We start from the raw sequence: 57,671 nt of genomic DNA, 5'->3' as shown, positions 1-57,671 counted from the left end.
TTCAGCCAGGCCGGCAACCGTTTTATGGTCATTCACACGGGCCAGGATGACGTCACACATACGGGAAAGTACACGACCAGTGTCTGCCAGACTCTCTTTTGCTCCCAGGTGGATATCTTTTGGAGACAGGAACAACCCATGTCCGCCAAGGATGGTGGCCGCAGTTTCAAAGGAAACACGGGTACGGGTGGATGGCTGCTCAAAAATCATGGCAACCGACTTACCTTTGAACAGTTGCGGAACGGCATTGGCCTTACGGGCTTCTTTAAGCAGGCTCATCAATTCCAGAATGCCTTCCAGGTCTTTACGGGTGTAATCCTGAGTTTTCAGGAAGTGCTTCAGTTCTGGCTTGTGCAGGTTGGTAGCGCTGGAAGATGGCAGTTTCATGGTAATACTCCTGGTCTTTATGTAATGCACGCCCGGTTTACCCAGAGCAGTGCATCCGTCTTTTCCTGGAACTGATGGTGTCTCCATCAGCAGGTCTTGGAAACTGAAGCTTAGGAGCACTATTGTCGTCTGTGTTCTTGTCGTTGAGCACACTATAAAATCCCGATATTTATCATGTTTATAAAGCTGAAAATAAATCGATGTTTGACTGATCCCGCATTCAGAAAGCTGGCTGATCCCGGTAACTGACTGCCGGATTGAATAATAAGCGGCCAACAGCTGCCATAGAGGGGAAACAATAATGTCCAATGAAGCAACGGGGAAAATGGGGCTGCCCAGCCTGACCCTGTTCAGTGTCTGCGCTGTACTGGTGGTTGACGGGCTGACGGCCAGTGCGTCAATCGGTCCATCATCGATCGTCTGGTGGCAAATCCTGATCTGTATTGGCCTGACCTGGCTGACTATCTGGATCTGTAATATCTCTGTGGATGCCGGTGTCTGGGTAACCAACCTAGGAGGCTGACCGAGAATAGACTGCCCTACTGCGGTGGCAGCAAATTGGTCTAAAAAGTCGGAAATTTTTAGCAAATAGAACCAATATTCACTAAAAATTTCCGACTTTTTATCCTCAATTTTCTGCCATCCTCGCTACGGGCGCTATTCTCGGTCAGCCTCCTAGGGGCACTGTTCAAGGTTACTGTTATTGTGGTTCTGGGTGTCGGCGGCTTCTGGTATGCCAGCCAGAACGGCGTTGCCAATGAATTTACCCTGAGCACAATGATGCCCTCTTTTGATTCAGGCCTTGGTTTCCTGCCGGTCATTATCTTTAATCTGATGGGCTTTGAGCTGATTGCCTGCATGGGCTCGGAAATCAAAAACCCACGCCGGGATATTCCCAAATCCATTCTGATTTCCGCCGCCATTGTCACCGGACTTTATGTCTTCGGAACCCTTGGCATTTTGCTGGCATTACCAGTAGAAGAGATTGGTCTGGTTGCCGGTATTGTCTCCACTTTGAGAACGCTGTTTGGTGACGGTGCTTTTGGCCAGTTCATGGTATACGGTATTGGTTCTCTGGCGCTGCTGACGTTCATTGCCAATATGACCGACGATGGGTGCCAGCCGTGCCGCCATGGAAGCTGCGCAGGCGGGTGAACTGCCGGAATTTGTCGCTAAAGAGCATCCGGTGCACAAAACCCCGGTGGGTGCGAACATGATTACCGGCATGGTATCTACCGTGGTTATCCTGCTCTATGGCCTGACTACCGGTGAAAGTGACGAGCTGTTCTGGTCAATCTTTGCCTTCTCGTCCTGCATCTTCCTGCTGCCTTATCTGTTTATGTTCCCGGCGTTCTTCAAACTGCGTGTCAGCGACCCTGACAGAGAACGCCCTTACAAGGTGCCCGGAAGCATAGCCGTTCAGGCCGTACTCAGCACCATCTGCTTCCTGTTTATTGTTCAGGCCGTTGTTCTCTTTGTCTTCCCGGACATCGGCAATGGCAATGTTGACTGGAATTACTCACTGCCTGTCGCCCTGGGTATCGCCATCACGATTGGTATTGGTGAATGGATACTGGCCACAGCAGCCAAACGCATGCAAGTGGCCACCGCCTGAGCAATCCAATGTTTAATGACCCAATTGTTGTAACAATAAAGCCGTAAGGAAAAGACAAATGAGCAAGTCCCGGGAAAGTACTCCAAAACACGATGGTTTTCGCATGCCTGGTGAGCACGAGCCCCATGCAGAAATGTGGATGGCATGGCCAGAGCGGACAGATAACTGGCGTTACGGTGGTAAGCCAGCACAGCAGGTGTTCGCCAATGTTGCCAAAGCCATTGCCGAAGTGACACCTGTGACCATGGCAGTGTCTGCCGCACAGTACGACAACGCTCGTAGAATGCTGCCAGAGCATATTCGTGTGGTGGAAATGGCCACCAACGATTCATGGATGCGTGATATTGGCCCAAGTTATGTGGTGAATGATCAAGGTGAACGTCGTGGGGTGGACTGGGAATTCAACGCCTGGGGTGGCCTGGTTGACGGGCTGTATTTCCCATGGGATCGGGATGACCAGGTGGCCCGGAAAATCTGTGAGATCAACCGTGATGACCATTACCGTGCACCATTAATTCTTGAAGGTGGTTCCATTCATGTCGATGGTGAAGGCACCCTGTTTACCACCGAAGAGTGTCTGCTCCATGAAAGCCGTAATCCTAATCTGAGCAAGGCTGAGATTGAAGGGATTCTTGGTGACTACCTGAACATCGAGAAAGTGATCTGGATTCCACGGGGTCTATATAACGACGAAACCAACGGACATGTGGATAACCTGATTCATGTGGTGCGTCCGAGTGAAGTGATTCTTTCCTGGTGCAGCGATGAGAACGATCCCCAGTATGAGATCTCTCAGGAAGCCTTCCGGGTACTGTCCGAAGCAACAGACGCCCGTGGTCGTCAGCTGAAGATTCATAAGATGCATATCCCCGGCCCACTCTACATTCAGGAAGATGAGGCGGGTGGTATTGATATCTGTGAAGGCATGGAGCGCAGCGCCGGTGAGCGTCTGGCCGGTTCCTACGCTAACTTCCTGATTACCAATAGGCGGATCATTCTGCCACTGCTGGATCCTGCATACGACGAAGAGGCAAAAGCATTACTGGAAGATATCTATCCCGGCTATGAAGTGGTGGGTGTCGATGCCAGAGAGATACTGCTTGGCGGCGGTAACATTCACTGTATTACCCAGCAGGTGCCTGCGGTGTAAGCCAGTTATCGGGCCAGACGGATCTGGCCCACTGTGTTCAATAAAAAAATGATTCAATAAAAACATAACCAGCATGGTGATCCATGAATATTCACCGACGCCTGACTCGCAAAGATATTACCCTGTTCACTCTCAGTGCCGTTCTGACGATTGACGGTCTGGCAGCAGCAGCGTCGATCGGGGTTCAATCCCTGACCTGGTGGTTGATTGCCTTCCTCTTTTTTATTTTCCCTATGATCTGTTGCACACCTCATCTACAATACTCGGCCTTTTGCTAGTGATAGGCGTCGGTGAATGGATGCGCAGTAAACGTCAGATAAGTGAGGAGAAGTTAAGTGGATGTCTTGCCAGTTGAGAAGGTGGCCAGTGATAAGGCTGGCACACCAAAGGGCAGGCGCTTGCAGGCCAGAAGCCTGGAGCGACGCCGGAAAATACTGAGTGTTGCCCGGGATATGATTACCACAGCAAGCCGACAAAGTGTACGCCATGTCTCACCAGGAATTTGGCAATATCACCCCGGCAATGGCCATGGAAGGCTGGAGAGCTGCACGGGCATCTTGCTTTGTATTTACCGGAAAAGCTTCAGCAAAAACTTCACGGGTATTAGCGCTTTTCTGATCCACCCTGTGATGCTTTACCACGGAAAAAATCAGCGAGCACCTCTCGTGTTTCCACCAAGGGAGATGTATTCCTCAAATCCGCTGCAATGATGGGTGACAGCAGCTGCCCGGTATCTTTATCGAAGTAATCTCCTCTTTCGATATCCATCGATAAACGAGGTTTGTTGCTGACATGTTGACTCTTATGCTCATCGATATACTGCACAATATCTCTCAGAAAGTGCAGGGTCATGACGGTGCGCGGAATCAACGCTGACTCTGCCCAGTGACTGAATTTCAGTTGCGAATCGGTATCCGCCCCCCACTGGTCAAAGCGGTTCATCAGTTGGCTTTCCTCACTTGAAAAACCATGGCTGAGTAACTGACGGAAAATAACTTGATAGTTTTTCTGCCATTTCCGGGGATGCGTTGCCAGCTCAAACGCTATAACTGACAGATCATCATAGTTCAGTGAATGAATGTTCCTTAGCCGGTCGTCCAGGGATTCCCAGTAGGGATCCAGGCGATACGCGAAGAGGCTGTGTTGCCGCCTGGCAAACGACACCATCAAGTGACTGACCCTGTCCATGATTCCGGTATTACCAGTCGGTAATGCGTCAAGCCATATATCCCTGGCCAGACGGAAGAAGACCGGATAATCCAGATATACGCCTGGCTTGAGTAGCAGAAAATCGGGAGGCGGATTTTTGATCAGGTTCTGAATCTCCCGGGGAAACTCACCGAAATAGTGTTGAAATTCCTCTTGAGAAAGATCCTCACAGTCCTTTGGATCAAAATGTTCAAAAATACTGGGAAAATCAGGGTGAATGCGCGGGTGGGCACGGGGGTAATCAGAACGATATAAACGACAGACATCAGTAGCAGACTTGAAGTCACACAAGAACTGTCTGGAATACATGCCAACCGTCAAAACCGGCCAGCCATAGCGGACATAGGCAGCCGACTCCTTCAGGGACTCTGGCCACTGGCTGACAATCCGGGACACTGCTTGCAGGTCTGGCCAGACCGAGTAGAGATGCAGGTTTATTTCACTTTTCACACATTCATGTATTGACTGGGCGAGCGTCACGACTTCTCTGGCTATGGAGGCTTTCGCCTTGAAGCTGGGAGTGTCGGAGATCACCTTGAGAATATGGTCCTTCAGATGTGTGATTGCCCGTTCATGCAGCCCCTTTTCTGCGTCTGAAATATCCCGTTCTGTGTCTGAAATATCCAGCTCGGAAAACTCCCGCATCTGCAGGTCCTCGGGCTCCGGTAAGTCAATAGCTGTGCTTCTGGAATCAAAGGTTGCCGATGGCAGGCAGGAAGCCTCCTGATCTGCCGAAAGCAGTACAGGATCGAGCGCACCTCCGACAACAGGGTAAGAGTCGGATGGTAGTGATGAGAAAGGATTAGCCATGAAAACTCCTGATAAGCGTAAAAACAACAGTTGCCTACTTGATCAAATGAATAATGGGCTTTTGGACTCATTCCCATTGCTCCCCGAAGGAATGCATACATGAATCATGTATAACTCTTGTTAAACTCTCATGAATCCTAGTACATGGTTTCAATGAGTTTGACGGGTTGTCGTGCCTCCGCACTCCGTTCGTCCTGAGCTTGTCGAAGGACCCATAGGGCCTAAAGGCGGAAACTCCGGACTCTGATAGATCGTGCCTAGCACCCTTCGACTCCGCTCAGGGTGAACGGAGATCGTACACGTCAAACTCATTGAAACCATGTACTAGGAGGCTTTGCCTCTGAAAAAATCAGTGAGCACCCCCCGTGTTTCCTCCAGAGGAAATGAATTACTCAGATCCGTTGCAGTGATGGGCGACAACAGCTGCCCGGTACCTTTTTCGAAGTATTCTCCGTACTCGATACTCTGCGAAGAAAAAGCCATGCCTCGTAAACACCTGGCCTTGTGCTCATCAATATATTGAGCAATATCTTTCAGAAAGTGCAGGGTCCTGGCGGTATCCGGAATCAACTCTGACTCTGCCCAACGACTGACTTTCAGTTGCGAAACGGGATCTGCTCCCCAATCGTCAAAGTGATTCATCAGCCTGCTTTCCTGACTTGAAAAAACATGGCTGAGCAACTGCCGGAAAATGTGTTTATAGTTTTCCTGCCATTTCCTGGGATGCGTCACCAGATGAAATGCCAGGGCTGACAAATCTTCATAGTTCAGCGAGTGAGCATACATTAATCGGACATCCAGTGAGTCACGGTAGCGCTCCAGGTAAAGATCAGATGAGCTGTGTAGCCAATAGGTAGACGACACCATCAAATGACTGACCCTGTCCATGGTTCCGGTATTACCAGAAGATAATGCGTCAAGCCAGATATCACTGACCAGGCGGAAGAAGACCGAAAAATTCAGATACATGCCTCTCTTGATTGACTTGGCATCGGCAGGATAGTTTTTAACCAGGTCCTGGATTTGCCGGGAATACTCGCCGTAGAGCTTTTGAAGTTTCTCTTGGGAATATTTCTCAATATCTTTTAGATCGGCAACTTCAATACGAAAAGGAATATCATCGCGAATGCGCCAGGTAACACCCGGGCAACAATCTCCATACGAGAAAGCGACATTGCTGTCAGCAGAATTGAAGTTACACAACAACTCTCTGGTATTCACGCCAACCGTCAAAACCGGCCAGTAATAGCGGATATAGGTTGCCGACTCCTGCAGGGACTCTGGCCACTGGCTGACTAATTCGGCCACTGTTTGTTTGTCTGGCCACGCCGATGAGTAATGCTTGTGAATTTCGCTCACCACACCTTTATGTATTGACTTGGCGAACTCCATGACCTCTCTGGCCATAGAGACTTTAGCCTTGATGCCGGGAGTGTCGGTGATCGCCTGAGTAACGGGAGCAAATGTGGTGGTGATATCCACACGTTTGTCGGCAAGCACCTTAAGAATCTGATCCATCCGCGGTGTAATTGCCCGGTCATGCAGCTCTTTTTCTGCGCCTGAAATATCCCGCTCAGAATACCCCAGTATCTGCAGTTGATAGCGCTCAGACAAGGCAATAGCGGTACTCCGGGAATCGAAGGTTGACGCTGTAGCCGGCGGAGGGCAGGAGGCACCCTGATCTGCCGAAAGCAGTGTTTCGGGAGAGCTGCCGACAACAGGGGGCGGGGCGGGTGGTAGTGATGGAAAGGGATTAGCCATGAAAACTCCTGATTAAAGGTGAACACCCCAGTTGTTAGCATGATTAAAAAGAGACGGGCTTTTGACAGACGGGTCAGAAGTAAGTTCCCAAATTCAAGAGATGCATATTCTTGCGACTTTGGTGCAAGAGGATGACAATACTTCGATACCAGACTCCCCTCCTCATGCATGAACTCCTATGACAGACGTCGTAAGCAAACAGCGCAAAGTATCCCGCAAGACTCAGGCCAGAAGTCTTGAGCGGAGAAGTACCATTCTCATGGTTGCCCGGGAACTGTTGGAAGAGAACGCCATTAATGAACTTTCACTGTACCAGGTAGCGGAAAAAGCCGGGATGCCTCCATCTTCTGTCTATCACTTTTTCCCCAAGGTAGACGCAATACTGGAAGCATTACTGGAAGACATTTTTACCGATTTTGAAGCGATTCTGGATCAGCCCCTTGATGAGAGTGCAATTCATCACTGGACAGATATCATGCGACAACTCCAGGTCAGGTATGTGAGCTACTACCGACAGCACAAATACGTTCGGGACCTGATTCTTGGGCAGTACACGCCCGGCTCCCTGCTGCATGCTGACTACCAGCATGACGATGTGCTGGGTTGTCGAATCCGGAAATGTCACGAAGCACATTACCAGCTGCCACCCCTGCCAGCCGGGTTCAATATTTTTGCCATTGCGCTGCAAATAGCGGACAAGGTTTATTCAATATCCCATCAGGAACATGGCAATATTACGGATGTTATGGCCCGTGAGGGGGGCAATGCTGCGCTGGCTTATTTGGGGGAGTATATCCCAAGGCAACTTATACCAATTCCGCCTTCTAAATATGAGATCGAGCAAGTCATTTTGGACAGCTGGGCAAGGCGGAATGACGAGTAATAGCAGGGCTATTGCGAGGAATTCCAACGAAGATCCAGCTGTTCAAAATGGCTGCGCAGTTCATATTTAGAAGGTGGAATTGGTATTATTAACCCGGTTATTTCATAAACGTGCTCCCGATCTCGCTTGTCCTTTGCCGCTCTAAGGGAGTTTTGCTCAGTCGACCGTACTCCCCGGTACGGCGCTCCTTCACAAAATCCCTTAGAGCAACAAAGTCCTTCGCGATATTCGGGGCAGTTTATGAAATATCCGGGTTAACAGACAACCACCGTTGTCTGTCCAGGCTTGAGCTGCTCCATCAGGGGGATCGGAGGTTGTGCGTCAGTGAATAGTGTATCAATGTCGGCAATATGGCCCAGCCGGATCATGGCAATTCGATCTTTTTCCGCGCTCAGGTGATGTTTCCGTTCACCGTACCGGGTGTTTTCAATACTGCTGTTGGGCAGACCGGCCCCGCCATGATGGCGGGAAATTTTGCCTTGATGGTCAAGCTCATTAAGATCCCGGCGAATGGTCTGGGGCGTTACGTTAAAATGTTGCACCAGAGCTTCAGTGGTCACAAAGCCTTCCTGCCTGAGCAGGGTGATGATCATTTCATGGCGTCGGCTCTGTGGGATCTGTTGCTGTTTATGCACAAGCTTTGTCGTTTTGTGAACATCCATAAGTATTGAATTCTCAGGCTAATGACTGTGCCATGAGGGTCAACGGGTGCATCACTTTATGAGCGGTGTTCATTTCTATCTGCATCTTGCAGGACTCGCAGTCGGTGACCACATAATCTACATTAAGCGCTTCGATCTGATCAAAGACACCCTGACCAATGTTCTGAGAGGTTTGATAGTTCTCTTTTTTAAAACCGTAGGTACCCGACATTCCGCAGCACTTCTGGTCCAGCATTATCACCTCCAGCCCGGGAATACTGTTTAACAATTCCATGGTGTGAATCACGCCACCCTGTTTGATCAGGTGGCAGGGGCTGTGATAGCCAACCCTCAGGTTAACAGGCTTCATGTCCGGCTTATTGCCTTTGGCAAACTCCCTGGTAATAAAAGCGGCGGCAAACAGAATACGCTGTCTGATGGCGTGGTTATCCACATGAAGCACTTCCGGGTATTCGTCCCGAAGTGTCATGGCACAGCTGGGCTCTGTTGCCAGTACACATTCACTGTCCGCTAATGAGTCGGCAAACTGCCCCATGTTCAGTTTGGCATTTTTGCGGGCCTTATCGAAGAAGCCATTGGCTATCAGCGGGACACCACAGCACTTTTCTTTATTTAACAGCGTGACACCAATATTCATGGCATTCAGTACCGCTACCAGGTGTTTGCCCACGGTTGGGTCATTGTAGTTAGTGAAACAACCGTGGAAGAAACTGACTTGACGATCGAAGCGGGTCTGTTGTGCTTTCTGCTGCTTAAACCAGCGACGGAACGTTTGATGGGTGTATTTTGGCAATGTCTGTCGTTGATCAATTCCCAGCACTTTATCCAGCAGTTTTTTAACGGGTTTCAGCTGAGTGGCGATATTGACGACAGGAGCCGTGGAGGCAGAAAGTGACCCCATCAAGTCGGTATGGCTGAGAATAAATTCCCGGGGGCCTTTTTTGAAACCACCGTGTCGGGCTTTTGCCAGTTGAATAACTGTTCCCACCTGTACACCCGACGGACAGACAACTTCACAACGTTTGCAGTTGGTGCAGTGTTTCAAGGCTTCATCGTACAGTGCCGGGTTTTTGATGCGTAAACGTTCCCCGTCGGGGCCGGCCTGTTTGGGGCCCGGGTAGTCCGGGTTTACTTCAGCGACCGGGCAGCGGGTTGTGCAGACGGTGCATTTAATGCAGCTGTCAAAGCTGGTATCAATGGTGTTCAGCATGTTTCTTCCGCCTGAGGTATCGTGGCAATAATCCTGTTGGCAGCAAACCAGCCGGTACTGATGGCTACCCCACCCGAACTGGCTTCCTGGACCGGATTGAAACCATTGAGCACCGCACCTGCGCAGTAAAGATTATGGATTTTCTGACCGTTTCGGTACGGGTTTAACTGTTCACTGGTGTGAATACCGAAATGGCTGAAATTATGCGGCTTTCCATCCATAAAACGATGATCTGACCACTGAACTCTACTGTCCGGGGCATCAACATCAAGGCCAAAAACCGGCTCGGACAGATGATGGCGGTCACTGGCCAGCCCCTGGCTGAAAAAGCTGCCGGTTGCCAGAATAAAGTGGCTGGCGGATATGGGCATATCGGGGTTCAGTCTGGTCTTTACCGAGCACAGCCGGTTTTCTGCAAAGCAACCACAAAGCACCTGGTCACCTTCCAGGAACATACCGCCCAACTGCCGGAATCGCTGCTTCAGGGCAGAGGCCATGCGCATTCCGGGGAGTGATGGCGGCAAGGTCGCGACTTCACAAATACGCAGGCCGGTCAGTGTTTCAAGTTGACGGATCAGGTCATTACCACCTTCTACAGCGAGGACGGAGGGTATAACCACCAGATCAGCATTACCGGCTGCCTTCTGTAAAGCAGACGACAATATGTTTATACCATTAGGCTGGCTGAACAGATCACGCTTAAGGGTTCGGGCTAACTCCAGCGAGCGCAGCTCATAGGCATTTCTGGTATTAATGTTCAGGGTTGCCGTTTTGATATCCGCCAGTATGAACTCTGCCTCAGAGAATCCGGGATGTTGCTTCATACCTGCGGCCATCAGTGCCGACTGAAAGTCACGAAAGCCGGCAATATTGATGATGGCAACACGACGTATGCCTTCTGCAGGAGCCAGCAACGGCAGGCTGCCAGCACCTTCCTGGCTTAACCAGGCTGGGCGAATAGCTCCCAGTGCTGTCAGACGACCATGATTCTGCTGGCCAGAATTGCTCAATTGGATGCCAGCTGCTGCCATTTGCTCGGTAAAAAATGTCAATCCCTGCTGTAAAAATGCTGCTCCCACTTTCTGGTAGGGATGGATGGAAGGCAGTTGACGGATGGCTGCAAATGGATATTCCACGAAAGAATTATCTTGTTCAATTCCGAACACATCGATGGCACCGGAAGCAAAGGCCAGGGCACTCTCTCCAGCACTGACCACAACGGTTTTCAAGCCCGCTTCTGCGCAGCGGATTGCGCCGGTTAAACCCGCAAGGCCTCCGCCAATCACAATAACGTCGTAGTTCATGGGGCTACCTCTTCCTTTGACTCTTCCCTGGAGAGCACAGCAGCTTCGCCAGGATTGACACTGTGGGAATTTACCGGTGCCGCGTCATTAGGTTCCAGCTGGCTGTAGCCCAGAAGGTTGTTGTACAGCCAGTAGCTCAAATCGGCTTCGTGCATCGCATCACCCCACAGCACCGGCCTGACGCCCTTCCAGCGTTCCTGCATAAACTCACCCACGCTGCTCAGCGCTTGTTCACCGTTATCGTCGTGGGTTATTTCGCTGACAATACCGGCCGCTCGACAGGCACACATTTTTCCCTGGCAAGGCCCCATGCCAATGCGGGTCCGACGACGAAGATCAACCAGATCTCTGGCATTAAGGTTATGGACGGCGTATTCGATTTCACCGCGAGTGACCATTTCGCACTCACAGATAACCGCATTCTGCTTTTTGTCGTTGGCAAGGAACTTTGCCGCTCTTTCTCCATGGCGGTACTTTGCTGAGCCTGATACCGGGATAGAAACCTGGGGAGCGTAAATATCGCTGTGTTTGCCATTAGCTCCGGGCAGTGGTCGTATAGCCGTGACACAGGGTTTGCTGTTGCCCAGGTTTTTTGCCACCGCATCCGTGGCCATTTCCGCCATCAGCCGGTAGGTCATCAGCTTTCCGCCGGTAATGGTAATAAGACCCGGCAAGGCATCGGTTTCACCGTGGTCAAGCAAGACAATCCCCCGGCTGATATTTCGACCCGATGGGTCATCTCCCAGAGAGACCAGCGGGCGAACACCGCAATAGGCACGAAGTACACGGGTCCTGGCCATGATCGGACAGAGTTTCTCACCCTCAGCTAACAGAACGTCAACCTCATCGGGGTTGACCCGGATATTCTCGATGTCACTGTATGGGATTTTCTCCGAGGTGGTACCAATAAGCGAGATGGTGTCCCCGGGAACCAGAATGTCGGCATCGGAGGGTTTGCGGCAGCGGTTGATCACCATACCATTAATGCGGTAATCAACAATCAATAACGAGCCTTTGGCCGGGAACATATGAATGGCAAGGTCTGCGTATTCAATAATCTGCTGCCCCCAGATACCGGCAGCATTCACCACCTGCTGAGCATGGATATCCACTTTTTCACCGGTTTTCAGACTGATGCAGTGTACCCCCCGTACCCGGCCATTGTTGATGATCAGGCCAACGACTTTGGTATAGCTCATAAGGCGACCGCCGTATTCTTCTGCATCAAGGATGTTGGCCGCAGTTAAACGAAAAGGGTCAACGGTACCGTCTGGAACACGGACTGCACCCAGCAGTTTGGGATTCACATTTGGCTCAATGCGCAGAGCATCTGCAGGTGTTAATGCCTCGGCCTGTATACCCGCAGATGTACAGGCGGTAATGAATGTTTCCTGAAAGGAGAGTTCGTCCTCAGGCAGGGTGATGAACAGCCCACCGGTCTCTTCAATACAGTGGCTGGCCACTTTCCTCAGAATCTGGTTTTCACGGATGCATTCAATGGCAGAGTGAGGATCGGTCACTGCGTAGCGGGCACCGGAATGGAGCAGACCGTGGTTACGCCCGGTAGTACCGTTGGCGATATCATCCTTTTCCACCAGGATGGCACGCATTCCCCGTTGAGCACAGTCGCGAAGAACGCCCGCTCCGGTGGCACCCCCACCGATGATGACAACGTCGGTCTCTATCTGCCTCATTGAATTTGCTCTTGGATGTTCGTTTATGTTCGCAATGAGCACTATAAATAAACGGCTCTATTCAGAAAATGACACAAATCAACAGAAAGGCACGAGTTGTCATCCGGTCATAAAAAAATCGCTGCCCGAAAAAGACAGGCCGCTTGTGCTTTTGCGGGAAGCGGGTAGCGGCCTTAACTAGTACATCATTTCAATGAGTTTGATGTGTACAATCTCCGCTCAGGACGAACGGAGCTTGGGAGTCATTGATAGAAGGAACCCATCAATTACATTGAAACCATGTACTAGGTCAGATGCGGAACTTATTGCGGAATAATTTCTTAGTGGTTAATTGAAGCTCATGATGCGCATGTTAAGAATTGTGTTCTGTTAGTTGTTTTTGTGAGTATTTCCCGAAGCTGGCTGTCTTTTTTGGCAATTGCTTGATTCATATCAATCTTAAGGGTTGATAATGTTTGTTTTTATTTGCAATATTTTGTCGACAAGAGGGCATTTGTTGAGTTCTTTATTTTTAATAAACGACTATGCCTTAATTAATAAATATTAATCTGCGTAAAGCAGGTGGAAGTAGCCATTATGAGAAAATCATTGCTTGGGGAATGTCTTGCCGAGTTTATAGGCACAGGTCTTCTTATTTTCTTTGGTGTGGGTTGTGTCGCGGCGCTCGTTCTGGCTGGTGTTGATTTTGGTCAGTGGGAAGTGTCCATCGTCTGGGGGCTTGGTGTTGCCATTGCCATCTATGTTACCGGCGGCATTTCCGGTGCTCACCTGAATCCGGCAGTCACGCTTGCATTAACTGTTTTTAAAGGCTTCGACAAACACAAGGTCGTGCCCTTTATTGTTGCCCAGGTGTTGGGTGCTTTCTGTTCTGCGGCCCTGGTTTACTTCCTGTACAGTGGCTTATTCGCTGATTATGAGTTGACCCATCATATTGTTCGTGGCTCTGAGGAGAGTCTGGCCACAGCGGGTATTTTCTCGACATATGCCAACCCGGCACTGACTAACCTGCAGGCCTTCGCTGTCGAGTTTGTCATCACCGCTGTGCTCATGGGCGGAATTCTGGCTATCGGTGATGAAAATAATGGTGTTTCCAACGGTGCGCTTTCTGCCCTTCTCATCGGTATTCTTATTGCTGTTATCGGTGCCTCTTTCGGCCCTCTGACCGGTTTTGCCATGAACCCGGCACGGGATTTTGGCCCGAAACTCTTTGCCTTTTTTGCAGGCTGGGGCGAAGTGGCGCTGACGGGTGCACGAGCCAACCCCTATTTCTGGGTACCGATTGTTGCGCCTGTCTGTGGTGCCATGACCGGTGCGTGGCTTTACATCAATGTGCTGGGTAAGCAGGTGGAGCCTGTTGACTGCGCAACACCTGATTGTGAAATCAAAACCGTCTGATTGTTTATTAGCCGCTTTTTGTGAATTTTGTGAGTTTTGTGAGAAGGCAGGGCCCCCTGCCAATTAAGGAATCAAGGACAAAAGAATGACCACTGAAAAGAAATACATTGTTTCTCTTGACCAGGGTACAACCAGTTCACGGGCCATTATTTTTAACCATGATGGTGAAATCGTAGGGACTTCTCAGCGAGAGTTTACCCAGCACTATCCCCAACCCGGCTGGGTTGAGCACAACCCGATGGAGATCTGGGCGACCCAGAGTTCGGTTCTGACCGAGGTGCTGGCAAAAACCAATATTCGCCCGGATGAGGTGGCTGCACTTGGTATCACCAATCAGCGTGAAACCACTGTTGTCTGGGATAAAACTACCGGTCAGCCGGTCTATAACGCCATTGTATGGCAATGCCGTCGTACAACGGAGATCTGCGAACAATTAAAAAAAGCCGGTCTGGAAAGTCATATCCGTGAAACCACCGGTCTGGTTCTGGACGCCTATTTCTCTGGCACAAAAATCAAGTGGATTCTTGATAACGTCGAAGGTGCCCGTGAAAGTGCCGAGAAAGGTGACCTGTTGTTCGGTACCGTGGATACCTGGCTGACCTGGAAGCTCACCAATGGCCGCGCCCATGTGACGGATGTAACCAACGCTTCACGGACCATGCTGTTTGATATCAACCGTCTGGAGTGGGATGACACCATTTTGCAGACGCTGGATATTCCGCGCAGCATGCTGCCTGAAGTGAAGTCCAGCTCGGAAGTGTATGGCAAGACCAACATCGGTGGTGAAGGCGGCACCCGGATTCCGGTGGCTGGTATGGCAGGTGATCAGCAGGCTGCCCTGTTTGGTCAGATGTGCCATGAGAAAGGCATGGCCAAGAACACCTATGGTACAGGCTGCTTCCTGTTGATGAATACCGGTGAGGCTCCAGTGAAGTCTGAAAATGGTCTTTTAACGACCATTGCCTTTGGTATTGATGGCAAGGTGCATTATGCCCTGGAAGGCTCTGTCTTTATGGGTGGGGCTTCTGTTCAGTGGCTTCGTGATGAGCTTGGCCTGGTTCGTGATGCGGCAGATACCGAATATTTTGCCGGCAAAGTAAAAGACACCAATGGTGTATATGTCGTACCGGGCTTTGTTGGCCTGGGAGCGCCCTACTGGGATCCTTATGCCCGTGGTGCCATTTTCGGTCTGACCCGTGGTGCCAACCGTAACCATATTGTGCGTGCCACGCTGGAAGCCATTGCTTACCAGTCCCGTGATCTGATTGAAGCGATGCAGCAGGATGCCGGTATCGAAATGAAACAGCTGCGTGTGGATGGTGGTGCTGTTGCCAATAACTTTCTGATGCAGTTCCAGTCAGATATTTTGAATAAAGAAGTGGTTCGTCCAACGGTGACGGAGTCAACAGCAGCGGGTTCTGCTTATCTGGCAGGTCTTGCCGTTGGTTTCTGGAAGAGCATTGATGAGCTTAAGGGCAAGGTAGGCGTTGATCGTGTTTATACTCCGGTGATGGATGATGAGCAGCGCACAGAGTTGTACAAAGGCTGGAAGAAAGCCGTAGAACGCAGCCTGAAATGGGAAGACCAGGAATAAACGGAAGTGTTCACGGGCTCAGGGTGCATTTGCTACCCTGAGCACTGCTTTGGCTAATGTGTGGAGTCTGTGCTCGATATATACAACTGTAGCCTTATAAATCAAACCTTGTTTCGCAGCATTCCTGCCCTTTTGGGAAGATTCTTTCCGTCCTCCATAACCACAGTTAACTTTTCATCACTCAACACTGACCGATAGTGCCTGTGCAAGATTGCCTGTGGATTATCAAAGTTGGCCAAAGTTTTCGGCATACAGGTAAATAGGTAATCCCACTAACAAGTGTTGTTAATTACCACTTTGTCAAAAAATCACTTACTATGTGTGCCCTGATTTATAAGAAGGGCTTCTGAGACAGGCTGCCTGCACGGGGTTTCCATCTTATGAAACAGTTCAATATGCCTGAATTTTTGGTGTGAGAATGATGTCGTTTGTTGTCGGTTCCTGTGATCTTGTCAATGTACAAATCAGGTAAGAACGTTGGTCGTTTTCACAGTAAAAGTTCCAGCATTGTTGATTGGGGTAAGCACTCTGAACTGGCTCCTTGTATCCGGTTCAGGAGCGCTAGTGCAGCTGAGCGTTGCTACCCATACCGTTCGTACTGAGCTTGTCGAAGTACGGTGGCACCATCCTTCGACAAGCTCAGGATGAACGGGGTGTAAGGGTATTAACGCTTTTCTGCACTAGGAGCTGTCGGACTTAAGCGTCCGTAGCGAGGATTGCGAGAAATTGAGGATAAAAATTTCTGCTTCTGAGGAGAATAGCGGGGCTATTTGACGAAGAAGCAGGAATTTTTAGACCAATTTATCGCAACCGCAGTAGGACAGTCTTAAGTCCGACAGGCTCCTGGGTGCTGATGCACTGAATGAAAAGTCTATTAATTTAGCTTCCGGTGACCGTTATGCGCATAGGGATCCCTGGAGAGGTCCAGGAAAACGAGAATCGTGTTGCTGCAACGCCCGAGACAGTGGGCAAGTTGCAGAAGCTCGGTTTTGACGTCGTCATTGAACGAGGTGCAGGGGTAAAAGCGAGCTTTGGGGATGAAGCATTTACTCAGGCTGGTGCCCGGGTCGTTGATCGTGATGAAGTCTGGAATTCAGACATTATTCTCAAGGTGAACGCGCCCATTGATGATGAAATTGCACTGCTAAAAGATGGTGCTACCCTGGCCAGCTTCATCTGGCCAGCCCAGAATGAAGCACTGATGAATAAGCTTAGCCAGCGTAATGTGAACATTCTGGCAATGGACAGCGTACCGCGCCTGTCTCGCTCACAGTCCCTGGATGCCCTGAGTTCAATGGCCAATATTGGTGGCTATCGTGCGGTGGTTGAGGCATCCCACGAGTTTGGCCGCTTCTTTAATGGCCAGATCACGGCGGCTGGTAAAATTCCGCCAGCCAAGGTGCTGGTCATTGGTGCCGGTGTTGCTGGCCTGGCTGCCCTGGGTGCAGCGGGCAGTATGGGTGCCATTGTGCGTGCCTTCGATACCCGGCCTGAAGTCAAAGAGCAGGTTGAGAGTATGGGGGCGGAGTTCCTCGAGCTTGACTATGAAGAAGAACAGGACTCTTCCGATGGTTATGCGAAAGAGATGAGCCAGGCGTTTATTGATGCTGAGATGGCGCTCTTTATGGAGCAGGCCAGAGACGTTGATATCATCATCACCACGGCGCTTATTCCCGGTAAACCGGCACCAAAGCTGATCACCGAAGAAATGGTCAAGGCCATGAAGCCCGGCAGTGTTATTGTCGATCTGGCTGCTCAGACCGGTGGTAACTGTGCATGTACCGTCAAGGACCAGATCACTGTCGCCCATGGCGTAAAAGTGATCGGTTATACCGATCTGCCAAGCCGTCTGCCTACCCAGTCATCGCAACTATACGGCACTAACCTGGTGAATCTGCTGAAGCTGCTCTGTCCAAACAAGGATGGGCAGATTGATATCAACTTTGATGATGAAGTGATCCGTGGCCTGACCGTGATCCGTGACGGCAGCATCACCTGGCCACCACCCCCGGTGAAAGTCAGTGCAGCCCCGGCTGCCGGGCCGGAACCGGTGGTGGCTAAAGAGCCCGAGCAGGAAGCAAAGGCCAGGCCCTGGCTGAAGCCGGTACTGATGGCTGTCGGTGCTGTCCTCTTTGGTTGTGTGGCTAACTCTGCCCCCGGCAGTTTCCTGGAACATTTCACCGTTTTTGTCCTCGCTTCCATCGTCGGCTATTACGTTATCTGGAATGTGACGTCTGCGCTGCATACGCCATTGATGAGTGTTACCAACGCTATCAGCGGCATTGTGGTGGTTGGCGGTCTGGTCCAGATGGGCAGTGACAACAATATCGTACTTGCCCTGTCGGATATTGCCATCACGGTCGCTGTCATCAATATTGTTGGTGGATTCGCTGTTACCCAGCGGATGCTCAAGATGTTCCGTCTGGATTAACAGGAGTCGCTCGCAATGTCTGAAGGATTACTGGTAGCGGCTTATCTGGTCGCTGCATTAATGTTTGTTATGAGTCTTGCCGGGCTTAGCCGACAGGATACGGCAAAAAACGGCAATATCTACGGCATCACCGGGATGGTGGTGGCCGTTCTGGCCACCCTGGCACATGCCCATATTGCCGGTATTACTCTGGTAACGCTCTGCATGATAGTGGGTGCGGGTGTTGGTCTTTATCTGGCGATTAAAGTCCAGATGACGGAAATGCCACAGCTGGTGGCCATTCTGAACGGCTTTGGTGGTCTGGCCGCCGTACTGATTGGTTTTGCCAGTGCGCTGGAAGCCAATGACTCACTGGCTGGTCAGTTGAAAGACCTGGTCATGTCCGCTGAGCAGTTGATTCACAGCTCGGAAATCTTTATCGGGATTATTATTGGTGCGGTGACGTTCAGTGGCTCGGTGGTGGCGGCGTTGAAGCTTCATGGCAAGATTTCCAGCCGTCCGGTATCACTGCCCGGTAAGCACTGGACCAACCTGGCTATCCTTGGCCTGGCAGTGTTGATGGGTGTTGTCTATGTACAGCAGCACAGTATTCTGGCCCTGGTGCTGGTCACTCTGCTGGCCTTTGCCTTTGGTATCACCCTGGTGCTGGGTATTGGCGGTGCCGATATGCCGGTGGTGGTCTCCATGCTGAACGCTTACTCAGGTCTGGCGGCGGCCATGACTGGCTTTATGCTGGGCAACAACCTGCTGATCATTACCGGTGCCATGGTGGGTTCTTCCGGTGCCATCCTCTCTTACCTGATGTGCGCAGCCATGAATCGGTCGTTTATTTCGGTGATTCTGGGTGGCTTTGGCACCGCAGAGGGGACGATCGTCGAAGGTGGTGATCAGGGTGACTATACCGAAGTCAGCGCAGAAGACGTTGCGGAACAGCTGAAGAACTCCGCCAGTGTTATTATCACGCCTGGCTATGGTATGGCGGTTGCCCAGGCTCAGCACCCGGTTCGTGACCTGGTCAAGAAGCTGCGGGACCGTGGGATCAAAGTTCGTTTCGGTATCCACCCGGTGGCCGGTCGTCTGCCGGGCCATATGAATGTACTGCTGGCTGAGGCAAAGGTGCCTTATGACATCGTGGAAGAGATGGATGAAATCAACGATGACTTTGCCGATACCGATACGGTTCTGGTGATCGGTGCCAACGACACGGTGAACCCGGCGGCGGCTGAAGATCCCAACAGCCCTATTGCCGGCATGCCGGTATTGCGGGTCTGGGAAGCCGGAGAAGTGATCGTCTTCAAACGCTCGATGGCGACCGGCTATGCGGGTGTCCAGAACCCACTGTTCTTCCGTGACAACAGCCGTATGCTGTTTGGTGATGCCACCGACAGCGTTGAGCAGATTCTCAAACAGTTTTGATATTCCCTTCTTTCCGGCTGGCAGCAAGCGCTGTCAGCCAGGAACGCTCAGTAATCCCGGTACTATTAAAAATAAAAAACAATCATTCTTATTTGCATCTACATTTGTATTCCGAATCCTGTAACCTCGGAAACTTTGAAATGCACTCTGTACTTACTTCCTGCGTAACCATGACACCACCGTCTGATTCGGCTGCCACTGATAGTGGCCATATCCCGGAGGGTTCGTGGTGGTCGGGTATCTGGAATGTCAGTAAGACAGTGGCTAAATCCTTTCATCCGGACTTTGACCCCGGGCAACGCAGTGATCAGTCGGGTGGCCCATGGATACAGCTGGAAATTCAACCTAAAGAGCTGGCCCTGCGTCTGGCCCAGAAAGCCATACCCGCCGATAGCTACTTCAATACCATTAACCAGGTGGCTATGGCCTGTCTGGCGCTGGCCAGCCTGCCGGGTTGTGGGGGCCAGACGTCGCAAGACCACAATCCGGGAACCAGTAAAGAACCGCCTGGCACTGCTACATCAACCTCACCATCGACCAATACTGCAATGCCATCGTCATCGTCATCGGCGTCAAGTTCTCAGCCGACCAGCCCAATGACTTTTTCGCCGTCTTCGACAGTTTCACAATCATCCAGTCCTGCAACGTCAACGCTATCAAGCTCAGAGCTGGAAAGTGGCGGCACTTCATCATCGGCTTCGGCAATGTCAGAATCGATCAGTCTGACGTCATCACCCATGCTGTCAAATGCACAGTCTTCGTCACCGACTTCGACAATTTCAAAATCGAGCAGAATGCCTTCGCCGAGTCGGTCAAGCCCACAGTCTGCCAGTTCACTGGCTTCGACAACGATGCTAACCACTGAAAGTCCTGATGTTTCCACCACAGCTTACAGAGGCCAGGCTACAACTGAACTTTTATCTTCACCTCTGGATAGACCGGTCAACAGCACGGCAACCCCGACTGCCACAAGCAGCCCTGATTCCCCGAGCTACCCATTGAGTACAAAAACATCGTTCCCGGTGAGTCCGTCAAGTTCACAGTTGAAAAGTAGACAAACTACGTCGTCTATAATCGATTCAGAATTGACCCACTCTGCAACGCCAGCACTATCAAGTTCACATCAGGAAAGTGTCGGCATTTCATCGTCGGCTTCGGCAATGTCAGAATCGATCAGTCTGACGTCATCATCCATGCCATCAAGTGCACAGTCTTCGTCACCGACTTCGACAATTTCAAAATCGAGCAGAATGCCTTCGCCGAGTCGGTCAAGCCCACAGTCTGCCAGTTCACTGGCTTCGACAACGATGCTAACCACTGAAAGTCCTGATGTTTCCACCACTGCTTACAGAGGCCAGGCTACAACTGAACTTTTATCTTCACCTCTATCTTCATCTCTGGATAGACCGGCCAACAGCACGGCAACCCCGACTGCCACAAGCAGCCCTGATTCCCCGAGCTACCCATTGAGTACAAAAACATCGTTCCCGGTGAGACCGTCAAGTTCACATTTGGAAAGTACACTCACTTCGTCGTCTTCGATCAATTCAGATTTGACCCACCCTGCAATGTCAACACCAGCACTATCAAGCTCAGAGCTGGAAAGTGTTGTCACTTCATCGTCGGCTTCGACAATTTCAGAATTGGCCAGTTCTGCAACGCTAACTCGAGTGCTATCAAGCTCACGGCAGGAAAGTGTCGGCACTTCGTCTTTGTCTCCGACAATTACGGAATTGACCAGTTCTCCTGCTTTATCGCCAACGCTAACATCTTCAGAATCGTCGAGTTCAGCTGTTTCGCCTTCGACTTTCCCAACATCACAACCGACCAGTTCGGCAACCACCCCGCCGGGGTGCAGGGGCGAGCCGATTCCTGTTCGGAGCAGTGCTGACCTGGCCAGAATCAGGATAGGGAATGAGCAAGGCTATCTACCCAATTGTACCTATATACAGGAGGCTCATTTTGATGCTGGCAACCACTCAGCCATCCCGTACTTCACTGGTGAATACAACGGTAACGGTAAGAGAATTAGCAACCTGGATAGCTGCCTCTTCTCGACGTTGGGGCAGGGGGGGATAGTTCGTAACCTGGTGGTCGAAAAAGCCGATATACGTATCACTAGCTTTGGTTCTAAGGGCCTTGTCACCTGTAAAGCCGACAAAGGCGCACTGTTGAAAAATAACACCGTGGAACATTCTATTATCACTGTGGTGCATGACGGCAGCAATGCTTTGAGGCTGGGAATGCTGGCGGGTGAGACCGTCGGCGCAAAACTGGAGGGTAACCAGGTCAGGCACTCGAAGATGATCGCAGATGTTCGATACGATACAAACAAAAATTACAAATTTAAACAACCGGCATTTGCAGCAATATTGACCGGAGTAGCCAGTGGGGATGCCTCCCTTGACAGCAACTCGATTGACTATTGCCGGATCACAGCAGAACCTTCAGACAAAACTCCTCAGAAGTTACACATTGGCTGGATGGCTGCGAAAATGGAAGGAGTCACTGTTAGCAACTCAAGACTCACCAATAACTGGCTGGTAGGCAAAACGCTTGAGGTTGTTGCAGGTGGTGTTGCAGCTGATGCGAAAGACACAACTATAGAGGATACCCTTGCCATCAATAACAACCTGCTTGTGCAGAGACCTGGGACAATAGATCCAATGATTGCGGTAGTTGTTGCCAACGCAGATAAATGCACTATTAGCAATACCACTGCTATCAACAACATATTGAAATCCGAAGGGGCTCGTGGGGGTTTCTTTCGCCCAGTATCCGATACGGGCATTGTAACAGTACACTGTGATGGAAGCACAATCGAAAATACTTTGGCCAAAGGTGGTCAATTGTCCGCCGAGGGGCGGGTAGCTGTTGCCGCTACCTTCGCTAGTAATGATTGTGTGATCCGTAACACCACTGCCAGGCAGGTCAACATTTCCTCCAGGTATTCAACCCATACTAGAGGTGCTGTGGCAATTGCTGCGGCTGAATCTAAGTTTGAAGGGGAGAACATAGAGATTAGCCAGACAACCGCTATCGATTGTAAGATATTCGCTGAAGGAAGAGGTCTCTATGCTATAAAGGGCTATGCTGCAGTGGGAGTTGGCTATCTACACAGGGCTAATGTAAAAATCACCGATACCACTGCCTGCAACAGTGAGATCAAGGGCAATTACGCAGGCATAGCCGCTGGCGACACTGCTTATCCATTTACTCGCACCTATGCCTGTAACACCAAACTGACCAGGACTGGTGGTAGGCGTAGCAGGATGGAAATTCCTGTTTGTAATAAGGCAAAATGCTCGACGGTAAGCAGTGATGCTCCAACCACACGACTCACCACAACCACCACTACAGCCGCCAGCGTTCCAACAACAGTTGACGAATTATCTTCATCCACACGTCTCGCCACAACTACTACAGTCGGCAGCGCTCAAACAACAGATGACGTATTATCTTCACCTCTGGAAACACATGGCAACAGCACTGTAACCCTGGCTACCACAGACAGCCCCGATTACCGGAACTACTCACCGAGCGCAAAAACATCGTTATCGACGAGCCTGTCAAGTTCACCGGATTCTTTATCGGTTAACACAATCGATAACGGCAATACTTCATCGCTCCTTAACACCGACGAAGTGGATGCAGGCATTCCGTTACCTGCCCTGGCCGGAGGGGTAGTAGCGGGCATTCTCACCGGTGGCGTTGTGCTGTATACCAGCTACGAGTGGTACCAGGGCTATAAGGGAGGGTTAAGGGGCAAAGAGTTAGTCCTGCGGCCCATTACCCGGATCAAAGATGCGATTTTCTGCCATGCACCCGCTATGGGGTACAAACGGGATAGCATGGAACTGGTTTCTTTGCGGTCGATTGATGTCTGACAGTGAATCCAGAACCGGCAGCCCGCCATCAAACGTCAGATTAATGAGGATAAACATTGAAAGCATACACGCATCCCGTCTGGTCCGAGCATAGCGCCCGTCCGGGCGACCCCATGGTGAGGGTGGTGAAAATCAAGAATAACCATTCCGTTTTGTGAGGTGAGTCTATTCTCGGACTGCCTCCGATTATCCAACGGTTAACATTGCAGTGGGATGATGCCGTTGAATTTCCCATTCGGGTAATGTCTTTCTCCAATCCTTAAGTTTCAACGGATCCCAGACATTGATTTTCCAGTACACTTTATTACTTATCCATAAACAGAGTTTCATAACGTTGATCATGAAGTTTTTGAGTTTGGCTTTAAAGCCTTCCCAGCGAGCACGACGGCTGGCGTATTGCTCATAGGCTTCGCCTGTTTTGGCTAAATCTGCCCTGCTTGCCGATGCCAGCTTTCTGCCAAGTTTGGCACCTACCACCAGAAAGTTATTCAACGAGCGGTAATAGGGAAGTGATGTGGCGGCATCTCCGGCGATGCAGATAAGCTTGCCGGATGGCGTGACATGGTGAACTTTTCGGGCATGAAAAATAGACAGGGTATGGGGCGTCAATTCTTCAGTGTCAGCAATGAGGGTTTCCTGGCAGTATTGCTGCTTTATCGCCTGCCAGTTTTTTATTTTTTCTTTCAGGCTATCCCTTACTTTACTGTCGGAGAGCTTTGCGGCATGGCCAAGGTTGTAGCCAGACAGACTCTCGAACTCTGCTTTCGAAATAAAAAAGTCGATGGTGACCTCATTGGTCTGTTCATTGAGTGGGCGAATTCTCTCTTCGACCGGTGATAACATCAGTTTGAAGGTTGCATAAACATAGCGGGAAAGATTGAGCCAGCCACTGGCCAGCTTTTTCGTTGGGCCCTTGACCTGGTATTTTACCCTGACTCGATATTGCAGGTCTTTTTTTGAGGTAAACTCACTGTCTTCATCGGTTGATGACAGTTCGGAGAAGGCAATATCTTCTCCCTGGTAGCCGGGGTTATCTGCCATTTTCAGTAACGCTTTTCTACTTTTTGAATGTGCGCCATCGGCACAGACAAGGGCATCAAACAGGGCTTCTCCTGATGTAAACGTTACTTTACCATCGCCAATGGCAACCACTTCATAATCACTGCCAGCGTGCAGGGTGATGCCCATTCGTTGGGCAATTAACTTCAGATCGGTTTCAAGCTCTTTACAACTGATATGACCATGCTGCCTGCGGATTTTATCTCTAAGCTGCGCCATTCCCTGTGTTAACACCGGATGGTCATAACTCTTCAGTGATCTGAAGCAGTGATCATCAATGTGAACTGTGTGATTTCGAGCGTATTCTGCTCTCTTTTCAAACATTTCTATATCCGTATCAGGCTGCCCTGCCTTCAATTGCAATGCATTGTAAAGGGCAATAGGGCCCATTCCCACGTAGGCTACTTTGAGGGCTCGATGATTCAGAGGCTGGCCTGTCTTTGGCATTTGTTCAGTGGAATTTTTCCTGTCGTTCGCCAACCCCTGTGACACCGCTATTTCAGGTGCTGGTAAAAATAAACCCGGATAGCGCTCATCCACGCCTGGTATTGCTTCCCTGATCATGACTTCTCAGCTCCTTCTGTGAAATAACTATTTGATAAAACTGAATTATCTGTTTTGGATTATGCAGTACGATGGTTCATAAAATCGAACTGTTAAAAGTTGGACACTTTTTTTAGAAAAACGTTCGTTTTAATTTTTGATTATGTTGTGAACAATCGATTCCAGGTGCTGGCGGGGAGAAAGTAAATATATGGAACTTTTTTTGATGAATTCTATCTATTGGTTTTTTACTGCCAGGTACACATCCAGAGTACCAATAATCTGCAACCCGGATTGCAGACTATATTCATGAATTAAAACATGAGGATAGTAACGAGATGAACTTATCGACAGTGCAGGGGGGTGCTTTTCCCCACACAGATGGTTCAAACCATCCAGACGAGGGCAGACCGAGCACCCGGCATGGGGCAAGAAACATCCATCAAATACCAGCGGCTGATGTAAGTGCTCAGATGCCTGGAGATAATCCAGAAGGTGCCGTGGGCAGGGAAACCGCATCAACACCAGTTGGTCGCTGTTTACTACCTTCAGGAGTACAACTGTTGGATCGAATTCGGGAGCAGATCCGTGATGAATTAAAGGACAGCAAAAAATGCACGGTGTATTGTACCCAGAGTGTGTATTCTGAAGACGCAAAAGCACGTTTCACCAGACAGGTCAGAGACAAGCTGTACCAGGAAGGGCTTGCTGATGAGGCAGCCAATGCGATCCAACGGACTATCAGGGCAAATGAAACGCCAGCTCTGGATTCATCAGATGATTACTTCTTCTTTGTGGAAAGTATTAAGATAAACGACTTTCTTGATAAATACTTTTCCGATTATGAGAGCTTATACGGTATATTTGAGGTTTCCAGACAGTATGAAGATATAAACTCCACCCATCATGATTACTGGGGAGAAGATTTCCTGGAAGAAGATTTCTGGGAAGAAGAATATTGCATTACTTTCCGTGTGCCAGAACCATTAGTCGACACCAGGTACTTTTATATAATTCCAAGAGTTGAAAATTATTGCCCCGTCGCAATGGTCGACAGGGAAAAGTATGTAGCCAATAGCATGGCGAAGTATTTCGGCGATACCCTGAATGTTTTTTGGGAAACGTTAAATGATCAGGGCAGTGACGACCGACAAAAGTTGGACAACTTGAAAGCTCTGCTCAGTCCCGCCAACTCTGTAGATGGAGTCTCCGGGCAGCCAGACGACAGCTTGCCACCAGGAGAAGAAGTGGGTTTGACTGCTGGGGAGTTCCTGACACGTATCCGTTTAAGAACGGGGAATGCGGATTGCAATGAACAGATGGAAATGCATGCAGAATACTAGTGCAGAAAAGTGTTAATACCCGTACACCCTGAGGCCTGTCGAAGGACCCATAGGGCCTAAAGGCGGAAACTCAGGACTCTAGGAGGCTGACAAAATTCACCTCCCGCCCGGCCCGGCGGGAGTATCCTTCGGTTACGGATAGGCTCCGGACATCATTTTCAGTGACTCTATCTCGTCCGCCCAGAGGGTTTCATCAATGGTTTCCAGAACCATGGGAATGCCGTCAAACCGGCTGTCAGCCATGATATAGCGGAACACCTCCCAGCCAATCTCGCCCTGACCAAGGCTGTGATGCCGGTCTTTTCGTGAGCCCAGTGCACCTTTGGAGTCATTCAGGTGCATGCCTTTCAGGTACTGAAAACCAATGACCTGCTCGAACTCGGCAAACGTTTTCTGGCAGGCGTCCTGTGTGCGAAGGTCGTAACCGGCAGCAAAAGTGTGGCAGGTATCCAGACAGACACCAACACGGCTTTTGTCGTCCACCTGATCAATGATTTCGGCGATTTCGGCAAATTGCCACCCCAGGTTGCTGCCCTGGCCTGCGGTATTTTCGATCACCGCAATCACGCCCTGAGTTTGCTCAAGGGCTATATTGATGGATTGGGCAATTTTACCCAGGCAGTCCGATACCCCGATTTTTCTCAGGTGACTGCCCGGGTGAAAGTTCAGTCGGTCAAGACCGAGCTGCATACACCGTTCCATCTCATCAATAAATGCCGCCCGGGACTTTTCCAGGGCTTCCTGCTCCGGATGACCCAGGTTGATCAGATAACTGTCGTGGGGAAGAATTTGTTGCGGTGTGAAATGATATTGCTCACAACGCTCTCTGAATAACTCGATGCTCTTCATTGACAGTGGTTTGGCCTTCCACTGTCTTTGATTTTTGGTGAACAGGGCAAAGGCGGTTGCGCCTAATTCATGAGCATTCACCGGGGCATTTTCGACACCACCGGCCGCACTGACGTGTGCTCCTATGTATTTCATTGATTGGGACTTCCTGTGGAGTTTATGGGATAAGTGCAACGGTAGGCACCATCTATAATGTGCTTGCTACAAGGTGCTTGTAATCGGGATTTTTATCCTCAATTTTATGCCATTCCTGCGTCGGGGTCGCCTACTGGAAAGAGTTGTCTGGAGGGGGCTATTCCCGGTCAGCCTGCCGGGCATCCATCTCTTTTGATAACCATTGCATATATTGAGCCCGAGTTTCTGTCAGCTCATTCGGCAGGTGATGCCGGGCACCTTCCAGCCAGAGGACTTTGGGCGAGCGATATAGTTGCCCTAAAGCCTGAATGTTATAGGGGCCGTCCACTGTGGTGTCATCCGTGCCCTGAAGGATCAGCGGGCTTAACGGGATTTGCTCTTTGGATGACTCTATTGTTCGAATCCAGCGGTCTAAAGCAGAGACCCATTGTGTGGGTAACACGGTTGGTGCCAGTGGATCATTGTGCGCTCTGTTCAGGAAGTCTTCATCCCGACAGTTATCTTTGAATTGTCTGGGAATCTGGCGAATAAAAGGCCGGACCAGATAGAGCTGTAGTCGGCTGAGTTTCCATAACCAGGGCCGAACCAGTGGAGCAGACAGGATAACCTGATCAAAAGGCATCGGCGTGCCTTGCCTGGTATGGTGATGCAAAAGCTCGGTAATAATGGCACCCCCTGTACTCTGACCGTAGGCAAGCCATGGCCCGGGCAGCATTGACGTGCAGTACTGCATAACATCTGCCAGCACCAGGCGATAGTGTGCAAAGTCTTCAATGGTCGCTGGCTGGCCACTGGAAAGCCCGTGACCGGGAAGATCGTAGGCCAGAACGTTAAAGCCTTCTTCAATAAAGAAGCGGATAATATGCTCAAACAAGCCGACATGGTCATAGTAGCCATGGAGCAGAAATACCGAGCCTTTGGCTTCAGGTCGGGTATATAAGTGGCAGGCAATGCGGTATTCAGTGCTGTTTATATACCCCAGGCAATGCTGGACATCAGGGAGGCGCTTTTCCAGGTCAATGCGGTAATACTCAAAGTATGCCTGCTCGTGAGGATACGGAGTCAGGCCGTACGAGAGCGGGCGCATATCAGAGATAAGCTTAAGTTTGTCCATTAACTTTCTACAGGTACTTTCTGGAGGTCCTTTAAGGGAACTTCTATCTCTTTTCTGGCAACAATCTTTTCTTCAATGCCTTCGTCAGTTCGCTGACTTTCAATGAACTGGATAAGAATAATACCACGGTCGATCTTAACACCTTTGACAAACGTACTTTCAAGATGTTGGAAAAGAGGGTTGTTATACAGTACCGACTCACCTTCTTTGAAGCTGACGGAGTCTGGCTTTTCATCCGGAATGCGGCCATTGTATTTCCAGACAAATGCCTCAATCTGGTCGATCAGCTGCTCACCATCAGGTATCGGCCTGGGTAGTAGCTTGCCCATATCCTTTTCAGGAAGTCGCCCTTCGTTATATAGCTTTTGACTGATCTTATTAAACCGGACAACCTGGGCGATGCCCCGGGTTGAACGGATTTTGTGAAAAGAGGGAAGGGCGTCCTTGTCTAAGCGGATGAACAGATAGCCCGGAAACAGGGGAACGCGAGTGCTTTTTTCCTGAATGAGAGGACAATAGGCCTCAAAGCCCTGGTGCTCAAGGTTATCCCGGGCACGAACCTCTTCCCGGTTTTTGGCTTTCAGCAGATACCATCCCTGTTGCAAAGCCGCTTGTTCAGATGACATAACAAATCCTTTTGACGACGTTTACTGAAAATAACCAACGGTCAGGTAGAGTGCCATGAAGTGGTTCCCTGCAATGTGTGAACTTCATCATCAGACATTCAGCCAATTTGGCAAGTTGCCGGGCTGTCGTACAGTTAACATTGCCCTTATTTATTGAGGGCAGCACACGACAGTAGAAGTCAGTGTATGTGCTGAATACAAGAACTATGCCAGTAAAAAGCACATTAACGCAGGCCAGCAGTTGGTTTCTGCATTCAATAGAATCAGCTGATCTAAAGGTGTTCGACGAGAGCATTCTACAGGACTCAGTCACTCAGACAATACTCAATCAGCAGCAGAGTCCTTTATGGAAAGACTATTTTTTCAGGGAAGCAAGTAAACAAGGGGGGGAAAGGAAGGAAAAATACCGGAAGAACATAAATTGTCTTCCGGCTCTTTTGATCGACCGATCAGCACTTGGCTGCTACTTCGAGCATGGCTACTGCAGGCAGAACCTTGCCTTCGACAAATTCAAGGAAGGCACCGCCACCGGTGGAAATGTACGACACTTTATCTTTAATGCCGTACTTGTCGATAGCGGCCAGGGTATCGCCACCGCCAGCGATGGAGAATGCATCTGAGTTGGCAATGGCCATGGACAGTGAACGGGTACCCTCACCGAACTGGTCAAACTCGAAAACTCCCACCGGACCATTCCACAGGATGGTTTTTGCTGCCGTGAGAACGTCGGCAAACAGCTTCTGGGTTTCCGGGCCAACGTCAAAGATCATATCGTCATCTTCAACCTCATCCACCGACTTGATGATGGCGGTCTCGTTCTCATCGAATTTCTTACCGCAAACCACATCCACTGGCATCGGGATATCACACTTTTCCATCAGGGCTTTGGCCTGAGGGATCAGGTCTGCTTCGTAGAGGGACTTGCCCACATTTTTGCCAGCAGCTGCCAGGAAGGTGTTGGCGATACCGCCACCGACGATCAGCTGGTCACAAACGCCGGACAGCGACTCAAGCACGGTCAGCTTGGTAGAAACCTTGGAACCACCAACGATCGCCGTCATCGGACGCTCTGGTTTATCCATAGCCTTGCCCAGAGCCTCCAGCTCGGCCGCCAGCAGTGGACCGGCACAGGCAACAGCGGCAAACTTGCCAACACCATGGGTGGAAGCCTGGGCGCGGTGTGCAGTGCCGAAAGCATCCATCACATAAATATCGCACAGGGCGGCCATTTTGCGGGACAGGGCTTCGTCGTCTTTCTTTTCGCCGACGTTGAAACGGCAGTTTTCCAGAATAACCAGCTCTCCGGCTGCCACGTCAAAACCAAAGTCAACCCAGTCTTTGACCAGGCGAACTTCCTTACCCAGCAGGTTGCCAATGTAGTCTGCTACTGGCTTCAGGGAGAACTGCTCTTCATACTCACCTTCAGTCGGGCGACCCAGGTGAGAGGTCACCATGACGTGAGCACCGGCTGCCAGAGCCTGCTCGATGGTTGGCAGAGACGCCAGAATACGGGCGTCACTGGTGACCTTGCCGTCTTTTACCGGAACATTCAGGTCTTCACGGATCAGCACGCGTTTGCCTGCCAGATCCAGGTCGGTCATTGTTAAAACGTTCATTGGGAGCCCTCTTGATATTCACTGATGGCTGAGTTTCTCAGAGGTAAGCATTGTTTAAGTAGCTGGCCATATTTCATATGGTTAGCTACTTATTAATACCTGCCTGGAAGAAATTGCCTGGGGAATAGCGAAAAAACGTCGGGGACAATAGCACATAAATGACACTTCAGGTATGCATTGATACGCTCTTATGACCTGAATCAAACGGTGATCCAAGAGTTTCCAAAGGGTCACAAAATTTATCGTGGATGTTGTTTGAAAACGTTAATGGTGCGGGGATAGCTGGTGACAACTTATGGCGTTTCAGGATCTCAGACTTTACAGGATACCAACACTCAGCTTCCACCAAAGTAAAAGGCAGGTATCGGCGATAAAGCAAATTTCTGCGGGATTACCCGGTGATCTGATGTGAGTACGGCAATTATCTCGGGTTTCATCATTGGGGATGGTTGAAATTACCAGTTTATTCACTTTTTGTTGAACTTTTTGTGCTTTGGGAACTCTAATGCTGCTGTGTTTGACTCAGTCTATTAATAACAACTTATCAGACCAAGGGAGTGATAACGATGTTACGTGCTGACTTTTCTTCCCCCTCAACGACGTCAGCTTTTACAGCCGCCTCTGGAAATTCTGATGGATTTTCTGATGAAAAAAAACATACACAGGCCACAAACATAAAATTTGGCGATAGATTCAGAACCATTTGCCCTGTGTTTTCTAAACCTCTTTTAGATCAGGTCAATTTGGAAATAAATAATGATGATAGATATTTCTGTTCGGAGCTTGTCAATAATTTTCTGGACGGTCATCGTGGAGTAAGATATATAAATTCAAGCAATATATTTGAAAGTCTGGATTTTACTATTAATTCTGAAAATCCTTTATTCACCGCCCGTTTATGCTTTGAAATGCCAATTCAGTTTGATGAAAATAGTCATTTGATGAACAAGGAGGTATTTCAGGCCAGCTTGACTACTTCATCGGTTGCAATCCGGGCTCTATGCTCAGAAGCATTGGATAAAATGGCCGATGAATTTCAGTGGCGGGATCGTTCGGTAAACGTTGTGGGTATTTACCTCATTCGTTACCCGTTAATTCCCTCAAGGGGGATAAAAGGTATGCACTGGCATAAAGATCCCGGCAAAAAAAGTATGGTCGTTCAATTGAATGACAATACCAACGCAACCAAAACGGGTGTGAAGTATTCAGGAGGCGGGCTTAATATTGGCAAAAAGTCACCTGGTTCAAAAGTAACATTCCCTGTTAAAGGCACTGTAGAGAATTATCCTTATGGCCCTAATGACGAAGAAATCGGGAATGCCGGGTATATGTTTTCCAATGATCAAGGTGATCTGATTCACCAGCCTGAGGATATCGTATACCATAGCGAAAATAGTGACGATCTGGCAGAAAAACGCATCATAGTGGTATTAGTTGACGATTAAGGAATTCGAAAAGAGCCAAAAGTACGTTATTCAGGGACAATTCCTAGGAGCCTGTCGGACTTAAGCGTCCGTCTAGGCGACCCCGTAGCGAGGATTGCGAGAAATTGAGGATAAAAATTTCTGCTTCTGAGGAGAATAGCGGGGCTATTTGACGAAGAAGCAGGAATTTTTAGACCAATTTATCGCAACCGCACGACTGCATGGATGCAGGAGTTAGAGCAACGCAGGAGCAGTTGCCGCGTAGGACAGTCTTAAGTCCGACAGGCTCCTAGCCAGTAACCCGCAACATCCAGCATCCGATTGGCAAAGCCCCATTCATTGTCAAACCAGCATAGTAGCCTGACCAGACGATTGGCAGAAACCTGGGTTTGTGTACCATCAACGATGCAAGAGCGGGCATCATGGTTAAAATCCACTGAGGCGTGGGGCTCGTTGGTCATACCCAGTATCCCTTCAAGACGACCAGAGGTGGCCTGTTCCAGAATATGATTGATTTCTGCTGCTGAGGTGTTTCTGCTGACCTGAACTGTCAGGTCAATACAGGAAACATTAATGGTGGGAACCCGCACGGCACTGGCTGTAAATCGCCCCCTGAGTTCAGGCAGCAAACGGTTAATGCCTTTGGCAAGGCCTGTATCAACCGGGATGATGGAGTGCAGGGCGCTGCGGGTCAGACGCAGGTCGTTTTGATGATAGGCATCAATAACCGGTTGATCATTCATGGCGGAATGGATGGTGGTCATGGAGCCATAGTCAATCCCGAGGGCGTCGTTTAACGTTTTGAGCACAGGCACAATGCAGTTAGTGGTACAGGATGCACTGGAAACAATACAGTGCCTGGCGTTTAACTGCTGTTCATTGATACCGTAAACGATGGTTGCATCCACGTCCGGTTTTGCTGGCTGGGAAAAGAGCAGACGGGAAGCTCCCCGTTCAATATGAAGATTTGCGGTAGCCCGATCATTAAACGAGCCTGAGCATTCCAGTAGCAGGTCGATGTTCAGGTCTTGCCAGTTGATTTCCTGTGGATCTGGCTGGTTAAACACCCGAATGCGGTCATCGCCGATAAACAGGTGGCTATCGTCTGCCAACACCCGGCCCGGAAAACGGCCATGGGTTGTATCATAGCGGGTCAGGTAGGTCAGCGTGTCAATATTGGCCAGCTCATTGATGGCGACCACTTCCATACCATGCACAGGATGATCACGAAAGCCATTTTCATAGAGTGCACGCAGCACGCACTGGCCGATTCGCCCATACCCGTTAATGGCCACCCTGTATGTCATCGTTTGTTTGTTTCCAGCGGTTGTTAGCGCTGGGCATTGTACCGGAAAATATCAGGAATGTGACCAGTCTCTGAGCGCCTGCCCCAAGTTTCAGCACACAATTATTCTTTTTTTTATAAATGAAACTTTTAAACATTCACTCAATCTAAGGGGGCATTATTAATAGAATTAAGGAATATATCTTATGATCTCCGGTAACCCAATACCGGCTCAAAATGGCTTGGGCACTGCTCAAGATGATCCGGCATCTACTGGTTCTGGCAGCTGGCTGGGGCGCGCTATTAACGTACTTAAAGCGGTGACCTGTTTTGTCTCGGGAGTAGCTGCTGTGGTTGCCCTGTCCACTGGCTTCTATATTGCGGCTGCGGTATGCGGGGCGATTTTCGCGGTGTCCGGATTATCCCTGCTGTTTGGCAATAGTCATAATAACATGGAACCATCAGGGGAAAGCCTACAGTCGCTGTCAGATGATCCTGATGATACAGGCGCAGTCGAACTGTGTAGCACTGATCAGTCAGAACCGGTCAGTCAGGTGGTCACCCGCAAGACCCATACTCCGTCCGATTATACGACAAGCACTGTTTACAGGGGCGCGTCGACACCGGTGAAGACAATGAGTCCGCCGACGGTTAATGTCAGTACCAGTAATGGCAGGGGCCTCCTGCCCAAGGCTGAACTGCTGAGGTGTCACAGTACACTGGACGATGGGATCAGAAATGTCCATGTGGCTCTTGATGCCATGAGGCTGTATAGTTTATCAGCCGACAGCCCGTCACTTTACAGGAAGCACATAGATACTCTTAGAACTGATGAACCATTTGATGAAAATTTATTTTTGCTTATGGCAAAACGTTTAAAGGCGGATAAATCGGTTATTGATGGTCACCAGCAACTGGATAAGGCGGTCAAGATTGATTTGCTGGAGAAACTGGTTGAACAGCAGAAGGATGTGCCCAAAGTGCAGCTGGGGCATGTTAAAACTCAAATGGTCAATCTGGAAAACCTTAAAGAAGACCTGCAACGCCACTCCCCGTTACTCAACATTAGTTCAATACCTGATCCGGTACCAGAAAGTAACGTGTCACATATGAAGCGTCATGTGGATGCCCTGGATTCAGTGTTGGCCAACATTAGAAAGCGCTCGCTTGCTGACCTTATCGACGCTGATGACTCATTGCATGAACGGTTGTCAGAAGCGGATGCAGCGATTAAAAAATGTCGAAATATTTTAAATGGGACTGATCGTAAATATTATTGAAGCGGGCCATTTCAGGAACCCTGAAATAGCCTGTTTGAACAAAAATCACGGCTGCCATGGGGAAGGGTGTGCCATACCGAAAAATATCACATGTGGTCAATCCCCTGGTATTCCTCCAACCGGGGCTTGTTGCAGTAATATTTATTTTTTTCATAAATGAAACTTTTTAACAGGTGCGCACTCTAAAAAGGGAATTCTAAGACAATAAAGGAATATACTTTATGATCTCTGGAGCCCCGATAACCCCCCAAAATAGCTTGGGAGCTGCTCAAAATGATCCGGCATCTACTGGTTCTGGCAGCTGGCTTGGTCGCACTATTAAGGTTCTTAAAGGGGTGACTTGTTTTGTCTCGGGAGTTGCCGCTGTGGCTGCCCTGGCTACTGGTTTTTATGTTGTGGCTGCGGTATGCGGGGCGATTTTCGCTGTATCCGGGTTATCCCTGCTGTTTGGCAAAAGTCATAATGATGTGGAACCATCAGGGGCAAGCCCACAGTCACCGTCAGATGATCCTGATGATTCAGGCGCGGTCGAACTGTGTAGCACTGATCAGTCAGAACCGGTCAGTCAGGTTGAACTGTGTAGCACTGACCAGTCAGAACCGGTCAGTCAGGTGGCCACCCACAAGACGCATACTCCTGCCGATCCTTTGACAAACCCGGTTTACGGGGGCTCGTCGGCACCGTTGCAGCCAGTGAATCCGCCGACGGTTAATGTCAGCACCAATAATGGCATGGGCCTGCTGTCCACAACTGAACTGTTAAGGTGTGGCAGTGAGCTGAACGATGTGATCAGAAATGTCCGATTTGTTCTTGAGGCCATGAGGATGAATAGCTTGACAGGGCTCAGTGGTTCTGATTACAGGCAACGAATAGGTGATCTCAGGGCCAGTGAACCATTTGATGAAAATTTATTTCTGCTTCTGGCAAAAAATTTAAAAGTAGAGAAATCGGTTATTGATAGTCACCAGCAAACGGATAAGGCTGTCAAGATTGAGTTGCTGGAGAAACTGGTTGAACAGCAGGAGGAAGGATTACAAGCGCAGTTGCAGCATGCTAACACTCACATGGTCAATCTGGAAAACCTTGAAAAAGACCTGAAACGCTATTCCCTGGTACGCAGGATTATTTCCATACCCGATCCGGTCCCAGAAAATGAAGTGGCACAAATGAATTGTCACTTGGATGCTCTGGATACACTGTTGGCCGAAATTAGAAAGTGCTCGCCGCCTGGTTGCTTTATCGACTCCGATGGTTTTTTGCAGAGACGGTTGTCAGAAGCGGATGCAGTGATTAAGAAATGTCGAAATATTTTAAACGGGACTGATCGTAAATATTAATGAAGTGGGCTATTTCTGGGATCCTGAAATAGCCTGTTTGAACAAAAATCACGGCTTTCATGGGGAAGGCCGTTCTATACCGAAAAATACACCAATGTGGTTAATCCCTTGGTATTCCTCCAATCGGGGCTGTTCAGGTAAACAATTATTTTTTTCATAAATGAAACTTTTTAACAGCTGCACACTCTAATAAGGAAATTCTAATGCAATAAAGGAATATTTTATGATCTCTGGAAACCCTGCAACCCCGCCAAATAGCTTGGGAGCTGCTCAAAATGATCCGGCATCTCCTGATTCTGGCTCTTGGAAGGGGCGAGCGATCAAGGTACTTAAGGCAGTGGGTCTTTTTGTCTCGGGGGTAGTCGCTTTGCCTGTCGTGATTCTGGCTACAGGCGTTTATCTTGTGGCAACGTTATTGGGGGCAGTTTTCGTTGTGCCAGCAATACCCTCGCTGTTTGATAATATTATTCAAGCTGAGGATGCTTCAGAGTCCGATTCACAATCACCGACAGATGATGGTGATAAAGAAGAAGTTCTCGGCTATATTGGTACTTGCCCGATAACACGTAACTCTACTTACGAAAGTGTCTCTGGTCATTTCAGAGAGGAGATGTTTTACCGGAACCCTTCGGATCCGGTTAATACAACGAGGTCAGAGAGGGGCAATGAAATCCCCGGTAATCGCTATAAACCGGGTTTAGCTGACCTGGAGATGTGTAAGATTAAATTGCGCCTCGGGCAAGCAGAAGTTAATACAGTTCTTAGTCTCATATTTTACCATTGCTTAAAAGACTGTCGCGATCTGACTCATCCCAGGGAACAATTGGATATTCTAAAAGTTAAAGAACCATTTGATGACAAGCTCTTTCTGGAATTGGCACAAATTTTACGCGTAGAGCAATCGATTATTAATGGTCACCAGCGTATTGATAAATCTGAAAAGATTGCGTTGTTAGAAAGGGCGTATAAACAGCTGGCGGAAGTGCCTGAGTTGCAACGGAATAGTATTTGTAAACTAAAGGAGGATTTCGAGAACATTAATCAGAACCTGCATGCCTTTGTTCTACCAGACAGTTTAATTAGCGAATCTGATGCGGTTTCAGATATTGATATAGCAACAATGAAGGAGCATGTGGATGCTTTTGATGCGCTATTATCCCGCATTGACAAAAGTGCCATTGCTGAACTGATCCGGGCTGATGAAAAACTGAAACGCAGGATGTCAAAAGCAGCTGAAGCTGTCCAGAAATGTAGAAATATTCTTCACAAACCACACCGTAAATGGTCGTGAGTGGTCTATTTCAGTATCCCTGAACCAGAGAAAGTTCAGGGACCAATTCTCGGACAGCCTCCCAGGCATTCCTCCAGCCGGGGCTTGTTCCAGCAGCAATTATTTTTTTTCATAAATAAAACTTTTTAACAGCTGCACACTCTAATTAGGGCATTCTAAAGGAATATAATTTATGATCTCTGAAGCCCCGATGCCCCCCCCAAATAGCTTGGGATCTGCTCAAGATGATCCGGCATCTACTGGTTCTGGCCGCTGGCTTGGTCGCGCTATTAAAGCACTTAAAGCAGTGACCTGTTTTGTCTCGGGAGTAGCCGCTGTGGCTGCCCTGTCCACTGGCTTCTATGTTCTGGCTGCGGTATGTGGCGCGATTTTCGCGGTGTCCGGATTATCCCTGCTGTTTGGCAATAGTCACCATAACGTGGATCCATCAGGGGCAAGCCTGCAGTCATTGTCAGATGATCCTGATGATACAGGCGCAGTCGAACTGTGTAGCACAGATCAGTCAGAACCGCTCAGTCAGTTGGCCACCCACAAGACCCATACTCCTGCCAATTATACGACAAGCTCGGTTTACAGGGGCGCGCCGACACCGGTTAGACCGGGTTTAGCTGATCTGGAGACGTGTAAGCTCGAATTGTGCCGCGGGCAAGGAAAAGTTGGTATTGTTCTTAATCACCTATTTATCCATTGCTTAACAAACGCTCCCGACCTGTTTAATCCCAGGAAACAATTGGATATTCTAAAAACTAAAGAACCATTTGATGACAAGCTCTTTCTGGAATTGGCACAACTTTTACGCGTAGACCAATCGATTATTAATGGTCACCAGCGTATTGATAAATCTGAAAAGATTGCGTTGTTAGAAAGGGAGTATCAACAGCTGAAGGATGTGACTAAGGTGCAACAGGATCACACTCTTAAACTAATGGCGGATCTCGATAACATTAAACATAACCTGAAATCCTTTGTTCTACCAGACAGGTCAATTCGCGTACCAGATCCGGTTTCAGATATTGAGAGAGCAATAATGAAGGAGCATCTGGATGCTTTTGATTCGCTGTTATCCCGCATTGACAAAAGTGCCATTGCTGGACTGATCCGGGCGGATGAAAAACTGCAACGCAAGATGTCAAAAGCAGCTAAAGCTGTTCAGAAATGTAGAAATATTTTTGCACAAACCACACCGTAAATGTGAGTGAGTGGGCTATTTCAGCGTCCCTGAACCAGATAAAGTTCAGGGACAATTTTCGGACAGCCTTAACCTACCGTTACAGGCGCTTCTATTTCTCCTTCTTTCTTTACCAACGACAGTGAAGCGATAGAGAGTATTCCGCAACCAGCCATCACCGCTGCCATGGGAATGGCTGTTCCATCATGCAGGTAACCAACCAAAGCAGAGGCAATCCCCCCCATGGTAAAACGCAGTGCGCCTGCCAGGGCATTTGCTGTTCCTGCCGATTTGGGGAAGTGGGCCAGGGCCAGGGCGTTGGAGTTAGGACCCGTCAAGCCAATACAGGCGATATAGCAGGCAATCGGGATCATCAGTCCGGGCAGGCTGCCAAAGCCGGTAACCGTGTTTAGCAGGAGCAAAAGTGCAGAGACCGCTGCGATCAGGCTGCCTGAGCGCAGAATCGTAAACAGTTTGAACTGCTCAACCAGGCGGATATTCACCATATTGGTGATCCCCATGGCCAGGATGTTAATGGCAAAGAACAGCCCATACTGTTCAGCGGGGATGCCAAACAGCTCAATGTAGACGAAGGGAGAGCCGGAAATAAACGCAAACATGCCACCAAAGAAAAAAGCATGGCAGAGAATACAGCCAATGGCTTCCCGGTTTTTCAGGATGTTGGCGTAGTTCAGTGCCAGTTGTACTGGCGACACCATAAGCCGGTCTTCAGCTGGCAATGTCTCCTTAACCCGGAAAAAGGCCAGAATTAATGACAGGCAGGCGGTTATCGCCAGAAAGATAAACAGGCTCTGCCAGCCAAAGAACTTGAGAATCTGCCCGCCCAACAGTGGCGCAGCCAAGGGTGCCACGGTCATGACCATGAGAATGGAGGACAGTGCTTTGGCTACCTGTTCCCTGGGGAACAGATCCCGGATCATGGCCGGAATCGTCACCATAATGGCCGCTCCGGCCATCGCCTGCAGTACCCGGACAATAATCAGCTGGGTGGCGCTGGTACACAGGGCGGCCAGAATATTGGTCAGGATATAGAAGATGATGCCCGGGAACATGACCGTTCTCCGGCCGAACCGGTCCGATAACGGGCCACACACCAGCTGGCTTATGGCAAAGCCAATGGTATAGGCACTCAGCGTGTACTGTATCCGGCTTAATGGCTCCCCCATGCTCTTTGCGATGGTGGGCATGGCGGGCAGGTAGAGGTCAATGGCCAACGGCCCAAGTGCTGTTAGCGCCCCCAGGGTCAGAATCAGGAACAAGCGCTCGCCCCGGTTCTCTGTTGTTACCAGATGAGTTGACGTTGTCATTTTTCAGGCTCATATTTTCGGGCAGCCGGGAGTTTGGGTTTCAAGAGGTTTTTGTCCCGAAATGGCGGTGGCTGCATTTATATAAAAATTGTCTGACTTAACAGCCGAACCGCTGTAGCACTTTGAGAAATGCACGACACTGGTTTATTGTTTATGAGGGAACGTCTTGTCCGCTAAAGCAATGGTTGGTAACGGACAGGTAACGGCATCAATTTATAGTTTATACGGCTATAAATAATTCTTTCATAAAAGCATTAAGCGATAAATAGAAAAGTACACTTGTATAAATAGTACTTACCATGCATTTACTGCCGGTCGCTTCTCTGGTGATAATTTTTCTGCCGCCACGTTCCTGTGATTCGGGTGCTGGAAGTGATTGAAGCTCATGCGATAGCCGCAGCTTAATTGGATTTCACCGGTTGCAAGACATTGGTATGGCGTATTTTCCGCCAGTAACTCTTCTGGTCGCCGGGCATTAAAACCGATCAGATCCCAGCAGCCAGGGTTCAGCTGTTTCAGCAGTATGGTGACAATCGGTGAGTTGGCCAGATCAAGGTTGGTGGCAAAACTGACGTATGAGCTGTTTTTATGCGGTGTGATATGGATGGTGGCATAGCGGTTACCCCGAATCGCATTCAGGGAGTAACCACAGGGGGTAAACAGCCAGTCGCTCAGGGCAAAGTCCGGAAACAGCCTGTTCAGTTTAAGCAAACGACGGATGTCTTTAATCGTCTGGTGCTCACAGCGCAGGCTGTCAGCATTCTCCCCCCGGATATGGTACATCAGCAGTTCGCTGGTGGTGTCATCAAGCGCTGGTCCATAGGGCTTGTCCAGATGGAATACAAAGCTATGATGGCCATCCGGATAGCCCAGACGAAAGGCACAGCCGGGCACACGCTGGCTCAGTCGGTCAACGTCGTCCATAAAGGAAGTCTTCTGAAGATGGGGCTGGTACTCATTTTTGCGCTGGAATCGGGCGCAGCGGATATGCTCCAGAGGCGTCTGTTCAAAGAAGTAGAGGGCTGCATCCACCAGGGTAGTGGTGCCACAGGTAAGCATCAGAAACCGGTCATGCCAGACGAACAGGCTGGATTCCGATAATAGATAAGCGTCACAGTGTTCGTTGCTGAGAATGGTCAGGATGTCGGCCCGGGCTCTGGCCACCATCTGTGCCCAGAAGCTTCTGCCCAGGGTCCTCAGGGAAATCCATTCCGGGCTGGTGACGATCTCTATTTTCTTTTCCGAGCCTTCAAAAAACATCACGGCAGGCTCCCTCCGATAAACTCCAGGTAGGTGTAGCCCCGGAGCCCTGATTCCAGTTCCGCCAGTATGGCCCGCTGTTGTCCTGGTGGCAGGTTTTCCCTGACCAGCTGCCGGTAGGTGCGAAGAAAGCTTTCCGGCTGCAGGTTGACATAACGCATCACCTTTTCCACGGTATCGCCCGCCTGGTAACCGGTGACTTCCACTTCTCCCTGCCCATTGATGTGGACCGAGGCCACATCGGTATCCCCGAACAGGTTATGCATATTCCCCAGAATTTCCTGGTAGGCACCCACCATGAAAATACCGATCAGGAACGGGTCTGCCGGTTGCCATTGAGGCACTGGCAGGGTGGTTTCTATGCCCTGGCCGTCTACGTACTGATTAATGACGCCGTCGGAGTCACAGGTGATATCCAGCATTACTGCCCGGCGGCTTGGCGGGCGATCCAGACCGGACAGGGGCATGACCGGAAAGATCTGATCAATACCCCAGGCATCGGGCAGGGATTGAAACAGGGAGAAGTTCACATAGAACTTGTCTGCCAGTTTGTCACTGAGTTCATCAATCAGCGGGCGATGGGCCCGGATGTGGGGGGAGAGCCGGGCTTTCAGTTCATGGCAGAGTCGCAGGCTGGTGTTTTCTGCCCAGGCCCGGTGCTCAAGCCCCAACAGTCCCATGGCAAACTGGGTGTGGACTTCTGCCAGGTCAGCCTGGCTGTTGTGATAAATCTCGGTCAGGGTGCGTTCACCCCGGCTATGACTCAGGTCTTGCCAGGAACTCCACATATTATGCAGCAGAAGGGGGGCATCCGCGCTGGGTGGTGTCAGTACTTCCGGTTCATAGCTTTCCACCCCCAGGATATCGGTGATCAGCACCGCGTGGTGTGCCACCAGGTGTCGGCCCGACTCGGAAATAATACCCGGAACCGGCAGGTCGTACTGCTGGCAGATATCGCCCAGGGTGAAGACGATATTGTTGGCGTACTCCTGCAGGCTGTAGTTCATGGAGCAGGAACTCTGACTGCGAGAACCTTCGTAATCCACCGCCAGGCCGCCGCCCACATCAACAAACCGGATCGGCAAGCCCATACGGTGCAACTGGGCATAAAGGCGGCCACATTCACTGACACCCTTGCGCACATCCTGGATATTGGCGATCTGGGAACCCAGGTGGAAGTGCAGGAGCTGCAAAGACTCCTGTTGCCGGGCCTGCTTTAACCGTTCCACCGCAAGGAGTACCTGGCTGGCGCAAAGACCGAACTTGGATTTTTCCCCACCACTGGCCTGCCACTTGCCTTTGCCCTGAAAAGCCAGACGTACCCGAAGGCCCAGACGGGGCTGAACACCCAGGCTGGCCGCTTCACTGAGCACCATGTCCAGTTCGGTGAGCTTTTCCAGAACAATAAAAACCTGATGACCCAGCTTTTCCCCGATCAGGGCCAGGCGAATATACTCCCGGTCTTTGTAGCCGTTACAGATAATCACTGAGCTGGCCCGTTTGGCCAGGGCCAGAACCGCCAGCAGTTCCGGTTTGCTACCCGATTCCAGGCCCAGCTGTGGCTGTTTGCCGGAGGACTGACTGTTCAAAATATCTTCCACCACCGTCCGCTGCTGGTTGACCTTGACCGGGTAAACGGCCAGGTATCGATGGTTGTAACCGTAATCACGGATGGCCCGGTTAAAGGCGTGGCACAGATTATCCAGACGCTGATGGATAATCTGCGGAAAACGCACCAGCACCGGCAGGGATACGCCCTGACGGTTCAGCTGACTGGCAATGGTACTCAGTTCAACCGGTGGCGTGCCCTTGATATTGACCGTGACATGACCCTGATCGTTCAAATCAAAATGATTCTGGCTCCAGAAACGGATGTTATAGGTGGAGCGTGCCTGATCAAGGTTCCACCCGTCGCGATCCTTAGTGCCAGAATATTGCGGATCTCTGGCGGTTAACGCTTCAGTCCCATCGCTGCTCCCGGCTGGTGTTGTGTTCGTTAACTCTGTTTTTTTCGCCATTACCTGCCTTAACCCCCGGGAGGCTGCCTTACTGCTTTACGCCATTGCTTCTGAAATAGCTGTTTCAATGTAACGGGGCAGGGCGAAAGCTGCCTGATGGACCGATGGAGTATAGTAGCGCGTGGTAATACCGCTGAGGGCAAACCTTGCTTCGAGTTCGACCAGGGGGATATGGCGGGCTTTAAGGTCATCGGTGCCCCAGGCAAAGGTCATGATGCCACAGGCGTAGGTGGGAACGGCGGCGCTGTAAAAATGCAGGTCCGATACATAGCTGGCCAGGCGATGGGCGGTGGTTGTTACCTCATTCAACTGCATAAACGGTACTCCGTTTTGGGCAACGAAAATGCCTTTATCAGTCAGCAGTCGTTTGCATCCCCGGTAAAATTCAGAGGAGAACAAGACTTCCCCCGGACCGATAGGGTCGGTGCAGTCAGAGATAATCACATCGAAGCTATGGTCGGCGATCCCGTGGTTGTTGACGAACCGGACGCCATCCTCAATCACCAGGTTAACTCTCGGGTCATCATAGGCCCCGGCACAATGGTTCGGCAGCCACTGGCGGCAGAGATCGACCACAGCCCGGTCAATTTCCACCATGGTGACCTGTTCAATGGATTGATGCCGGAGTACTTCCCTGAGCATACCGCCATCGCCACCGCCAATAATCAGTACGCGCTTTACCTTGCCATGGGCCAGGATGGGCACATGGGTCAGCATTTCATGGTAGATAAACTCGTCTTTTTCGGTGGTTTGAATCACGCCGTCCAGGGCCATGATGCGGCCAAAGAACCGGTTCTCAAAGATGATCAGATGCTGGTGTTCGGTGTGATCTTCAAACAGCAGCCGGTCAATCGAAAAATTCTGTCCATAGCCTGAATACAGTGTTTCCTGATAGGTATCTTCGCAGTGCATTGTTGCCAATCCTGTCGATAAATAAAAAGAACCGCAAATACTCGTTGTATGCCGATGAATCTGTTGAATATTGGACCAATAGCCAAATGATTGGCAGCGGGCCTGATGGGTAAAAGATTGTTCACGGGTATGGACTTTCTTCCGTGTTGCCGCAAGGCCCGCTCAGGGAAAATAAGACGACATTGTCAGATTGAAATGTTTTATTTTAAAAAAGCTGAATTAAACCTGCATGGATATCGGATGGCAAGTTGGGATAGTGAGGAAAAAAAGGCCAATAGTGCAGATGGTCGTTTTCAACGATGAGAGGACAGCCATCCCTTTACCGGGATGGCTGAATGGATTTAACCGAGCAGTTCTTCGGCAATTCCCACGATATTGTCAACAGTAAAGCCAAAGTATGGGAACAGGTCTTCTGCCGGGGCGGACTCACCGTAGGTGGTCATGCCGATGATGCGCCCATCCAGGCCAACGTACTTGTACCAGAAGTCAGCAGCAGCGGCTTCAATCGCAATACGTGCAGGCACTTCCAGGGGCAGAACGGACTGTTTGTACTCAGCATCCTGGGCATCAAACACATCCGTGGATGGCATGGAGACCAAACGTACTTTATGTCCCTGGGCAGAGAGAGCAGCCTCGGCGTTCATAGCCAGTTCTACTTCTGAGCCGGTAGCTATCAGAATCAGCTCAGGCGTACCTTCACACTCTTTCAGGATGTAACCACCCCGTTCAACCCGGGCAATCTGTTCATCGGTTCTGGCCATGCATGGCAGGCCCTGGCGGGAGAAGATCAGGGCACTGGGGCCATCAACACGTTCGATGGCATGTTTCCAGGCGACGGCAGATTCTACCGTGTCACATGGACGCCATGCATTCATGTTCGGTGTCATGCGCAGGCTGGCGATTTGCTCGATAGGCTGGTGGGTTGGACCATCTTCACCCAGGCCGATGGAGTCGTGGGTGTAGACCAGGATTGAGCGCTGTTTCATCAGCGCGGCCATACGGACGGCGTTGCAGGCGTATTCCATAAAGACCAGGAAGGTTGCGCCGTAAGGAATGAAACCACCGTGCAGGGCAATACCGCTCATCATGGCGGTCATGCCGAATTCACGGACGCCGTAAAACAGGTAGTTGCCATCAGCATCGTCACGCTTGATGCCTTTGGAGCCGCTCCACAGGGTCAGGTTGGAGCCCGCCAGGTCTGCCGAACCGCCAAGCAGTTCCGGGAGGAGCGGACCGTAAGCGTTCAGGGTGTTCTGGGAGGCCTTACGGCTGGCGATCTTTTCACCTTCCTGTTGGCAGGACTTGATATAAGCCGATGCCTTTTCGGCAAAGTCAGCGGGCAGATCACCTTTCTGGCGACGGGTAAATTCTGCCGCAAGCTCCGGGTATTCGGCCTGATAGGCTGCGAACTTTTCATTCCAGGCGGTTTCTATGGCGGCACCGGCTGCTGTGGCATTCCACTGGTTGTAGATGTCAGCAGGCACTTCAAACGGTGCATGCTGCCAGCCGAGACGCTCGCGGGTCAGCTTGATTTCATCATCGCCTAACGGCGCGCCGTGGCACTCCTCTTTACCGGCTTTGTTGGGTGAACCAAAGCCGATAATGGTTTTACAGCAGATCAGCGTGGGTTTGTCCTGTTCGGCGCGGGCGGCTTCAATGGCGGCTTTGATCGCTTCAGGGTCGTGACCGTCAACCGCCGGAATGACATGCCAGTTGTAAGCTTCAAAGCGCTTGACGGTGTCGTCGGTGAACCAGCCTTCCACTTCACCATCAATGGAGATGCCGTTGTCATCGTAAAATGCCACCAGTTTGCCCAGGCCCAGGGTGCCCGCCAGGGAGCAAACTTCATGGGAGATACCCTCCATCATGCAGCCATCACCCATAAAGACGTAGGTATGGTGGTCAACAATATCGTGCCCAGGCTTGTTGAACTGAGCGGCCAGTGCCTTCTCGGCGGCGGCCATACCAACGGCATTGGCGATGCCCTGGCCCAGGGGACCGGTGGTGGTTTCAATGCCCGGTGCATAACCATACTCGGGATGGCCTGCCGTTTTGGAGTGCAGCTGACGGAAGTTTTTCAGGTCATCAGTGCCCAGATCGTACCCGGTCAGGTGCAGCAGGGAATAGATCAGCATGGAACCATGGCCATTGGACAACACAAAACGGTCACGATCCACCCACTCTGGATTGGCGGGGTTGTGATTCAGATAGTCGCGCCACAGCACTTCAGCAATATCAGCCATCCCCATGGGGGCACCGGGATGACCGGATTTGGCTTTTTGTACGGCGTCCATGCTGAGGGCGCGAATGGCATTGGCAAGCTCACGACGTGAGGACATGGGAATCTTTGCTCCTGGGAATCCAGTCTGGTTAAATTCGCGCGCTAGTTTAGCGAAACCGGCAGCATTCTTCATCCATATTGGTTTACTGACTAGATGCAGAGAAATAATCTGCTATTACTGTCTGTGAGATTGAAAACAACAGGTGAGATGGAAAACAAGGCAGGCCTATTAATGAAGTGATTGAAACGTTGAACTATCATCGGTGCGTGGTGTCACATATGTACGTGTTTTGTACGTTGAATTCCGGAGGCTTTATGAGCCCCTTAACTGGTACCCAACCGCTCCCCAGGGATAGTTTTACCACGCCAGAATCAAAGAAGGAGAAGGCTGTCGATAAGAGAGCCATGTCGATAGAGTCAAAGCAATCCTTGCCACAGAGTAACCAGAGAGGGCTGTCAGATTACAATATCAAGGTTGACGGTAAAAGAAATGCCATAACTGTCGGTGCAGAAGGAAAAATGCACGACGAATACTGTGCAAAATGCCGGATGGCCGCTGACCAGCAGAATAACTCCAATACCTGTGTCAGTAAAAAGGAAGTGATGCATGACTACCGCCAGGATGGCATCTGGTCCTGGGGTCTGAATGGCGTGAACATTGCAGGTTATCCTCAGTGTCCTGTGCCTGGTTGTGCAGGCCATATTCCGGAAGGCGCAATGCTGATCGGTAAGCACTGGAGATAAAGACAGGCTTCATAATCCGGGCATCAGTTGGTCAGCCTCCTAGAGTTCCGTTCGCTCATGGTAATGTCTGCCCAAATGCTTGATGGCGATCAGCCACAGGGCAATGGCCAGTATAAAAGCCCCTGCCAGCCAGGACATGGCAAGGCTGAGGGAGCCAAAAAGGGTAATTAAAATCTGTTGAAAAAAAGAGCTGCCTGACTTGCCAACCCGAGTCACCACTAACTCAATAGCTGCTTTTCCCTTGTACTTTCGCTCAGCATCAAGAGGTACGAAAGTGATCTCTTTGGTGGCATCAAACAGCGTATATTTTGCCGACTTGCCAAGGGCATGGCAGTACATGCCGATCTGCAAGCCGATCATGGTCAGATCCATATAACAAATACCGAAAAAGCTGACCTGTGATTTCTGAAACATGGCCAGGAGAAAAAAAGGCAGGGCCGTGGCTGTCAGAATAATGGGGGTTGCGAAAGCCGCTGCCCACCAGCTGATCTTCAGCAGGGTTGGCGTTAGCAGACCACAGATAAGACTGCCTATGCCGCTGATCATGGCCACCTTGCCCATAAACATCGAGTAGTCTGCCTCGCAGGGGTACAGCTGCACCAGCTGGCTTTTCCAGGCCAGCTCAACCATGTTAATGGCGATGCAATAAGCCAGCATAACCAGCGCAATGCTGGCCAGGTACGGGCAGCGCAACAGGTATCGTGCGCTGGCCAGCAACGGCAGGTTGGTTGGGGTGTGTGTCTTCCCGCTGGCGCTACCTGTGAGGTTGTTCGAAGTTAAGCGGTAGCAGTATTCATTGAGCAGCAGAATCAACAGCCCGAAAAGCACGAACAGAAGTGATAAGATCTCCAGGCTCTCCTGCCAGCCTGAATCCGGGGCCATAACTCCCCTGGAAACGCAGTAGTAAAGCATAGGGCCGGAAATAATGGATGCGCTGCTGCCGATCATGGTGATCAGGGGATATTGCCGGGTGGCACTCTGGGCATTGTGGAAATCATTGACGGCTGTCCAGAAGAGGGTGCAGATCACCGCCGATCCCCAGAGTTCCGCCACGGCAAAGAACAGCGTCAGGGGCCAGTAATAGACCATGCCGACAATAAATTGCAGGTTTTCATGGATGAGTGGGGACAGCAGGGCAAGCGCTGCGGTGGGGGCGAAAGACTCCAGGTTTGGATGGATCACCATGGAAAACAACGGCATCCAGATCAGAAAAGGGATTAATGCAACGGCAAACAGGGTACGTTTACTGAGCCGGTTAGCCAGAAAGCTGTAGGTGATTAAAAAAATAAAAGCGACAGGCATGACAACGATCAACTTGATGAAGGGAATGGCTTCCGCACCAAGCCGGGTTATGAGCAATGACTCTTTCAGGTTCCAGAGTATGTCAAAGTTGAAGGTGCAACAGGACAGCATGGCAATTTGCAGATAAAGCATCGAATTGGAATTACCAGCAACGTTTCTGGATGAATTTTTAGTCATATACCGCGTGTTTCCTACCTCCCGTTATTGCTTCCAGATACTGATGCTCAGCAGGCTGTTGTCATTCAGGCACAGAAAGTGCTGGATAAATATAGTGCAGAGATTGGATTTCTTGTGTCTATTGATTGTATATAAAAATATTTTGATATAGATTTTGGCTCTTGCTAAACTTCCCCCTTCGAATATCCCGGTAAATGAGTCAATGATTTACTGTGCTTAAGTGATTGGAAAGGATGACGTGTGTTGACGGATGCTTTTGAGCAGCTGGCCACGGTGAGCAAAGCCAGTGGCGATGTTCTGAGATTACAGATTCTGAGGGTCTTGAGCACAGAGTCTCTCGGTGTGCTGGAGCTGAGCGGTGTGTTTGCCATGCGTCAGCCAGCCATGAGCCATCATTTGAAGGTTTTGTCTCAGGCCGGGTTAGTCTCAACCCGCAAAGAAGGCAACACGGTTTTCTACCGTCGGGCACTGCCCACATCGGCAGGTCATCTTGAAGGGGTTGTCCGCTCATTGTTTCAGGCGGTGGATGGTATACCGCTACCTCAAGATCTTGCCGAACAGCTTCAGGCCATTCGCCTGCAGCGGGCGGAACTGTCCCAGGCATTTTTTGCCCGCAATAGCGAAGAATTCCGTCAGCACCAGGAGTTGATTGCCGAGCACCAGCTCTATGCTGAAACGGTGGCAGACCTTATTGAGACTACCGACTTTCCTGAACAGAGCCTGGCCCTGGAGCTTGGTCCCGGTGAGGGAAACTTTCTGCCAATACTCGCCTCTGTGTTCAAGCTGGTTTACGCACTGGATAACTCGGAAAAAATGCTGAGTTACTCCCGGGCGCTGGCCAAACAGCAAGGCATTGGCAATGTCACTTTTGTTCATGGCGAGATCCAGTCGCTGAGCAACATGACCAGCGCCTTTGACTGTATCGTCATCAATATGGTGCTGCATCATGTTCCCAGTCCGGCGGACATCTTTAACTGGTCTTCCCGGCTATTGAAGCCTGGTGGGAGCCTGTTTATCAGTGAACTCAGCCATCATGACCAGGACTGGGTTCGGGAGTCCTGTGGTGATCTGTGGCTTGGTTTCAGTGCCAGTGAGTTGGCTCAATGGGCGGATAAAGCGGGATTAATCAGCGGTGAATCCCAGTATCTGGGGTTACGCAATGGTTTTCAGATCCAGGTCCGACGTTTCTTCCTTGCCGGATAAACGATGACCTGGTTAACGCCTCAATTGAACGTATTTTATGAGCAGATGGTTTCATGAAATCAAAGAGGCGCACTCAATTTTTTCAAGAGGGTAAAACGGCTATGTCTGAGTATTCGCTATTCACATCGGAGTCGGTATCTGAAGGGCATCCAGACAAAATTGCTGACCAGATTTCTGATGCTATTCTGGACGCCATCATCAAGGATGACCCGGAAGCACGGGTTGCGGTAGAAACCATGGTGAAAACCGGCATGGTGATTGTTGCCGGTGAAGTACGCACCACCACCTATGTTGATATTGAAGAGCTGGTTCGTAATGTCGTCACCAGCATTGGTTATAACCATGGAGACCTGGGCTTCGATGGTGAGTGCGTTGCGGTTCTGAATGCCATTGGCAAGCAGTCTCCGGACATTGCCGTTGGTGTTGATGAAACCGACGAACACGAACAGGGCGCTGGTGATCAGGGCCTGATGTTTGGATATGCTACCAATGAAACACCGGTGCTGATGCCTGCCCCTGTGTACTATGCCCATGAGCTGGTTAAGCGCCAGGCGCAGTTGCGCAAGAATGGTGTGTTACCCTGGTTGCGTCCTGACGCCAAGAGTCAGGTAACCATGCGTTACGACCAGAATGGTAAGGTGCAGAGTGTCGATGCTGTGGTGCTTTCTACCCAGCACTCTCCGGATGTCTCTCTGGATGAAATTCGTCGTGAAGTGCTGGAGCAGATTATCAAGCCTGTATTCCCGGAAGGCTGGCTCCATGAAGACACCAAATACCACATTAACCCGACGGGTATATTTGTGATTGGCGGGCCTGTTGGTGACTGCGGTCTGACCGGACGCAAGATTATTGTTGATACCTACGGTGGCATGGCCCGTCATGGCGGTGGTGCCTTCTCCGGTAAGGATCCATCCAAGGTTGACCGTTCTGCCGCCTACGCCGGCCGTTATGTTGCCAAGAACATTGTTGCTGCCGGTTTGGCGGATCGTTGTGAGATTCAGGTGTCCTACGCCATTGGTGTTTCTGAGCCTACCTCGATTTCCATTAACACGTTTGGCACCGGTAGGGTGTCCGATCAGCGTATTGTTGAACTGGTGCGTGAATATTTTGATCTGCGTGCCGGTGGACTGGTGAAGATGCTGGATCTCAAGCGTCCAATCTATCAATCCACGGCAGCCTATGGCCACTTTGGCCGGGAAGAGGCCGAGTTCACCTGGGAGCGCACCGATAAAGCGGAACAGCTTCGCAAGGCGGCAGGCCTTTAATTTTTCCTTCTTCAGGCAGCCGGTTGGCTGCCTTTTTTACCTGCTTTTCTCAATACTCTTTCCTTTCCTCTGTATTGTTCAACCTTGCCAATAAAGCGAATGCGGTATCTATATCAAAGTTTGTTGATATAGGTTGTTGCCGCTGCTAGACTGCAAAATAATTCGGATAATACGCAGAACAGGATACGTTTTATGAGTGCTAACCCTGAGTTAATTGCTGATTTGCACAGCGCCACCAAGGGCCCGGACTACCGGGTGGCTGATATTTCCCTGGCGGACTGGGGAAGGCGCGAGATTCAGATTGCTGAAGGTGAAATGCCGGCACTGATGGCGATCAGAGCCAAATACCGTGATTCTCAGCCGCTGAAAGGCGCAAAGATCATGGGCTGCATTCACATGACCATCCAGACTGCGGTACTGATTGAAACGCTGGTCGCACTTGGTGCTGAGGTACGCTGGTCTTCCTGTAATATCTTTTCTACCCAGGATCACGCCGCCGCCGCCATTGCCGCAGCTGGCATACCGGTATTTGCCTGGAAGGGTGAGACCGAAGAAGAGTTCTGGTGGTGCATTGAGCAGACGGTCCTCGATGGTGCCGGTAAGCCCTGGCAAGCCAACATGGTGCTGGACGACGGCGGTGACCTGACACTGCTGTTACACGACAAGTACCCTGCACTGCTGGACAACATTCACGGCATTTCTGAAGAGACCACCACCGGGGTTCACCGCCTGCTGGAGATGCTGGAAAAAGGTACCCTGAAAGTACCGGCCATCAACGTCAATGATGCGGTCACCAAAAGTAAGAACGACAACAAGTATGGCTGTCGCCACTCTTTGAATGATGCCATCAAGCGGGCCACCGACCATCTGCTGGCGGGCAAGAAAGCGCTGGTGATTGGTTACGGTGATGTGGGCAAAGGTTCCGCCGCTTCGTTGCGTCAGGAAGGGATGATTGTAAAGGTCACGGAAGTGGATCCGATCTGTGCCATGCAGGCCTGTATGGATGGCTTTGAAGTGGTTTCACCCTATATTGATGGTGTTAACGATGGCACCGACGCTTCTATCAACCGGGAGCTGCTGACCACCACTGACCTGCTGGTGACCACCACGGGTAACGTTCATGTCTGTGACCGGCACATGCTGAAAGCCCTGAAAAATGGCTGTGTGGTTTGCAATATTGGCCATTTTGATACCGAAATAGACACGCAGTTCATGCGGGATAACTGGACCTGGGAAGAGGTCAAGCCGCAGGTTCACAAGATCGTCCGGGATGACTCCTGCAATGATCACCTGATTCTGCTGTCCGAAGGGCGACTGGTAAACCTGGGCAATGCTACCGGACACCCGTCGCGTATCATGGACGGCTCCTTTGCCAATCAGGTTCTGGCCCAGATTCATCTTTATGAAGCAGGGTTTGCTGATCTGCCAGCCGATCAAAAATCAGACAAGCTGGCGGTGACCGTACTGCCCAAGAAACTGGATGAAGAAGTCGCTGCCTACATGGTGGAAGGCTTTGGTGGTGTGATTACCCGGCTGACTCAAGGCCAGGCCGACTACATTAATGTACCTGTTGATGGCCCCTTCAAGAGCGACGATTACAAGTACTAAATGTCTTTTTCGCTGGCTGATGTCTCTTCACCAGCCAGCGACCTCTGCTGGTGACTACCATGGCAAATACAATAACCAATAATACTCCTGTCAGCTTTGAGTTCTTTCCCACTAAAACAGAAGAGGGTGCCCGGAAACTTGAGCAGAATGCCCTCAGCCTGGCCAGATACCAACCGGAATTTTTCTCGGTGACCTACGGTGCTGGTGGCTCAACACGGGACAGAACCCTTGAAACTGTGCTGTCAACTCAGAGCCAGACTCGAATAGCAACCGCTCCTCACCTTTCCTGCGTTGGTGACTCCCGGGAGCAGATTAAAGAGTTGCTGAATTTTTACCGTGACCAGGGCATTGAGCGTATTGTTGCCCTGAGAGGTGATCTGCCTTCAGGTATGGGACGTGACAGTGGCGAACTGCGCTACGCCAATGAGCTGGTGGAGTTTATTCGTACTGAAACCGGGGATCACTTTCATATCGAGGTTGCCGCTTATCCGGAAGTTCATCCGCAGGCACCCAATATGGAAAAGGATCTGGCAAACTTCAAGCGTAAGGTGGATGCCGGCGCGGATTCGGCGATTACCCAATATTTCTTTAATGCAGACAGTTATTTCTATTTCCTGGAGCGTACGCACTCACTGGGCATTGATCTCCCGGTGATTCCCGGAATCATGCCGATCACCAACTATAGCCGCCTGGCTCGCTTTTCCGATGCCTGTGGTGCCGAGATTCCACGATGGATTCGTAAGCAACTGGAAGCCTATGGCGATGATATCAGCAGTATTAAGCAGTTTGGTGAAGAGGTGGTAACCCGGCTCTGTGAGAGGTTACTGCAAGGTGGTGCTCCGGGTTTGCACTTTTATACCCTTAATCAGGCGGTTCCCTGCCAGGGTATCTGCGATAACCTGGGCATTTTGGCTGATTGATGGCATGAGTTATGAGTTGTGAGGGAATTGTGAATGGTATTATTATTCCTGTTCCTCCGTAACTCATAACTCTCAACCCAGTGCCCCTCCATGAGAAACCCTCGTATTTATTCAGCGCAGCCGCTTCAGGCTGACAGCTCCATCGAACTTTTTGAAAATGCCGCCAATCATGTTGGCCGTGTTTTGCGCATGAGACCCTCAGAGCCCCTGGTGCTGTTTAATGGTCAAGGGGGAGCCTGGCAGGGAACCGTAGAGAGCGTTAGCAAAAAGTCGGTTACCGTTTATCTTGAGTCGTTTATCGAGGGTGATGCCCAGTCCCCCCTGACTATTGAGCTGGGTCAGACACTCAGCCGTGGTGAGCGTATGGATTATGCCATTCAGAAGGCAACGGAAGCGGGTGTTACCGCCATTACCCCATTATGGAGTGAGCGTTGTGAGGTGAAGCTGAATGCAGAACGTTTGGATAAACGGGTCAAACACTGGCAACAGGTGGCTATCAGTGCCTGTGAACAGTGTGGCCGTAACATCGTACCGACCATACATACGCCCGTTAAGCTGGAAGACTGGCTCACCACCCGGGCGACTGAACTGAACTTTGTACTGCATCATCGAACCAGAGAGAAACTCAGTGGTTTTGCCCAGCCAGAATCGGTATCTCTGTTGATTGGCCCGGAGGGTGGATTAACCGCTCAGGAAATTGAGTTGGCTGAGGGTCACCGCTTCAACCCGCTGGCGTTAGGCCCCCGTGTGCTGAGAACGGAAACTGCACCGGTAGTGGCGATTACGCTGATGCAGTACCTCTGGGGAGACTACTGAATGTTTGTCGCCCGGTGCTGCCATAACGGTTATTCTGTGATTCTTCACACTATTGGTCGGTGTCCGGGCCGTTTTCAGGATCAGAATAGAAGGGTTGACGAAACTACCCCACTTCTCCTTGCTACTGACTTTCTTATTACCGAAAAAGACCTGCGCCCACCTTATCAGAAACCACCAGCCATCTCGTGTTCTGGTTCTGTTTCAGCGGCTGTTTTCGGCATCGCCTAAATTAGTGCCCCAAAACCATTTTTATAGCAAAACTTCATGCAACTCGATGGGATATATGGGTGTTTATCACTATACATGCAAAGTTGATGGTGTGAAAAAATGCCGATGATTTTTCGCTGGGCTTAATATTGAGCCCTTGTCTTGATACTGGTCTTAACAAAAGTATTTATTCCATAAACAGTCAGCCCAGTGAGCAAACGTTTGTACGGTCATTGGGTTGAAATAAGGAAGTCTTGATGGCTCATTTGATCGACGAAGTTCTGTTTCAATCAGGTAACAAGTTCAAGAATCGTATCGTGATGGCTCCGATGACGATTCAATCCGCCTTTTTTGATGGCGGCGTCACCCAGCAGATGATTACCTATTACGCCGCTCGCTCTGGCGATGCAGGTGCTGTAATTGTCGAAAGTGCTTTTGTGGAAAATTACGGCAGAGCTTTCCCCGGCGCACTGGGTATCGATACTGACGGCAAAATTGCTGGTCTGAAGCAACTGGCGGATGCCATCAAGGCCAAAGGTTCAAAAGCTATTCTGCAAATCTACCACGCCGGTCGTATGGCAACGCCTGAGTTTAATGGTGGCCATAAACCGATCTCAGCCAGCCCTGTCGCTGCGCTGCGTGATAATGCGGAAACCCCGCTGGAAATGACCGAAGAGCAAATCGAAGAGATGATCGAGTTGTTCGGCAATGCCGTGAACCGTGCCATTATCGCCGGTTTTGATGGTGTTGAAATCCACGGTGCCAACACTTACCTGATCCAGCAGTTTTTCTCGCCACACTCCAACCGCAGAAATGACCGGTGGGGTGGCGATATTGAAAAGCGCACCACATTCCCGCTGGCTGTTCTGGCCAAAACCAAGCAGGTGGCACAGTCTCATAACAAGGCTGATTTCATTGTCGGTTATCGCTTCTCACCTGAAGAGATCGAAGAGCCGGGTATCCGCTTTGAAGATACCATGTTCCTGTTGGATAAACTGGCGACAGAAGGCCTGGACTATTTCCACTTCTCTATGGGCAGCTGGGCACGTAACTCTATCGTAAACCCGGAAGACAAAGAGCCACTGATCAACAAGTATCGTCAGCTGCAGTCTGAGGCGGTGGCCAGAGTGCCGGTGATCGGTGTGGGTGGTATTGCCCAGACTGCTGATGCCGAAAAAGCACTGGCCCAGGGTTATGATATGGTGGCCGTGGGCAAGGGCTACCTGGTTGAACCTGCCTGGGCCACCAAGGCTCTGAACAATGAGACCTGCGCCGAGTTCGCCGATATCGCTCAGCAGGAAGCCCTGCTGATCCCGACGCCGCTGTGGGACATCATGGATTACATGATTGTCGACAGTGCGGCAGAAGCGGAAAAACATCAGCGCATCAAAGAGCTGCAAGGTATTGAGATCCGTTTCCAGCCAGGAACTTATACCGCTTATGGCCGTGGCCACAATGGTGACCTGCCGGTGACGGTAACCTTCTCTGAAGATGAGATTCTTGAGATTGTGGTGGACTCTTCCAGAGAGTCAGACGGTATCGCCAACCCGGCCTTTGAGCGTATTCCACAGCAGATCGTTGATGAGCAGACGCTCAATATTGACGTGATCTCCGGCGCAACCGTCAGTAGTCAGGCGGTAATCGACGGTGTTTCCAATGCGGTTGATCTGGCCGGTGGTCACTCCGAGGCTCTGCGTGTGAAAGCGCGTAAGGCAGTTGAGTGGATCGCGCAAACCATCGAAGAGAGCGCCGATGTGGTGGTGATCGGTGGTGGCGGTGCCGGTTTGAGTGCGGCACTGACAGCCCTGGACAAAGGCAAGTCAGTTATCCTGCTGGAGAAGTTCCCGGCCATCGGTGGTAACACGGTCCGTACGGGCGGTTGGGTTAACGCTGCTGAACCCGCGTGGCAGGGTGATTTCGCGGCACTGGCGGGTGAAAAAGAGACCCTTATGGCCCTGGCTGAGACGCCAGAGTCTGAGTTCGCCGGTGAATATCTGGACGATTTCCGTACCCTGAAGTCACAGCTGGATAATTACTTCAACCAGCACGACCATGGCAACAAATACCTGTTCGACTCGGTAGAACTGCACCGGATCCAGACCTACCTGGGCGGTAAGCGTACCGACCTGAATGGCGAAACCATCTATGGTCAATACGATCTGGTCAAGCAGCTGACTTCCCGCTCCATGGAGTCCATCGACTGGCTGAGCGAGAAAGGCATCGAGTTTGAGCGTGGCCTGGTGGATATCGCTGTTGGTGCCCTGTGGCGTCGTGCCCACAAGCCAAAGCGTCCAAAAGGCGTTGAGTTTGTTGATAAGCTGCAAAAGCGCATTCTGGAACAGAATGGTCGCATCATCACCGATACCCGGGCTACTGACCTGATCGTTGAAGATGGCAAGGTTGTGGGTGTCAAGGCGATCCAGGCCAACGGTAATGAGCTGATTGTAAAAGCGAGCCACGGTTTGGTCATGACTTCTGGCGGCTTTGGTGCCAATACCCAGATGATCAAGAAGTACAACACCTATTGGAAAAATATTGCTGACGATATCAAAACCACCAACTCCCCTGCGCTGGTGGGTGATGGTATCGAAATGGGTGAAAAAGTCGGTGCCGAGCTGGTGGGAATGGGCTTTGCCCAGCTGATGCCAATCGGTGATCCGAAGTCCGGTGCTCTGCTGACTGGCCTGATTGTACCACCGGAGAACTTTGTCTTCGTTAACCAGAAGGGCAAGCGTTTTGTTGATGAGTGCGGTACCCGTGACAAGTTGGCCGACGCCTTCTTCGACAATGGTGGCACCGTTTACATGATTGCCGATGCCGAGATTCGCAAAACAGCGGCCAACACCTCTGATGAAACCATCGCCCGTGAAATCAGCGAAGGCATCATCCTGGAAGCGGATACGCTGGAAGAACTGGCCGACAAGATGGGTGTGCCACAGGCGGAATTTGTGCAAACCATCAAGCAGTACAACACATGTGTTGAGCAGGGTCACGATCCTGAATTCAACAAGAGTGCGTTCGGCTTGAAGGTGGAGCACGGACCGTTCTACGCCACACCACGTCAGCCTTCTATTCACCACACCATGGGTGGCTTGAAGATCGATACCAGCACACGAGTGATTGGCAAGGATGGTAACGTTATTGCTGGTCTG

Annotated in this window: 47 protein-coding genes (2 of these 47 cut by a window edge); 24 read left to right on the top strand and 23 right to left on the bottom strand. The window is 50.4% G+C overall.

Features of this window, described 5'->3' with window-relative positions; all coding sequences use genetic code 11:
• On the bottom strand, nt 1-387 hold the beginning of the coding sequence (ptcA, locus tag ACO6UY_RS06405) for a putrescine carbamoyltransferase (RefSeq protein WP_422460983.1). Its footprint begins 660 nt before the window's first position; the window shows 387 of its 1,047 coding nt (coding positions 1-387); its start codon is at nt 385-387; the stop codon falls past the left edge of the window.
• A gap of 301 nt (nt 388-688) precedes the next feature.
• On the opposite strand from ptcA, the gene ACO6UY_RS06400 reads away from it, so the two are divergent.
• The 5 genes from ACO6UY_RS06400 to ACO6UY_RS06380 all read left to right on the top strand — a co-directional run bounded on the left by ACO6UY_RS06400 (nt 689) and on the right by ACO6UY_RS06380 (nt 3,430).
• The gene (locus ACO6UY_RS06400; RefSeq protein WP_422449635.1) at nt 689-910 is read left to right on the top strand and encodes a hypothetical protein; all 222 of its coding nucleotides are present in this window, start codon (nt 689-691) and stop codon (nt 908-910) included.
• 182 nt (nt 911-1,092) lie between these two features.
• A complete protein-coding gene (locus ACO6UY_RS06395) occupies nt 1,093-1,542 on the top strand; it encodes an amino acid permease (protein ID WP_422460985.1) in 450 nt (149 codons plus the stop codon).
• Nucleotides 1,520-2,002 carry an amino acid permease gene (locus ACO6UY_RS06390; protein ID WP_422489402.1) on the top strand — a complete coding sequence of 161 codons (483 nt, stop codon included), beginning with the start codon at nt 1,520-1,522 and terminating at the stop codon, nt 2,000-2,002. Before ACO6UY_RS06395 ends, ACO6UY_RS06390 begins: the two co-directional genes overlap by 23 nt.
• A 58-nt stretch (nt 2,003-2,060) precedes the next feature.
• Nucleotides 2,061-3,152 (top strand): agmatine deiminase, encoded by a 1,092-nt coding sequence (aguA, locus tag ACO6UY_RS06385; RefSeq protein ID WP_422449637.1) that lies wholly within the window; start codon nt 2,061-2,063, stop codon nt 3,150-3,152.
• 83 nt (nt 3,153-3,235) lie between these two features.
• The gene (locus tag ACO6UY_RS06380; protein ID WP_422449638.1) at nt 3,236-3,430 is read left to right on the top strand and encodes a hypothetical protein; all 195 of its coding nucleotides are present in this window, start codon (nt 3,236-3,238) and stop codon (nt 3,428-3,430) included.
• 325 nt (nt 3,431-3,755) lie between these two features.
• Here the strand turns inward: ACO6UY_RS06380 and ACO6UY_RS06375 are convergent, their stop codons facing one another.
• Both ACO6UY_RS06375 and ACO6UY_RS06370 read right to left on the bottom strand, forming a co-directional pair.
• A complete protein-coding gene (locus ACO6UY_RS06375) occupies nt 3,756-5,171 on the bottom strand; it encodes a hypothetical protein (RefSeq protein ID WP_422449639.1) in 1,416 nt (471 codons plus the stop codon).
• 324 nt (nt 5,172-5,495) lie between these two features.
• Nucleotides 5,496-6,932, bottom strand: a complete 1,437-nt coding sequence (locus tag ACO6UY_RS06370) for a hypothetical protein (protein WP_422449640.1) — start codon at nt 6,930-6,932, stop codon at nt 5,496-5,498.
• Between the two features lie 178 nt (nt 6,933-7,110).
• Between ACO6UY_RS06370 and ACO6UY_RS06365 the strand changes: the two genes are divergently transcribed.
• The gene (locus tag ACO6UY_RS06365; RefSeq protein ID WP_422449641.1) at nt 7,111-7,815 is read left to right on the top strand and encodes a TetR/AcrR family transcriptional regulator; all 705 of its coding nucleotides are present in this window, start codon (nt 7,111-7,113) and stop codon (nt 7,813-7,815) included.
• Nucleotides 7,816-8,069: 254 nt separating this feature from the next.
• Here ACO6UY_RS06365 and ACO6UY_RS06360 read toward each other — a convergent pair whose 3' ends face one another.
• Genes ACO6UY_RS06360 through glpA form a run of 4 tightly spaced genes read right to left on the bottom strand, consistent with a single transcriptional unit; the run spans nt 8,070 to nt 12,685 of the window.
• Nucleotides 8,070-8,450 carry a DeoR family transcriptional regulator gene (locus ACO6UY_RS06360; protein WP_422489400.1) on the bottom strand — a complete coding sequence of 127 codons (381 nt, stop codon included), beginning with the start codon at nt 8,448-8,450 and terminating at the stop codon, nt 8,070-8,072.
• A gap of 40 nt (nt 8,451-8,490) precedes the next feature.
• Nucleotides 8,491-9,687: an anaerobic glycerol-3-phosphate dehydrogenase subunit GlpC gene (gene glpC, locus ACO6UY_RS06355; RefSeq protein ID WP_422449643.1), complete on the bottom strand. Its 1,197-nt coding sequence runs from the start codon at nt 9,685-9,687 to the stop codon at nt 8,491-8,493.
• Nucleotides 9,681-10,991, bottom strand: coding sequence for a glycerol-3-phosphate dehydrogenase subunit GlpB (gene glpB, locus ACO6UY_RS06350; RefSeq protein WP_422460991.1), 1,311 nt, complete (start codon nt 10,989-10,991; stop codon nt 9,681-9,683). The genes glpC and glpB overlap by 7 nt, the downstream gene beginning before the upstream one ends.
• Nucleotides 10,988-12,685, bottom strand: coding sequence for an anaerobic glycerol-3-phosphate dehydrogenase subunit A (gene glpA / locus ACO6UY_RS06345; protein WP_422449645.1), 1,698 nt, complete (start codon nt 12,683-12,685; stop codon nt 10,988-10,990). Before glpA ends, glpB begins: the two co-directional genes overlap by 4 nt.
• A 576-nt stretch (nt 12,686-13,261) precedes the next feature.
• On the opposite strand from glpA, the gene ACO6UY_RS06340 reads away from it, so the two are divergent.
• The 4 genes from ACO6UY_RS06340 to pntB all read left to right on the top strand — a co-directional run bounded on the left by ACO6UY_RS06340 (nt 13,262) and on the right by pntB (nt 19,521).
• Nucleotides 13,262-14,080, top strand: coding sequence for an MIP/aquaporin family protein (locus tag ACO6UY_RS06340; protein WP_422449646.1), 819 nt, complete (start codon nt 13,262-13,264; stop codon nt 14,078-14,080).
• 85 nt (nt 14,081-14,165) lie between these two features.
• The gene (glpK, locus tag ACO6UY_RS06335; protein ID WP_422449647.1) at nt 14,166-15,674 is read left to right on the top strand and encodes a glycerol kinase GlpK; all 1,509 of its coding nucleotides are present in this window, start codon (nt 14,166-14,168) and stop codon (nt 15,672-15,674) included.
• An 898-nt stretch (nt 15,675-16,572) separates the two neighbouring features.
• Nucleotides 16,573-18,105: a Re/Si-specific NAD(P)(+) transhydrogenase subunit alpha gene (locus ACO6UY_RS06330; protein WP_422489398.1), complete on the top strand. Its 1,533-nt coding sequence runs from the start codon at nt 16,573-16,575 to the stop codon at nt 18,103-18,105.
• Nucleotides 18,106-18,120: 15 nt separating this feature from the next.
• A complete protein-coding gene (pntB, locus tag ACO6UY_RS06325; protein WP_422449649.1) occupies nt 18,121-19,521 on the top strand; it encodes a Re/Si-specific NAD(P)(+) transhydrogenase subunit beta in 1,401 nt (466 codons plus the stop codon).
• Between the two features lie 98 nt (nt 19,522-19,619).
• On the opposite strand, the gene ACO6UY_RS06320 is transcribed toward pntB, so the two are convergent.
• The 4 genes from ACO6UY_RS06320 to ACO6UY_RS06305 form a co-directional block, all read right to left on the bottom strand.
• Entirely contained in the window at nt 19,620-20,003 is a 384-nt protein-coding gene (locus tag ACO6UY_RS06320; RefSeq protein ID WP_422449650.1) for a hypothetical protein, read from the bottom strand.
• A gap of 98 nt (nt 20,004-20,101) precedes the next feature.
• On the bottom strand, nt 20,102-20,383 hold the full coding sequence (locus ACO6UY_RS06315; protein ID WP_422449651.1) for a hypothetical protein: 282 nt from the start codon (nt 20,381-20,383) through the stop codon (nt 20,102-20,104).
• A gap of 261 nt (nt 20,384-20,644) precedes the next feature.
• Complete coding sequence (locus tag ACO6UY_RS06310) at nt 20,645-20,839, bottom strand: hypothetical protein (RefSeq protein ID WP_422449652.1); 195 nt, start codon at nt 20,837-20,839, stop codon at nt 20,645-20,647.
• 141 nt (nt 20,840-20,980) lie between these two features.
• Complete coding sequence (locus tag ACO6UY_RS06305) at nt 20,981-21,364, bottom strand: hypothetical protein (protein ID WP_422449653.1); 384 nt, start codon at nt 21,362-21,364, stop codon at nt 20,981-20,983.
• Between the two features lie 328 nt (nt 21,365-21,692).
• Between ACO6UY_RS06305 and ACO6UY_RS06300 the strand changes: the two genes are divergently transcribed.
• Nucleotides 21,693-23,408: a hypothetical protein gene (locus tag ACO6UY_RS06300; protein ID WP_422449654.1), complete on the top strand. Its 1,716-nt coding sequence runs from the start codon at nt 21,693-21,695 to the stop codon at nt 23,406-23,408.
• A 186-nt stretch (nt 23,409-23,594) separates the two neighbouring features.
• Here the strand turns inward: ACO6UY_RS06300 and ACO6UY_RS06295 are convergent, their stop codons facing one another.
• Nucleotides 23,595-25,031 (bottom strand): hypothetical protein, encoded by a 1,437-nt coding sequence (locus ACO6UY_RS06295; RefSeq protein WP_422449655.1) that lies wholly within the window; start codon nt 25,029-25,031, stop codon nt 23,595-23,597.
• 617 nt (nt 25,032-25,648) lie between these two features.
• Between ACO6UY_RS06295 and ACO6UY_RS06290 the strand changes: the two genes are divergently transcribed.
• Entirely contained in the window at nt 25,649-26,353 is a 705-nt protein-coding gene (locus ACO6UY_RS06290) for a hypothetical protein (protein WP_422489396.1), read from the top strand.
• A 132-nt stretch (nt 26,354-26,485) separates the two neighbouring features.
• Here the strand turns inward: ACO6UY_RS06290 and nfo are convergent, their stop codons facing one another.
• The 4 genes from nfo to ACO6UY_RS06270 all read right to left on the bottom strand — a co-directional run bounded on the left by nfo (nt 26,486) and on the right by ACO6UY_RS06270 (nt 30,693).
• Entirely contained in the window at nt 26,486-27,337 is an 852-nt protein-coding gene (nfo, locus tag ACO6UY_RS06285; protein WP_422449657.1) for a deoxyribonuclease IV, read from the bottom strand.
• 157 nt (nt 27,338-27,494) lie between these two features.
• Nucleotides 27,495-28,451, bottom strand: coding sequence for an alpha/beta hydrolase (locus ACO6UY_RS06280; RefSeq protein WP_422449658.1), 957 nt, complete (start codon nt 28,449-28,451; stop codon nt 27,495-27,497).
• Entirely contained in the window at nt 28,451-29,077 is a 627-nt protein-coding gene (locus ACO6UY_RS06275; RefSeq protein WP_422449659.1) for a transcription termination/antitermination NusG family protein, read from the bottom strand. Before ACO6UY_RS06275 ends, ACO6UY_RS06280 begins: the two co-directional genes overlap by 1 nt.
• A gap of 449 nt (nt 29,078-29,526) precedes the next feature.
• Complete coding sequence (locus ACO6UY_RS06270) at nt 29,527-30,693, bottom strand: phosphoglycerate kinase (RefSeq protein ID WP_422489394.1); 1,167 nt, start codon at nt 30,691-30,693, stop codon at nt 29,527-29,529.
• A gap of 566 nt (nt 30,694-31,259) precedes the next feature.
• On the opposite strand from ACO6UY_RS06270, the gene ACO6UY_RS06265 reads away from it, so the two are divergent.
• Nucleotides 31,260-32,138, top strand: a complete 879-nt coding sequence (locus ACO6UY_RS06265) for a hypothetical protein (RefSeq protein ID WP_422449661.1) — start codon at nt 31,260-31,262, stop codon at nt 32,136-32,138.
• Nucleotides 32,139-32,389: 251 nt separating this feature from the next.
• On the opposite strand, the gene ACO6UY_RS06260 is transcribed toward ACO6UY_RS06265, so the two are convergent.
• Nucleotides 32,390-33,424, bottom strand: coding sequence for a type I glyceraldehyde-3-phosphate dehydrogenase (locus ACO6UY_RS06260; protein WP_422466393.1), 1,035 nt, complete (start codon nt 33,422-33,424; stop codon nt 32,390-32,392).
• A gap of 184 nt (nt 33,425-33,608) precedes the next feature.
• Between ACO6UY_RS06260 and ACO6UY_RS06255 the strand changes: the two genes are divergently transcribed.
• The 4 genes from ACO6UY_RS06255 (at nt 33,609) to ACO6UY_RS06240 (ending at nt 38,499) form a co-directional block, all read left to right on the top strand.
• Nucleotides 33,609-34,682, top strand: coding sequence for a hypothetical protein (locus ACO6UY_RS06255; RefSeq protein WP_422466391.1), 1,074 nt, complete (start codon nt 33,609-33,611; stop codon nt 34,680-34,682).
• Between the two features lie 221 nt (nt 34,683-34,903).
• Complete coding sequence (locus ACO6UY_RS06250; RefSeq protein ID WP_422449664.1) at nt 34,904-36,019, top strand: hypothetical protein; 1,116 nt, start codon at nt 34,904-34,906, stop codon at nt 36,017-36,019.
• A 223-nt stretch (nt 36,020-36,242) separates the two neighbouring features.
• Nucleotides 36,243-37,310 (top strand): hypothetical protein, encoded by a 1,068-nt coding sequence (locus tag ACO6UY_RS06245; protein WP_422466389.1) that lies wholly within the window; start codon nt 36,243-36,245, stop codon nt 37,308-37,310.
• Between the two features lie 172 nt (nt 37,311-37,482).
• Nucleotides 37,483-38,499 (top strand): hypothetical protein, encoded by a 1,017-nt coding sequence (locus tag ACO6UY_RS06240; RefSeq protein ID WP_422449666.1) that lies wholly within the window; start codon nt 37,483-37,485, stop codon nt 38,497-38,499.
• Between the two features lie 68 nt (nt 38,500-38,567).
• On the opposite strand, the gene ACO6UY_RS06235 is transcribed toward ACO6UY_RS06240, so the two are convergent.
• The 5 genes from ACO6UY_RS06235 to tkt all read right to left on the bottom strand — a co-directional run bounded on the left by ACO6UY_RS06235 (nt 38,568) and on the right by tkt (nt 46,335).
• Entirely contained in the window at nt 38,568-39,806 is a 1,239-nt protein-coding gene (locus ACO6UY_RS06235) for a Bcr/CflA family multidrug efflux MFS transporter (RefSeq protein WP_422449667.1), read from the bottom strand.
• Between the two features lie 294 nt (nt 39,807-40,100).
• Nucleotides 40,101-41,066, bottom strand: coding sequence for an adenosylmethionine decarboxylase (locus tag ACO6UY_RS06230; protein ID WP_422450536.1), 966 nt, complete (start codon nt 41,064-41,066; stop codon nt 40,101-40,103).
• Nucleotides 41,066-43,084 carry a biosynthetic arginine decarboxylase gene (speA, locus tag ACO6UY_RS06225; RefSeq protein WP_422449668.1) on the bottom strand — a complete coding sequence of 673 codons (2,019 nt, stop codon included), beginning with the start codon at nt 43,082-43,084 and terminating at the stop codon, nt 41,066-41,068. Before speA ends, ACO6UY_RS06230 begins: the two co-directional genes overlap by 1 nt.
• A gap of 36 nt (nt 43,085-43,120) precedes the next feature.
• Nucleotides 43,121-43,996, bottom strand: coding sequence for a polyamine aminopropyltransferase (speE, locus tag ACO6UY_RS06220; protein ID WP_422449669.1), 876 nt, complete (start codon nt 43,994-43,996; stop codon nt 43,121-43,123).
• A 341-nt stretch (nt 43,997-44,337) separates the two neighbouring features.
• Complete coding sequence (gene tkt / locus ACO6UY_RS06215; protein ID WP_422489392.1) at nt 44,338-46,335, bottom strand: transketolase; 1,998 nt, start codon at nt 46,333-46,335, stop codon at nt 44,338-44,340.
• Nucleotides 46,336-46,592: 257 nt separating this feature from the next.
• On the opposite strand from tkt, the gene ACO6UY_RS06210 reads away from it, so the two are divergent.
• A complete protein-coding gene (locus tag ACO6UY_RS06210) occupies nt 46,593-47,021 on the top strand; it encodes a hypothetical protein (protein ID WP_422449671.1) in 429 nt (142 codons plus the stop codon).
• Nucleotides 47,022-47,060: 39 nt separating this feature from the next.
• Here ACO6UY_RS06210 and ACO6UY_RS06205 read toward each other — a convergent pair whose 3' ends face one another.
• Nucleotides 47,061-48,500 carry an Npt1/Npt2 family nucleotide transporter gene (locus tag ACO6UY_RS06205; protein WP_422489390.1) on the bottom strand — a complete coding sequence of 480 codons (1,440 nt, stop codon included), beginning with the start codon at nt 48,498-48,500 and terminating at the stop codon, nt 47,061-47,063.
• Between the two features lie 240 nt (nt 48,501-48,740).
• Here ACO6UY_RS06205 and ACO6UY_RS06200 point away from each other — a divergent pair, with 240 nt between their 5' ends.
• The 6 genes from ACO6UY_RS06200 to ACO6UY_RS06175 form a co-directional block, all read left to right on the top strand.
• A complete protein-coding gene (locus ACO6UY_RS06200) occupies nt 48,741-49,703 on the top strand; it encodes an ArsR/SmtB family transcription factor (RefSeq protein WP_422449673.1) in 963 nt (320 codons plus the stop codon).
• A 101-nt stretch (nt 49,704-49,804) separates the two neighbouring features.
• A complete protein-coding gene (metK, locus tag ACO6UY_RS06195) occupies nt 49,805-50,968 on the top strand; it encodes a methionine adenosyltransferase (RefSeq protein ID WP_422466380.1) in 1,164 nt (387 codons plus the stop codon).
• A gap of 192 nt (nt 50,969-51,160) precedes the next feature.
• The gene (gene ahcY / locus ACO6UY_RS06190; protein ID WP_422466378.1) at nt 51,161-52,576 is read left to right on the top strand and encodes an adenosylhomocysteinase; all 1,416 of its coding nucleotides are present in this window, start codon (nt 51,161-51,163) and stop codon (nt 52,574-52,576) included.
• Nucleotides 52,577-52,635: 59 nt separating this feature from the next.
• Nucleotides 52,636-53,496: a methylenetetrahydrofolate reductase [NAD(P)H] gene (gene metF / locus ACO6UY_RS06185; protein WP_422461020.1), complete on the top strand. Its 861-nt coding sequence runs from the start codon at nt 52,636-52,638 to the stop codon at nt 53,494-53,496.
• Between the two features lie 90 nt (nt 53,497-53,586).
• On the top strand, nt 53,587-54,312 hold the full coding sequence (locus ACO6UY_RS06180) for a 16S rRNA (uracil(1498)-N(3))-methyltransferase (protein ID WP_422461022.1): 726 nt from the start codon (nt 53,587-53,589) through the stop codon (nt 54,310-54,312).
• 464 nt (nt 54,313-54,776) lie between these two features.
• Nucleotides 54,777-57,671, top strand: the 5' portion of a protein-coding gene (locus ACO6UY_RS06175) for a flavocytochrome c (RefSeq protein ID WP_422489388.1). The gene runs 120 nt beyond the window's last position; 2,895 of the gene's 3,015 nt are visible here — the first part of the coding sequence; the start codon lies at nt 54,777-54,779; its stop codon lies beyond the right edge, outside the window.

It is taken from the genome of Endozoicomonas sp. ALE010, assembly GCF_049310165.1.
In the GTDB taxonomy this organism is placed as follows: Bacteria; Pseudomonadota; Gammaproteobacteria; order Pseudomonadales; family Endozoicomonadaceae; genus Endozoicomonas.
Note: the sequence above shows the minus strand (reverse complement) of the source record. Positions and strands in the feature narration are given on the sequence as shown.

Coding starts and splice junctions, on each gene's coding strand:
- ACO6UY_RS06400 (WP_422449635.1), top strand. CDS start 689: ATGTCCAATGAAGCAACGGGGAAAATGGGGCTGCCCAGCCTGACCCTG.
- ACO6UY_RS06390 (WP_422489402.1), top strand. CDS start 1,520: ATGGAAGCTGCGCAGGCGGGTGAACTGCCGGAATTTGTCGCTAAAGAG.
- aguA (WP_422449637.1), top strand. CDS start 2,061: ATGAGCAAGTCCCGGGAAAGTACTCCAAAACACGATGGTTTTCGCATG.
- ACO6UY_RS06380 (WP_422449638.1), top strand. CDS start 3,236: ATGAATATTCACCGACGCCTGACTCGCAAAGATATTACCCTGTTCACT.
- ACO6UY_RS06375 (WP_422449639.1), bottom strand. CDS start 5,171: ATGGCTAATCCTTTCTCATCACTACCATCCGACTCTTACCCTGTTGTC.
- ACO6UY_RS06370 (WP_422449640.1), bottom strand. CDS start 6,932: ATGGCTAATCCCTTTCCATCACTACCACCCGCCCCGCCCCCTGTTGTC.
- ACO6UY_RS06365 (WP_422449641.1), top strand. CDS start 7,111: ATGACAGACGTCGTAAGCAAACAGCGCAAAGTATCCCGCAAGACTCAG.
- glpC (WP_422449643.1), bottom strand. CDS start 9,687: ATGCTGAACACCATTGATACCAGCTTTGACAGCTGCATTAAATGCACC.
- glpB (WP_422460991.1), bottom strand. CDS start 10,991: ATGAACTACGACGTTATTGTGATTGGCGGAGGCCTTGCGGGTTTAACC.
- glpA (WP_422449645.1), bottom strand. CDS start 12,685: ATGAGGCAGATAGAGACCGACGTTGTCATCATCGGTGGGGGTGCCACC.
- ACO6UY_RS06340 (WP_422449646.1), top strand. CDS start 13,262: ATGAGAAAATCATTGCTTGGGGAATGTCTTGCCGAGTTTATAGGCACA.
- glpK (WP_422449647.1), top strand. CDS start 14,166: ATGACCACTGAAAAGAAATACATTGTTTCTCTTGACCAGGGTACAACC.
- ACO6UY_RS06330 (WP_422489398.1), top strand. CDS start 16,573: ATGCGCATAGGGATCCCTGGAGAGGTCCAGGAAAACGAGAATCGTGTT.
- pntB (WP_422449649.1), top strand. CDS start 18,121: ATGTCTGAAGGATTACTGGTAGCGGCTTATCTGGTCGCTGCATTAATG.
- ACO6UY_RS06295 (WP_422449655.1), bottom strand. CDS start 25,031: ATGATCAGGGAAGCAATACCAGGCGTGGATGAGCGCTATCCGGGTTTA.
- nfo (WP_422449657.1), bottom strand. CDS start 27,337: ATGAAATACATAGGAGCACACGTCAGTGCGGCCGGTGGTGTCGAAAAT.
- ACO6UY_RS06280 (WP_422449658.1), bottom strand. CDS start 28,451: ATGGACAAACTTAAGCTTATCTCTGATATGCGCCCGCTCTCGTACGGC.
- ACO6UY_RS06275 (WP_422449659.1), bottom strand. CDS start 29,077: ATGTCATCTGAACAAGCGGCTTTGCAACAGGGATGGTATCTGCTGAAA.
- ACO6UY_RS06270 (WP_422489394.1), bottom strand. CDS start 30,693: ATGAACGTTTTAACAATGACCGACCTGGATCTGGCAGGCAAACGCGTG.
- ACO6UY_RS06265 (WP_422449661.1), top strand. CDS start 31,260: ATGTTACGTGCTGACTTTTCTTCCCCCTCAACGACGTCAGCTTTTACA.
- ACO6UY_RS06260 (WP_422466393.1), bottom strand. CDS start 33,424: ATGACATACAGGGTGGCCATTAACGGGTATGGGCGAATCGGCCAGTGC.
- ACO6UY_RS06255 (WP_422466391.1), top strand. CDS start 33,609: ATGATCTCCGGTAACCCAATACCGGCTCAAAATGGCTTGGGCACTGCT.
- ACO6UY_RS06250 (WP_422449664.1), top strand. CDS start 34,904: ATGATCTCTGGAGCCCCGATAACCCCCCAAAATAGCTTGGGAGCTGCT.
- ACO6UY_RS06245 (WP_422466389.1), top strand. CDS start 36,243: ATGATCTCTGGAAACCCTGCAACCCCGCCAAATAGCTTGGGAGCTGCT.
- ACO6UY_RS06240 (WP_422449666.1), top strand. CDS start 37,483: ATGATCTCTGAAGCCCCGATGCCCCCCCCAAATAGCTTGGGATCTGCT.
- ACO6UY_RS06235 (WP_422449667.1), bottom strand. CDS start 39,806: ATGACAACGTCAACTCATCTGGTAACAACAGAGAACCGGGGCGAGCGC.
- ACO6UY_RS06230 (WP_422450536.1), bottom strand. CDS start 41,066: ATGTTTTTTGAAGGCTCGGAAAAGAAAATAGAGATCGTCACCAGCCCG.
- speA (WP_422449668.1), bottom strand. CDS start 43,084: ATGGCGAAAAAAACAGAGTTAACGAACACAACACCAGCCGGGAGCAGC.
- speE (WP_422449669.1), bottom strand. CDS start 43,996: ATGCACTGCGAAGATACCTATCAGGAAACACTGTATTCAGGCTATGGA.
- tkt (WP_422489392.1), bottom strand. CDS start 46,335: ATGTCCTCACGTCGTGAGCTTGCCAATGCCATTCGCGCCCTCAGCATG.
- ACO6UY_RS06210 (WP_422449671.1), top strand. CDS start 46,593: ATGAGCCCCTTAACTGGTACCCAACCGCTCCCCAGGGATAGTTTTACC.
- ACO6UY_RS06205 (WP_422489390.1), bottom strand. CDS start 48,500: ATGACTAAAAATTCATCCAGAAACGTTGCTGGTAATTCCAATTCGATG.
- metK (WP_422466380.1), top strand. CDS start 49,805: ATGTCTGAGTATTCGCTATTCACATCGGAGTCGGTATCTGAAGGGCAT.
- ahcY (WP_422466378.1), top strand. CDS start 51,161: ATGAGTGCTAACCCTGAGTTAATTGCTGATTTGCACAGCGCCACCAAG.
- metF (WP_422461020.1), top strand. CDS start 52,636: ATGGCAAATACAATAACCAATAATACTCCTGTCAGCTTTGAGTTCTTT.
- ACO6UY_RS06180 (WP_422461022.1), top strand. CDS start 53,587: ATGAGAAACCCTCGTATTTATTCAGCGCAGCCGCTTCAGGCTGACAGC.